Genomic DNA, 56,828 nt, shown 5'->3' with positions numbered 1-56,828 from the left:
CGGCCCCTTTTCCCGAGATCTTGTGCGATACTGTAAACTGGCCTCCCGATGACTGCCCCTGTTTTTGCCCATTCTGCTTTAGTATCTGAGCGCGACGATTGTCGCGCGAGCGGTGGGAGGGGGACAACGCGTTTGCCGGAGGCGTTGGAGGCGGAGATTCGCCAGATCTATGCGCGGAGCCCGCTCTATGAGGAGCGTTTCCCGCTGCATGCCGAGCCGCTGCACTGGGCCTGCTATCGGGAGATCCCGGCCTTGTCGAAGGAGGAGATCGTGACGCGTGGTGCGCCGGCGTTTTTTCAAAACTATGCCGAGGTCGAGCGTGGTTTGAGCGAGAGTCGCTATGAGTATGAGAGCACGGGCGGCACGACGCAGCGGCCGATGACGGTGATCATGGAGCGGGGCTGGTGGGAGGCGCAGACGCGGCGGGCTTATGCGGCGTCGCCGATTTTGCGCGAGTTTGTCGGGAGGCCGTTCCGGAAGTGCGTGTTGGCTCCGGTGGGCTGCTCAAGCAACCTGTGCCCTTACGAGGATCATCCGTTTCCGAACCGCTATGTGGATGGGACGGTTTACCTGAATTTATCGAGCGATCCGTTTTCGTTTCCCGAGAGCGAGTGGGACCGGATCGTGCTGGAGCTGCAGGCGACGAAGCCGGAGGTGCTGGAGGGCGAGCCGGTGTACTTGTCGCTGCTGGCGCGCGCAGTGGCGCGGCGCGGGGTGAGCGTGCCGAGTGTGCGGGTGATCATCCTGACTTACGGCAAGGCGAGTCGGCAGCATGCCGCGCGGTTGGCAGAGGCCTTCCCGGGGGCGCGGCAGGTGGATCTCTACGGCTCGACAGAGGCGGGGTACTTGTTCGTGGGCGAGGCGTTTTGCGACAATGCGCAGCCAGTCGAGGCGAATGCATTTATCGAGCTGGTGCCGCACGATTTTGCGGCGGGCGGCGCGGATGCGCATGCGGGCGCGCAGGGTGGGGCGGCAAACGCGGGAGAGGTCGCCGAAGCCGTGACGGCAAATGAAGGCGAGGCTGCCGGAGCCGTGACGACAGCAGCGCCGGCTTCGCCTGAGTCGCGTGAGTTTTTCGAGATTTGCGTGACGACTCGCGGGCGTGAGGCGATGCCGCTGCTGCGCTACCGCACGGGCGATGTGGTGCGGCGGCTACCGAGTGGCTACCGGCTGCTGGGGCGCGCGCGCGACTTGTATCTGCGCCCCGACGGGGAGGTGGTTTCGGTGTACGAGGTGGATGCCGCGCTGCCGCCCGATTTTGCGTGTTGGCACTACCAATTGGTGCAGCGGAATCCGGCGCGCTGGGATTTTTATTACGTGGCCGAGGCGAGCTATCCGGCGGCCAAGCTGGAGGCGGCGCTTGCGAAGCTGCTCGGCGGCGTGCGGGTGAATGCCTTTCGCCGTCGCACACTTGCGCCGACTGCGAGCGGCAAGTTTACGCTGCTGAAAACGGTCCGCGCTTAGCCTGTGCGTTACCCCGCCCCGCCGCCAGTGGCGGGAAGGGCCGCTGCGCATTAGCCGGCTGTGCAGGCGAGAATGCGCGGAGGCATGCGGGTACGCGCTCGGGCATGTGCCTCACCGCTGTTTATCTTCTCTGGCGGGTAAGGTGAGCTAATACACTGCGAGACCGGTTCGCAACAGAGGTCATGCCGCTTTACAGGTCGGCAAGGTGCGGCTTAGCCCTTGGCTCAGGCTGAATTAACACCCCTGCTTCTTGCCCCCTGGATTTATGAGCCCGCTCGCTACACTCTTTCGTTCTTCTATTGGCCGGAAATTCCTGATGGCCCTCTCCGGAATCGTCCTGGTCGCTTTTGCGATCGGGCACTTGGTGGGCAATCTGCAAATTTTTAGCCATCCGGATAAGCTCAATGGCTACGCGGAGTTCTTGCACCACACGGGGCCGATGCTGTGGGCGGTGCGCGTGGTGATGCTCACGTGCCTGGGCGTGCATGTTTGGGCGGCGACGGTACTGACGCTTGAGAACAAGCGCGCGCGCGGCGGGCAGGCTTACGCGGCGGGGAAGAGCTGGCTGCGGGCGCCGTTTGCCTCGCGCTACATCCGGCTGACGGGCTACGTGGTGCTGGCCTTTGTGCTGTACCACCTCGCGCATTTCACGCTGGGGATCACCGATCCGGCCGATTTCAAAGGTGCCCACGCCTACGTGATGCAGCAGGATTATGCGGTGATGGGCTTGCCGGTCGTGGCGGCGGGGACGCAGGTCGATAACGTCTACCTGATGGTCTACCGCGGTTTCGAGAGCGTGCCGGTTTCGCTCTTCTACATCGTCGCGGTGGGGCTGCTCTCGCTGCACCTGCTGCACGGGATCGACAGCCTTTTCCAAACACTGGGGCTGCGTTCGCAGACTTGGGCGGGCGCGCTGCGCAAGGTCGTGGCGCTGATCTGCCTGTTGTACTTCATCGGCAATCTCGCGATCCCCGGGGCGATTTTGACGGGAGCGCTCGCGCCGCATCCGGCTGCCGATGTGCGCGGCACTGCCGCAACTGCCCAAACGTCACCCGCCTCCGCGCAGGTGGCCCAGCACGACTGAAGGGAGATTTCTACGCGTTCCCACCTGCCAGTTGCGCCCTTCGCCTCACACGCCTGCGACCGCCGATCCTTTTTATCACACTACGCTTTCTCCCCCCTTCCTCGTTCTGACACATGGCTACTCTCAACTCCAACATCCCGCCCGGCCCGCTCGCTGAAAAGTGGAGCCAGCACAAGTTTAACAGCAAGCTGGTCAATCCCGCCAACAAGCGGAAGTACGAGGTCATCGTCGTCGGTGCGGGGCTCGCGGGTGCCTCGGCGGCGGCGACGCTCTCGGAGCTCGGCTACCGGGTGAAGTGCATCGTCTTTCACGACAGCCCGCGCCGCGCGCACTCGATCGCTGCGCAGGGCGGCATCAACGCGGCCAAGAATTACCAAAACGATGGCGACAGCGTGTACCGGCTTTTCTACGACACGATCAAGGGCGGGGACTACCGCGCGCGCGAGGCCAACGTGCACCGGCTGGCGGAGGTGTCGGTCAACATCATTGACCAATGCGTCGCCCAAGGCGTGCCCTTTGCGCGCGAGTACGGCGGGCTGCTCGCCAACCGCTCCTTCGGCGGGGCGCAGGTTTCGCGCACGTTTTACGCGCGCGGGCAGACGGGGCAGCAGCTCTTGCTCGGCGCTTACTCGGCGCTCTCGAAGCAGGTCGGCGCGGGCGCAGTCGAGCTCGTTACGCAGCACGAGATGGTCGATCTGGTGGTGATCGACGGGCACGCCAAGGGCGTCATCACGCGCGACCTCGTCACCGGAAAGTTTCACCGCCACTCGGGAGATGCGGTCGTCCTGGCGACGGGCGGCTACGGAAATGTCTTTAACCTCTCGACCTACGCGCGCGGCTCAAATGCGACCGCGATCTGGCGCGCCTACAAGCGCGGCGCCTGCTTTGCGAATCCATGCTACACGCAGATCCACCCGACCTGCATCCCCGTCTCGGGCGACTACCAGTCGAAGCTCACGCTGATGTCGGAATCGCTGCGCAACGACGGCCGGATCTGGGTTCCGAAAAACGCCGCCGACTGCAAAAAGAACCCCAACGAAATCCCCGAAGAAGACCGCGACTACTATCTGGAGCGCATCTATCCCTCATTCGGCAACCTCGCCCCGCGCGACGTGTCTTCGCGAGCGGCCATGCGTATGTGCGACGAAGGGCGCGGCGTCGGCGAGTCGGGCCTTGGCGTGTACCTCGACTTTGCCGATGCGATCCAGCGTTACGGCCGCCAGGCGGCGGCGCGTGCGAATATCGAGAGTCCCACGGCCGCGCAGGTGCTCCATTTCGGCGAAGCCGCGGTGAAGGAACGCTATGGAAACCTCTTCGACATTTATAAGGAGATCACCGACGAGGATGCCTACAAGCAGCCCATGCGCATCTACCCGGCGGTGCACTACACGATGGGCGGCCTGTGGGTGGACTACAACTTGATGTCCAACCTGCCCGGACTCTTCGTCCTCGGTGAGGCCAACTTTTCCGATCACGGCGCCAACCGGCTCGGCGCCTCGGCGCTCATGCAGGGCCTCTCCGACGGCTACTTCGTCTTGCCCAATACGATCAACGGCTACCTCGCCGGTCAGAAGCCGAACAACAAGCCCTCCACCGATGCGCCCGAGTTTGCCGAGGCGCAGGAGCGCAGCGAGGCGGTCATCCGCCGCCTGATGTCGGTCAAGGGCAAGGAGCCGGTGAACCACTACCACAAGCGGCTGGGCCTGATCATGTGGAAGCGCTGCGGCATGGCCCGCACGCGCGAGGGCCTCCAAAAAGGCATCGAAGAAATCCAGGCCCTGCGCGAAGAGTTCTGGGCGGGCGTAAACGTCCCGGGCTCGGCGGATAACATGAACCAGGCGCTGGAGCGCGCGAACCGCGTGGCCGACTTCATGGAGCTCGGCGAGCTCATGTGCCGCGACGCGCTCAGCCGCGAGGAAAGCTGCGGCGGCCACTTCCGCGAGGAGTACCAGTATCCCGACGGCGAGTGCCTGCGCGACGACGAGAACTTTGCCCATGTCGCGGCCTGGGAGTACCAGGGCGACGGCGTGGAGCCGCTGCGCAATGTCGAGCCGCTCAACTACGAATTCGTCAAGATGAGCGTGCGATCCTACAAGTAGCGCGCGCGCCGCTCACTACGCTGCGCCCCAACTGCTCGCACTCCGTTCTTCCTTCTCTTTGCCAATAACCCACGCTTCCAATGGCCGCGGACACCACTCCCACCTCCAGCAAGAATATCTCCGTCACGCTGCAAATCTGGCGCCAGGCCGCGGCAGACCAGCCGGGCAAATTCGTCGAGTACAAGGCGACGAACTGTAACCCGAACATGTCGTTCCTCGAAATGCTCGACGTGGTAAACGACGACCTGGAGCGCCGTGGCGAAGACCCGATCGCCTTTGCGCACGATTGCCGCGAGGGCATTTGCGGGACCTGCTCGCTGGTCATCGACGGCAAGCCGCACGGCCCGCACGAGGGCATCGCCTCCTGCCAGACCTACATGCGCAGTTTTGAGGATGGCGCGGTCATCACGGTGGAGCCTTATCGCGCAAAGCCCTTTCCCGTCATAAAAGACCTGATCACCGATCGCTCGGCCTTTGACAAAATCCAGCAAGCGGGCGGCTTCATCAGCATCCGCACAGGTGCCGCGCAGGATGCCAACGCGCTTCCGATCCCCAAGCAGGACGCCGACCTCGCGATGGATGCAGCGGCCTGCATCGGCTGCGGCGCCTGTGTGGCGGCCTGCAAAAACGCGTCGGCCATGCTCTTCGTCTCGGCCAAGGTTTCGCAGTTCGCGCTCCTGCCACAGGGGCAGCCCGAGCGCGACACGCGCGTGCTCAACATGGTCGCCAAGATGGACGAGCTCGGCTTTGGCAACTGCACCAACCAATACGAGTGTTCGGCAGCCTGCCCAAAGCTCATCTCGCACGATTTTATTGGCCGGATGAATCGCGATTATATCGCCGCCACCTTCCGCGCCGCTTGCAAAGACAAGGCCGCCGGGGCAGACGGCGGAGCCTGAGCATAATAAACGAGTAGAAGTCTCCACTACGCGTGGGGCGGGGGACGGTGTCCCCTGCCATTTACTGTGCGGCTTGCGTGCCGTGCGTTCCGCACGACAGACAAGCCGCACAGTTGAATGAGCCTGACCTTCGGTCAGGCGGGAGTTTACCCCGTCAACTTTTTCGCGCGCCCAAATGGGTATGCGCCTCATCCGCAATTTTGGCTCCATCTCCTGTCGCAACGCGACAGGGATAGGTTCCTTAAATTTGCGATTTTGTTCGGGCGCACCGCGCACGGGCAAAATCGCAAATTGAATGGAAGTGGCGACCCGCCACCGCTCCACGCGCAGTGGCCTTCCCTGCGAAAAGCGCGAATGCCCTCTTGCCGTGGGCGGCGGTGGAACTTGAGATTTGCGCCATGACTTTACTGCGTCCCCTGCGTTTCCTCTCGATCTTCGCCCTCCTCGGTTGCCTCGTTTTCAGTGGCTGCCAGACGCGCTACAAGATCAGCGGGATCGCGATTGCGCTAAACGATATCCAGCCGACTGCGGCGAGCACGGCGACAGGCAACCACAGGCGCGCGGTGATGACGCTGCGCTTCTTTAACGACAACATCATGCCGGTGGCTTTCGCTGAGACCACGCACAAACTCTACCTCAATGGCAGCCTGATTGGTGCGAGCACCAACACTCAGGCTCTCGGGATCCCGCCGGCCGGGAACACGGATCGGGAAGTGTTTATCGAGATCGATAAACCCCAGGTCTTGCGCCAGCTCGCCGATGCCGGGGAGCGCATAGTCGAGTACCGGCTCGTGAGCACCGTGCGCTACCGCGTGGGAAATGAGTCCGAGCGGATCCCTGTACAATCACGCGGCCAGGTGGATATCAGCGCACTGCTGAGATAGGCAGGGGAGCTGACTAAATTAAAAGAGCCCTTGGCCCTCAGAATACCGAGAGGGCCTTGGCACTCTCGATGGCGATCCAGGCGCAGCCGAGCACGAGGGCCGTTACGGCGAGATTGCGCAGCCAGCGGCGGGTGCGCTCGATTCGCTCGTGGGAGTAGTTGCCCGGGCGCTGCCGGTTGTTTTGCGCCATGAAGCTTACGAAGCCCGGGTTGCGCAACGCGCGCCGCCGATCCTGCGCCAGCCCCATCCGGATGGCCGGTCGTCGCAGGAGGTTTATCAAGACGCGCAACACAGTGTGAGAAGCGCTAGGACGCGCCCGGGGGACGGCAATGTTAAAAGCCCGCCTTTTTATCATTATCCTGAAAAATCGTGCCCCCGCGCCGAAAGCCTGTTTAAGCCCTGCGGTATGAATTTTGCGGTCATCGGTGCAGGAGCTTGGGGTACGGCGTTTGCGATTCACCTGGCGCGAGCGGGGCAGGCTGTGCAGCTCGTGCCGCGTCGCGCCGAGCATGCTGAGCAGCTCCAGCGTTGCCGCGAAAATGCGGACTACCTGCCGGGGATTGCTCTGCCGGAAAACGTGGGCGTCACGGCTGAGCTCGCCCCGGCTGTGGCCGGTGCCGAAGTGCTGCTGCTCGCCTGCCCGTCGCAGGCCTTGCGAGAAACCGCGCAACGAGTGCGGGCCGCGCTGGCAAGGGCTCAATCGGGTGGCGAAGCGGGGCGCAGTGGCGGCGACGCTCCGCTCCAAGCTGCGCCCGGGGTTCCTCCGCCGCGGCTCGTGCTCAGCCTCGCCAAGGGGCTTGAGGTTGGCAGTCACAAGCGCCCTTGCGAAGTGATCGCGGAGTGCTTGCCCGATTGCACGGTGGGCGCATTGACCGGCCCGACCAATGCGGCGGAGGTCGCGCGCGGGCAGCCTGCGGCGATGCTGCTGGCCTGTGCGCCCACGCGTGAGTCGCTCACTCCGGTGCAAGCCGCGTTGAGCAGCGAGCGTCTGCGCGTGTACACGAGTGCCGACCTCGTCGGTGCCGAGCTCGGCGGTTGCCTGAAGAATATCTACGCCATTGCTGCGGGCTGCTGCGATGGGCTGCGCCTCGGCGATAACGCGCGCGCCGCCCTGCTGACCCGTGCGCTGGCAGAGATGCTGCGCGTGGGCGTGGCCCTCGGCGCACAGGCGGAGACTTTTTACGGGCTCAGCGGTTTCGGTGATCTGGTGGCGACCTGCCACGGCGCGTGGAGCCGCAACCGCCAGTTTGGCGAGCAACTGGGCGCAGGCGCGCGCGCCGCCGATCTGCTCGCGGGGCGCCGCAGCGTGGTCGAGGGCTATAAAACCACGCAGTCCTTTGCCGGGCTTTGCGCCGCGCGTGGCATTGATGCGCCGATCTTGCGCGAGATGTACGCGATCCTCTTTGAGGGCAAAGCGCCCGCTGCCGCCCTCTCCGCCCTCATGACCCGCGAGCTCAAACAGGAGGGCGGCGACGCGTAGGTTTTTCTCAAAAAATTCGCGGTCCTGGTGACCAAGGCTTTGTCTCTTTGCTACCTTATCGCCTCACTTCCTCCCCATGAATGCTTTCCCCAAAAAAATCCTCCTCCTCATCGTACTGTTTTTCTGCGCGGCCGAGCTTTGCTTCTTTTTGGTGCTCACCTCAGACAAAAAATCTGACGCCTCAGTTTCGGCACGTGATTTCGCTGCCGAAGAGGTGAACCGCGCGCTCGTGCTCCGGTTTTACGAGCAGTTTTTCAACGAGCACCAGACCGCTGAGGCCGCCCGCTTGCTCGCCGAAGACTACCGGCAGCACAACCCGACGGTGCCCGATGGCCGCGCGCCGGTGGTCGGCTACTTCACGCAGTTTTTTAAGGACAACCCGCAATCGCGCGCACGGATCGTGCGCAGCGCGACGGATGGCGACCTCGTTTACCTGCACATCCACTCGACGAACGGGCCTGCGGATCGCGGCGTCGCCGTGGTCGATATTTTTCGCGTGAAGGACGGGCTCATCGTCGAGCATTGGGATGTGATCCAGCCCGTCCCGGCGGAGTCGGCCAACTCGAACACCATGTTCTGACCTTGGCTCCTGGGAGCGGGAGGGCGGCCCTACGCGTGGGGCGGGAGCCTCGGGCTCTTTTATTTGGCCGCAGCGTCGTTGCCGCTGCGCGCATGCTGCACCCACTTACTGTGCCGCTTGTGTGTCGGGCAGAAGGCCCGACACACAAGCGGCACAGTAGAAGGGGCCCGACCTCCGTTTGGACGGAGAACCGATGGGTAACCCGTTTGGGCAATTTTTGGAGTTAACGAATAAACGCTAGCCGGACGCGGCCCAACAAGGGCGCGCCCATAAAAAGGGTCGAAGACCCTGTCGCGAAGCGACAGGGAGGCTAATTTGGGAATCGTGTTCCGCCGCGTAGCGGCGGGGCCGATTCCCAAATTGAGTGGAAGTGGTCACCGTCCCCCGCCCCACGCGGAGTGGGAGTCTGCCCGTGCCAGAACCTCAGGCGGCCTTTTCCTGCTCGCTGTCGAGGTCGAAACCGTGTGGCAGCGCGGGCTCAAACACGGCCAATGCGCTTTGCTCGCGCAAGGTGAGCTCTCGCGAGAGCTGCGCGAAGAACACGTCGCGCCGTTCGCGCGCGGTTTCGAGGCTTTTGGTGCCCAGTGAGCGCCGGATACGCTCTTTGGTGAAAGGCGTGGGGTGCGTCGTGTAGTGCAGGAACCAGGTCCCGTGGTTGTTCCACAGGTGGTGGTTGGGATTGTCGGTGCTGCGTCGCAGTCCCGGGAGCGCGTCGGGTGTTGTTGGTGTTGTGATCATAATGCGTGATACTTGCGGGTTTGTTCGAGTGGGGGATCACGCATCAGGTTTCAAAAAAAGCCGACCGTATGACAGGGCATCAGGTCGGCTTCTTCAGGAGCGTTCTTGGTTCGCCTTCTCCTTGGGGGGGAGAGGGGGCGCACATCCGGGCTTTCACCCGATCCACCGTGGCCGCTCCCGGCCCGGTTGGCGGAGCTGATCATTTTCCTTTGGGGGGAAAGCGACCAACTCATTCCTGATGCAAGCCGCCGACAGTGTAAGGGCGCTCCGCGCTGTCTAGCGTTTTCCCGATTTATGACGCACAAGCCAAAATGCGGCGCAGCCGACGGGCGTAGTGAAAGGGAAGGGCCGTCCAACGATTTCCACCGCCCTGCCCGCGCCCGCGCGCCCTTCATGGTTGGGCATCTTCCAGGTAGAGTTGGTATTCCATGTAGCGGTGTTGGCTCCCGCTCTGGGCTTCGGCGTGCACGATCCAGTTGGCGTGTGCGGGGTGCTCGTAGGGCAGCAGGTAGTGCAGCGCGAGCAGCGCATCAAGCCGCTGGGTATTCTGGCGGTCGAAGCGTTGGTAGGTTCTGAGGTCTTCGCGGATCTGGCGGGGGAGCTCGGCATCGATTGTTTCGGCAAAGCCGCGCAGGTCGGGCTGCGGCCCGATCACCTTGTGGATGTGCCGCTGGATGAGGTTTACGATGTTGTGACTGCCGAGAAAATTATCGACGCGGAAGCCCGGGATTTCGCCTTCGGTTTGCGCGGCCATGAGCTGGAGCCCTTCGGGCACGGGGACGTCGATAATCGCAGAGAGGCGTTTGCTGATGTTGGCGAACTCGGTGGCGATTGGCTGGCTGGTTAGAAACCTCAGGAAATCGATTGCGACCTCGGGATGCGGGCTTGTGCGAATGACGCCCAGTGCGGCGGTGGTTTTAACCGGCTCAGCAGCCTGCCCGAGTGTGAAGCGTCCGTATCGGGGATCGTTTGTCGAGGGCATCGGCAGAGTGCTGACGACGGTCTCAAAGGGCACCCGGTCGATCAGTACCGCATAATCCCAACTGCCGGCGACGAGCATCACGCTGCGCTGCTGGAGATAGGTGGCGATGGCATCCTCCGGGGCAAACTGTTGAAACCCGGGGCTCAGGAGCTGCGATACTTCGTGCATCAGCTCCAGACTGCTCACGAACTCGGGAGTCTCGCTGTAGGTGAAAACCCCATCGTACATCGGGCGATAGAGCCCCCAAGGCATCATGTGAAAGCTGTACTCGGTGAGGAATTTTTGCGTCTGCGAGGCGACGATGCGGTCGAAGGTGTACTCGGCGTAGGGCTTGCAACTGGCAATCGGGATGAGGCGCTTACCGGTGCGCTGGTTGTAGTTGCGGATCTTTTGGCCAAGCGCGTAGAGATCGGCGTACTCGCGGGGGAGCGCATCGCTGCCGGTGATTTCGCGCAGCATATCGCGGTTGATATAGAGCCGCAGCGAAGTGGTTTGCAGCATGACGCCGAAAACTTCGTCGGGCGCAGTCCAGCGCATGCGGTCGCTGATGCCTGTGAGCCCGTCGAAAAAGGTGTCCCGCCAAGCGACTCCTTCGAGGCTCGTGCCTGCGTTGTAGGGATTGGGCGCGGTGACCAAATCCGTCAGCGGCAGGAAGAACTGGGTGATCTCTATCTCGGTCCCCGCCAGCGGCATGATGTCGGGGGCGGTACCGCCGACGAGCTGTGTGCGCGACCAAGCGGGGTAGATCCGCTGGGGGATCGGCGTCTGCACGATCCGCACTCCGGGGTGGAGTGCTTGGTAGGCTTTGATCGCAGCCTCGAAGGCTTCGCGCATGCCCGTGTGGAGTTCGGAGTGGCCGATGCGGATTTCGATCTGGTCGCTGGCTAGCTCCTGGATGTTGCGCGAGGCGACTGTCCAGAAGGAGGCGAGGAGCGCGAGGGTGAGAATGCCGGTGCCGATCCTGTTGCGCAGTGTTTTGACGTTTCTCATGGGGCGGGGCTGAGTGTTCGCAGAGCTCTGGCTGTGGGGAACGAGGGGTGATGGCGGGCGGGTTACTCGTTTTTACCCGGCTGCGCGGCGCTGGGCTCCTCCTGCTCGAGCTCGCGTGCGATTCGTAGCGACGTGTGCGCGCGTATGTCGCGCGGTGCGGCTTGCGCAAAAGCGCGGTAGTGCTCAGCAGCCAGTTTGGGCAGGCCGATTTTGCGGGCGACCCAACCGATCCTCAGGTGGATACTGTGATCGGTGGATCCTTGTGCGAGCGATGTAGCGAGATGCCGCAGCACTGCGTCCCAGTCGCCCAGCTTGTCCGAGTAGAGCCCTACGGCCAGCGTGTGTAGCATGAGACGGGCATACTGGCTTTTCACCGATGGGAGTATCGCCTCCAGCTCCTCTGCAACCGCCTCGGGCTCGGTGGCGGAGTGTTGCCAATACGCGAGCATCATCAACTGCACCGCGGCTTGATCGGCGAGAGTGTGCTCGGGGTATTCGCTGCGGAGCTGCTCGTAAAACGCGCGTGCGCTCTCGAACTGCACGGGCTCCACATGGTCGTGATCAATGCGCCCGAGTAAGAGCAGCGCCAGGGGGCGATACTCTGCTTCGCTGGCAGGGGTTTCGTTGACCACATTTATGAGCGTGGCTCGGGCCTTGCGGACGTTGCCCCGCGTCATCGGGTCGCGCGTTAGCAGTGCCGCCGCATGGGCCACCGCGATTCGCCTGTCGTCGGGGTTGGCCGCGTGAAGCCGCTCGAACTTCTTCGAGGCTGCCGTATAGCGCGTGCGAAGCACATCCTCCCACGGATCGTCGAGGCTCGGGGCACCCGCAGCGAGTGGAGCCCCGCCCACTTGCAACGCCAAAAGTATAACAACAGGTATTGCTAAAATCAGGCAGAGCCGGCGACACGCACCTCGTGCCGGCACCAACATGGTGCTGAGGAAAAACAGGGACATGGGGCACACAAACAGGGGGGCGAAAAAAGGGGGGGCTCCCTCACCGATAACCAAGGTTGAAGCGACCTCACGATGTCGCCCTGCGCCTGCACATCAAGCTGCCAGCCCAAATCTTCCGAGGGGGCTTATGAGCCGTCGCTTGTGCTGTCGTGCACCTCCCCGGAAAAGGAGCGGGGCTCACTCGTCGTCAAAGCCCAGGAGGGCGATTTTCCAGTCGTGGGCGCGGGTCAGGATGGCGGGCTTATCCAGGAGGATGACGCTGCCTGACTTGAGGGCGGCGGCGTGGATGCCGGCTTCGCGCATGACGTCGAGGGTGTGCAGGCCGAAGCAGGGCACGTCGAAGCGGTAGTCTTGCGCGGGTTTTACGGTTTTCACGAAGAGGGCGTCTTCGGTCTTGAACTGGCCTGCGCGGCGGAGCATTTCGTCGGTCCCTTCAAAGGCTTCGACAGCGAGGACGGTGCCTTTGCGCACGACGCAGCCTTGGCCGATGTCGAGCCGCGCGCATTCGCGAGCGATTGCGATTCCGTGTGCGAGATATTCGTCGGGGATCGGGAATTTGCCGCCCGTCATGTTCCCTGCCGTTGGCAGGTGTGCGTCGAGAAAGCTGCGCGCATCGAGCATGGCGATGCCGAGTTTTTCGATTTCGGCGGCGATTGCGCCAAAGATGGTTTCGGCGTTTCGGCGCTTGAGCGAGAAGAGGAGCTGGGCGGCTTTGAAGTCGGGGTGCAGCCCTTTGAAGAGGCGGCGCGGGGTGATCTGGCCGGCCATGAGTGCCGAGCCGCAGCCGAAGCGCGTGAGGGTTTTAAGGAGTTTGCCGAGCTGGCCGACGAGGATGGTCTCGCGTTCGTTTTCGGGGAAGAGTGCGAGGAGTTCGGCAGAGGTCTCGCCTTCAAAGGCAATGAGCCGGACGGGGACGCCGCTGTCGCGGGCGGCTTGTGCGACGAGGAGGGGGTACTGCCCTTTGCCCGCGATCAGCCCAAGCGGACGGCTCGGATCGAAGTCTCTGGGCAAAAAAGCGGAGGCAGGCATCACGCTCACACGTTTAGCAGGTCTGCGGGCCGGTGAGGCAGCTCTTTTTGAAGCGAAATAGTTTCATACTCCGGAGCGAAAACTGCCACTGCGCGTGGGGCGGTGGCGTGGCGCCACGTGCCATTGAATTTGGGAATCGTGTTCCGCCGCGTAGCGACGGGGCCGATTCCCAAATTGGCCTCCCTGTCGCTTCGCGACAGGCGAGGAGCCCCAAAGCGCGAACGAGGGCGAAATCCCGTTTGGGCGGATTCTTTGGGTAGAGGATTAATCCTTTCGCCCGACTATCTGACAGCTAGGCGGCGACTGCCGGTTCCGCCGCGGGTGCGGCTTCCGGGGCGCGGGCTGGCTCACGGTCGAGCTCACCACGGGCTGGCTCGACGTTGGTGTATTTGCCGTAGCTGCGGTAGTAGCGGTAGTTGGAGTAGTACTCGACGCGGCGCGGCGCGAGGCCGTTGAGGATGACGCCGAGGATCTCCGTCTTCGCGTTGCGCAGGGCGCGCATGTAGAGCTGGATGTGCTTGCGGTGGGCGCGGTTGAAGCGGCAGACGTAGGCGACTTCGTCCACGCGCTCGGCTATGAGGAGCCCGTCGGTTACGGCACCAAGCGGCGGCGAGTCGATGACGATGAGGTCGTAGTATCGGCCGAGTTTTTTAAGCAGGTCGCCAAAGAGATCGGATTCGAGGAGCTCGGTGGGGCGGCGCGAGCGCCCGCCGGAGCGCAGCAGCGAGAGGTTTTCGTTCAGCTTGACGATACCGAGGGTCGGATCGGTGGACAGGTCGGTATCGAGGCTGGCGCCGGATTCGTAGAAGGGGATCAGGCCGCTGGTGTTGGCGAGGTCGAAGCGGCGGTGGAGCATGGGGCGGCGCAAGTCGCAGTCGACGAGCAGCGTGCGCTTGCCGTGGCGGGCGAAGCTGGCGGCGAGGTTGGCGGAGACGAGGGTCTTGCCTTCGCCCGGGATGGTACTGGTGACGAGCATCGCCTTCGGGTAATCAACGAGGCTGTGCGTCTTGGCCGCGCTGTAGATGCCCGTGAATGCTTCGACGGCTGTCGGGTTCGTATCTTTGAGCAGCAGCGTGTATTTATCCTCGTCCTTGACGTTGTTAAGGTCGGGGACGATGCCGAGCAGGCTTGTGTTGAGGAAGTTCTCGATGTCCCAGGCGCTCTTGATCCGGTCGTCGATGAAATCGAGGCCGAAGGCCGTGCCGAAGAAGACGACCAGGAACATCATCACACACACGCGGATGATTTTCGGGAAATTGGGGGTGTAGGGGTGGCTGGCGACTTGCGCGCGGTCGAGGAGCCGGATCGGTACTTTTTCCAGATACTTGGTGGTAGTGGTTTGGTTAAGCCGGTCGAGGATCTGCATGTAGTTTGAGCGGGCGACGAGGGCTTCGTTCTGGAGGCTCTCGAAGTCGACGCGCATGTTGCGCAGGTTGAGCGCTTCCTGCTCGGCGGCGGTGTACTCGGTTTCGAGCTGGGAGATGGTTTTGTTTACCTCGGTCAGGCTCGCGTGGAGATCGGCGATGGCGCCCTGGACGGCGAAGTCGAGGTGCTCCTGGGTCGTGATGATGGCGTTGGTGGTCTCGATCATCCGCGGGTGCCGCTCCAGATAGCGCTCGGCGAGGCGGGCTTGCTCTTGCAGTAGTGTGCTGAGCTGGGTGCGCAGCGGGGCGACGGTGCCGTAGCTTCCGATATAGGTGATTTCGAGGAGGTTGTCCCCGGATTCCTGATAGTCGGCGACTTGCTTGGCGATCGACTCGACCTCGAGGAGTCGCAGGCGCGCTGCGGTGAGGGCTCCGTTGATCGTGAGGAGCCGGTTGTCGACGATGCTGGTACTGCTATCGAGCGAGATCAGGTTATTCTTCTCCATGTACTCCTGCTGCTTCTGGGCCTTGGCTTCGGACTCCAGGCGGAGCTGCTCGGCGCGTTCGTGGAGAAAATCGAGCGCGGTATCGTTTACACCGCTGATGTTATCGAGCAGGTAGCTGAGAAACTGGTCGACGTGCCGCTGCGCGAGGATGGCTGCGGCCTCGGGGTCCTGATGGCCGACGGTGAGCCGCAGGATGAAGCTGTTGCGCACGGGGTCGATGCTCAGGAGCCCAAGCATCGCAGCGAGGGGAGGGAGCGGCTCGCCGGGAGGCTGCGATTTCAGGTAGGGGCGCTGGATGATCGCGATCTCCTCGGGTGTGAGTGACTCAAGGACGCGGGTGCGGACGCGATTACTGGTGAGCTGGTGAATGTAGGTGTTGAGGTCGATCTCGTTGCGGATCGAGGCATCGACGACGCCTTGGGTAGTGACGATGGTCTCGGGCCGCTCGAACTGGATGATCGCCGTGCTGGCGTACATGGGCGTTTGCCGCGCCTGGTAGTAGCCGATGCCCAGCGCGACGAGCAGGGCCAGCGGCAGGGCGATCCAGAAACGCTCGCGCAGGATGACGTAGTAGTCGCGCAGCGAGCGGCTCTGCCCGGCGGGCATATTGGGGTCAGTAGAGGCACCCGCGCCCAAGGGAGTGGATGGGGGCGGCATGCCAGCGGCAGGTTCAGCCATAGGTCAGATAATGCGTTCGGGGACGTAGACGATATCGCCCGGGAGCAGGACGAGGGCGTTATCCTCGGTGCTCGCTCGGGAGCGACCGCGGATCAGGCTGGCTACATCGACAGTGAAAATTTGGCGAGTACCGTCGGAATTAACTCGGGTGACGGTGACTGCGGTGCCGCGTGCGACATCGGTGAAGCCGCCCGCACGGGTGACGAGTTCGACGAGGGTTAGCGGGTGCTCAACCGGGATCGGGTAGCGGCCCGGTGAGCGTACCTGGCCCTGTATGGAGACTTCGCGCGGCGCGTAATCGACGATCGAGATGGTGATCTGCGGGTCGCGCAGGTAGCGCTCGTTTTGGTACGCGGTGGCGATGGCGCGCTCGGCTTCGGGGATGGTGAGGCCACTGATCCGGATCTGCCCGAGGAGGGGCAGGTTTACCATCCCGCTGGCATCGATGCGCGCGGTGATTTCCAGGTCGGGCTCCTGAAAGACGACCACGCGCAAGCTGTCGTTGGTCGCGATCCGGTAGGTTTGAGCGGTGGAGGGCTGGGCGGGACCTCCGTGCTGCCTTTGCCTGGATTGTCCGTGGACGATCAGGCTGCTGGCCAGGAGGGCCAGCAGGCAGCAGAGTGCTTTGATGCAGGGGAGGCGTTTCACCGTTTGTCCTCAGGTTAGGGCGATTAGAAGCGGCTCGATGCGTAGAGGCTGATCGAGTTGCGCTCGTAGTCGGAGATCGAGGTGTTCGACCAGTTACGGAAGTAGGAGTAGTCGAGGTTTACCCTCAGGAGATCGCCATAGACGCTGTAAGAGCCACCGATGCTGGCGCCGAAGAACTCGTCCTTGCGGCCCCCACCTGCAGCACCGAGGAAGCGCGACTCACCACCATTGATGCCGGTGTGGGCGGAGAAGCGGGCCCCAAGCGAGTAGTTGAGCGAGGCACCTGCACTGAGCGTGTCGGTGTGGATGTTGGTCGAGGCGACGCTGAAGTCCTTCGACAGGCTAAAGTTGGCGCCCAGTCGCTGGGAGATTTTCCAATCCGCCGAGCCCGAGACAGTCATGCTGCTGTGCGAGCCCTGGCTAGCCTTGGTGTTGTCGCGGTTTTGATAACCGAGTCTCAGGTTACCCGTGAGCTTGGGGAGGATTTTCCCGTTAATCCCCACGAGGAAGGCGTGGTCGTAGTAGGAGTCGTGCGCGCTGGTCTCACCGTAGCGGCCACGATAACCTGCGGTGAGGTTGGTCTGATCGGTGTAGGCGTAGGAGAGGTCGGCGTTCCAGTTGGTGACGCGGTCGTTGACGATATAGTTAGGCGCGTTTTGGAAGCGGCGCTCGGAGAAGCCAGCCCCGCCAGTGAGCGAGTAGCGCGAGATGATCGGGTAGCGCAGGTTGAGCTGCGCGTCGTAGGCCCAAGACTGGTTCCGAATGTTGGCCGCCGAGTCCGCGCGGTTTTGGCGCTGCGCGCTCAGCGAGAGCGAGCCGGTGGTGCGGCCACCGGTCTTGGTGGCGTTAAACCTGAAGGCCGGATTCTCGAAGTTCTCGCTCGTCTGATCGTTAAACCGGCTGATGTTCACTGTGGCCGAGGCATCCAGGTTGATGAGCCCAGCGCGGCGGGCGAGGTTGAGGCTCGTGTTGGCGAACCAGATGTGGTCGCTCCTTGAGGCCGAGCTTGAGTCAATATTGGAGTCCCAGGTCATGCCTGTGGACAGGTTAACAAAGAGGCTGTTTTGCCCCTCGTTAAAAGTCACGAGGCTGTAGCCCGGATTGGCAAACAGGCCAAGTAGTGCTGCTGGCACCAGGAATTTGGAGGAGGTGATTTTCATCATCTATTTAAGGAGTCAGGTACTAGGTGTTCGGTCTCTTGCTAAAAAGAAGCGGGTGGAAGCAGGGGCGTACTTAAGAGTGGCTTTGTTTAAGAGAGAGTGCGGCTACGCGAGCGGAGATGAGGGGCAGGGAGCGGCCCCATCTCCTGCACGCGTTGCCGAAGAGGCGATTTCAGGGAATCGCTGCCGGGCTGACGGTGCTCGGAGGAGGCTGCACGGTCGTAGGTGGGGTGCCGCCGCCACCGCCACCGGGGCCGCCACCGCCCGTGCCCGGGGTTGTGGGCACACCGATGATTCCATCGCCGGGGCCTTCCGCCTGGTCAGGCGTGGTGATGATGTCGCCGGGGGCATCGAAGTAGACGCTGCGGCGCGCGAGACAGGCGATTGTGACGATGCCTTCCATCTCGCTGAGGTCGCGGCCACTCAGCTTGGTGAGGGTGGGCTCGCCGCCATCGGCGGGAAAAAAGATCTTTTCGTGGATGTTGAGATCACGGCCTTGCCCCGCGTAGTAAACCTTTCCGGCCTGCGCGCTGGCATCGCCGCCGACCAGCGTGACCCAAGTGCCCTCGCGATTACGCTCGAAGACGAGCTTCCCGTCGGGGATGCGGACGACGGCCTCGTCTGTCACGATTTCAAGCAGGGAGTCCGGCAAAAGTCGGCTGGTGCAAACACCGAGCACGCCGCTCTCGTGATAAATCTGGATGTTGGAGACGGAAGGCTCGGCGATCAGGTCGCCGCGCTCGCCGACAAAGGGCTCTTGGGCGGCACGCGTGATACTGAAGCGTCCGTCTTCGTTGAGAAACAGGCCGGTGCCGTTGGAGATTACCAAAGTGGTGGTGGACGCCTCTTCGGTGTAAACGGTCGAGCCTTCGGCGATATGGACTTCACGCGCGCTGAGCGGGGTGATTACACCATGGTTTTCCAAGTAGGCCTCTCCGTCGACCTCGACGGCGTAGAGTTTACTGATGAGATTATCTGCGAGCGATCCAGTCACATCGCCCGAAGGGCCATAAAATACTGGAGTTTGGGCTTGGGCGGTGGCTGTGCCGAGCGCCGCAACGAGGGCCGCGAGTGCGAGACCGAGCCGTGGTTTTAAGTGTGTAGCCATGATGTTTTGTGCGAGTTAGGACTGCGTATGGAGGAGAGTAGTTTTGGTTGGGTATTGCCTCGGCAAAAAATTACGAGTGCGTACCACACGGTATAGCGAGCTTTTTACTAAGTATTTGTACTACTGAGCGACAAGGTTAACGATCTTATTAGGGACGAAGATAACGCGGCGGATGGTTTTCCCCTCCAGTTGGGCGGCGACTTTCGGGTGAGCCCTGGCTTGGGCGAGTGCTTCGTCTTGCGAGCAATTTTTTGGGAGGAGTGCGTCGCCGCGGTGCTTGCCGTTTACCTGAAAAACGAGGCGGCATTCATCGCGCTCCAGCCACTGCGGATCGTAATCGGGCCAGGGCGCAGTGCCGATGGAGCCGCTCTCGCCGAGCCGCGACCACAGTTCTTCGCAAAAATGCGGGGCGAAAGGAGCGAGGATTTGCAGGAAACGTTTGATCGAGTCGCGGCTGATGTGCTCGGCCTTCTGAATGGCGTTGGCGCAGATCATCATTTGCGAAATCGCGGTGTTGTAGCGCAGCGCGGCGATGTCGTCGCCGACTTTGCGAATCGTCTCGTGCAGCGTGCGCAGGAGCGGCTCGGAGTCAGGCTGCGAATCGTCGATCTTCGCGCTGAGCTGCCCTTCTGAGTCGAGGCACTCGCGCCAGATTTTTTGCAGGAAGCGGTATACGCCTTCGATGCCGCGCGGGCTCCAGGGCTTCATGGCTTCGAGCGGCCCGAGGAACATCAGGTACAGCCGCAGTGTATCCGCGCCATAGCGGGCGATAATGTCGTCTGGATTGGCCACGTTGCCGCGGCTCTTGGACATTTTTTCGCCGTCCTCGCCGAGGATCAGCCCTTGGTGAAAGAGGCGCTTGAAAGGCTCGTCGGTCGGGACCACCCCGAGGTCGTAGAGCACCTTGTGCCAGAAGCGCGCGTAGAGCAGGTGCAGGACGGCGTGCTCGGCGCCGCCGACGTAGAGGTCGGGCGTGCCCCAGTAGCGCAGCGCCTCGGGCGAGGCGAGTTCTTGGGCATTTTGCGGGTCGAGGTAGCGCAGGTAGTACCAGCACGAGCCCGCCCACTGCGGCATGGTGTTGGTCTCGCGGCGGGCGCGCACCCAGTGCGGCGCGGGGCGGGGCTGGCTCGCGGGAACGGCGGCCCCGCTGTGCGGCTCGTGCCAGATCTCCAGCCAATCGGTCACGGCGGCCAGCGGGCTTTCGCCTGTGCCGGTGGGCTCGTAGCTCTGCACTTTGGGGAGCTCCAGCGGGAGTGCTGAGGTGGGGATGGGGAGGGCGAAGCGTTCTTCGCCGTCAAAAATCGCGGCTACGGGCGCGGGCGGGGTGGGCAGGGCGACGCCGTTTTCCCGCGCATGCGCCAGTGCGCCGTGATAATCGGCCTCGCTTACCCAAACGATGGGGAAGGGCTCACCCCAGTAGCGCTGGCGCGAGAAGAGCCAGTCGCGCAACTTGTACTGCGCAGTGGCCTTGCCGCGGCCTTCGGCGGCGAAACGCTTCTGGAGCGCGGCGGCGGCCTCGGCGGGCGAGAGCCCGTCGCACTCGCCCGAGTTGATCAAGCGCAGCCCGTCTCCGTTTTCGCAAAACGGGAGCTCGGTCACGGCTTCCGGCGGCTCGCTCGCCGCGCTGCCGTCGCCGCCTGCCTGCGCCGCTGCGTTTTTCGCCCCGGTGGGCGGGAGGGCGGGAGGGCGCGCGATGACCTGGATGACTGGCAGCCCGAATTTTTGCGCAAACGCATAGTCGCGCTCGTCGTGCGCGGGCACGGCCATGATCGCGCCCGTGCCGTAGCTCGCGAGCACGTAGTCGGCGATCCAGATCGGGATGCGTTTTCCGGTGGCGGGATTAATCGCGTAGGAGCCGGTGAAAACGCCGGTCTTTTCCTTGGCGAGCTCGGCGCGTTCGAGGTCGCTCTTCGCGGCGGCGGCGCGCGTGTAGCTGCTGACGGCCTCGCGTTGCCCGGGCGTGGTGAGCTGCGCGGCGAGCGGGTGCTCGGGCGCGATGACCATGTAGGTCGCGCCGTAGAGCGTATCGACCCGCGTGGTGAAGATTCGCAGTCGCTGCCCGTCGAGCCCGTCGATGTCGAACTCGACCTCGGTGCCCTCGCTGCGGCCGATCCACGCGGCCTGCATCCGCTTGGTCGAGTCGGGCCAGTCGAGGTCTTTAAGTCCGGCGAGCAGCCGGTCGGCATAGTCGGTGATGCGCAGTACCCACTGGCGCAGCGGGCGGCGCTCGACCGGGTGCGAGCCGACCTCGGATTTGCCGTCGATCACCTCTTCGTTGGCGAGGACGGTACCGAGCGCCGGGCACCACCACACGGGCTTGTCCTCCACATAGGCCAGCCCGCGCTCAAAGAGTTTTAGCCAGATCCACTGCGTCCACCTGAAGTACTGCGGGTCAGTGGTATTGATCTCGCGCCCGAAGTCATACGACACACCGATCGAGCGGAGCTGGCGCTTGAAGGTCGCCACGTTTTCGCGGGTTACGTCGGCAGGGTGGCGGCCTGTTTTGACCGCGTAGTTTTCCGTGGGCAGCCCAAAGGCATCCCAGCCGATGGGGTAGAGCACGTTAAACCCCTGTGCGCGCTTAAACCGCGCCATGATGTCGGTGATGGCATAGTTTTCGCAGTGCCCGAGGTGCAGCCCGGCCCCCGAGGGGTAGGGGAACATGTCCAAGATATAAAACTTGGGCTTCGCGCGGGCGGCTGGTTCCCTGCCTTGCTGCTCATCTATCGTGCTGGCGCGAAAGCTCTCCTTTTCCCTCCAGAATGATTGCCACTTTGCTTCGATCTGCCGAAAGTCGTATTCTTTGCACTGAGACATAATATGAAACGGTCCACCGTGAATTATCCGCTTTTTGGGTCAATCTCCTTCCCCGCACGGGGGCCGCGCCAGCCTCGGGCAAGCGCTCCGAAGCGGGCTTTCGCTTCGGTGTTGCTGGCCGCATTTTGCACGCTTCTGGCGCTGCTGCCTGCGCGCTCCCCGGCGCAATCGCTCACCGAGCTTTGGCGCGAACGCAGTGCGAGCGTTGTAGCGGTCGAGTTTCGCATAGCGGGCACCGGCGGGGTGGCGTCTTCGGGAGAGGTTCAGGCCTTTGGCACCGTGATCGACGAGAGCGGGACGGTGATTTTCAGTACGGGCGCGATTGATCAACAGATGCCGCTCGATGCGCTCAGAGATTTTCGTATTTACCTGCCGGGCGGAGACACCGATGCGCCGATTCCGGCACGTTATCTCGGCTACGATGCCTTTACGGACTGGCATTTCGTACAGGTGGAGTCGCCGGGTGCGGCGGCCCTGCTCACCCCGATTACGCGTTTTCGTGCGCTGAGTTTTTACGACGGGCAGTCTTCGCGGCCCCAGGTGGCCGAAGAGCTTTGGGGCATCGGATTGCGCAAGAAAGATGAGGGCTTCGCGCCGTATTTTCTGAGTAGCCGTGTGTCTCTCGTCGCAGAAGTGCCCGAGGCCTTCGCCTTTGCCGCGCGTGAGGTAGCGGGCCCTGGCCTACCCGTTTTTAACGGCGCGGGGGATTTCGTGGGGCTGGGGCAGGGCGGTTTTGGCCAGGCTGCGCTCCAGTTCTCCGAGCGCGACCGCGACGGAATCCCCGTCGTGATGATCAATCCCGACGAGACTTCCGCTGTGCTCCTCGCCGAAGAGGTCTTGCCGCACTTGCGCACACGCATCCCCGCCAGTGCTTCGGCGCGCACGGCTGCCTGGGCCGGCTTTGAGCGGCTGCGGCCGGTTGATCGCGAGACTGCCGAGCGGCTCGGCCTCGGTAAACGGCCGGCCCTGACGGTGGGCGATGTCTTGCCCGACAGCCCGGCGCAAAAAGCGGGCATGCAGCCGGGCGATGTGGTCGTATCGATCAACAGCCGCGAGCTGCCCGCGATCCGCCCGCCGAGTCGGCTGGGCCGTTATCTGGAGCGCGAAGTCGCGCGTCGGGCGCCCGGGGATACGCTCTTTATCGAGGTCGTCCGCGAGCGTGCGGACGAGCCACGCATCTTGATCCTCACGCTCGAAAACGCGCCTTATTAACCACACCTCAAAATCGCGCGTGCGCAGCGGCGGCGTGCCTGCAAATCCTGCTCCCATGTTTACCGGTCTTGTAGAAGAAAAAGGACGGCTGCTCGCGTTTTCCCGTGCCGCGAGTGCTGAGGTCGATGCGAGCTCGGGCGCCGTGAGCGAAGGAAGTTGGCACCTGACACTCGCCGCCAGGCGTGTCCTGAGCGACGCGGCCCTGGGCGACAGTATCGCCGTCAACGGCTGCTGCCTGACCGTGGTGGCGATTGATCGCGACGCGGGGACGCTCACCTTCGACGTTTTGGAAGAAACGCGGCGGTTGACGAATTTTGCCGCGTTGAGCGGCGTGCCCGCTAGCGGCGCCAACGCGGGTGCGGGTGGCGAGCGACGGAACGGGCAGGGCGAGCGGGAGGAGCGGCACCTCAATCTTGAGCGCAGCTTGCGGGCCGATGCGCGGCTCGGCGGCCACTTCGTCACCGGCCACATTGACGGTGTGGGCCGGGTCGTGAGCCTGACCCGGCACGGCGCGGACTATCGTCTGGAAGTCAGCTTGCCCGAGGATGAGGCACAGCGCGGGCCCATCGTTCATAAGGGCTCAATCGCGATTGATGGCGTTTCGCTCACCGTGGCCGAAGTCGATGACGGGCGGCTGGCCGTGTGGCTGATCCCCACCACGCTGGCCGAGACCAATCTGGGCGAAAAGCGCCCGGGCGATCCGGTGAACCTCGAATACGATCTTTTGGGCAAATACGCGGCCAAGATCCTTGGCGATTCGCGGCGCGGCGTATCGGGAAGCTCTAGTGGGGCCGATGCGCAGGTGGTTGAGCTCGCTGCGCTCGACGGTGCTGATTTTGCGCAGGGCTAACACGCGCTGCGACGACGACTGCCGATGCGTGCCTCACTGACTGCGTTAACCGAGGAGCTCCGCCGCCTGAAGGCCAGCGGGCTGCGCGAAATCTCGGTCGCTCCCGAGAGTCTGGAGCGGCTGCGCGCCGCCGTGCGGAAGCGGAGGGCGAGTGCGCAGCCTGTCGTCTCCGAAGGCCAATCGGCGGCAAACCGTTCCGTCGGCGAGTTGCGCGGGGTAGCACGCCCCGAGCCGCGTCCAACTCGTGAATCCGCACCACTCGCCCACATGGAAAGCCGCCCTGCTGCCGTCGGCGCCGCTCCTGCCGCTCCCGCCTCGCCGCGCCCGAGCGCAGCGCGGCCTCAACTCGCGGCCGCACTTTCCCCACTCGAACCTGCGCCTGCGTTGAGTTCGCCGCCGGTGAAAGAGCCGCCTCCGCCGCTTCCGACGCCGTCAATAACAAGGTCTGCGACTTTCACGATACCCACAGCGGGCACGAAGGCGGAGCGGCTCGCCGCGCTGCGCGAGATCGTCCTCAGCGACGAGGTTTGCCGCGCGCAGCTCCGGCCCGGCAAGCGGGTCGTCTTTGGCGTGGGGAATCCCGAGGCGAAGATCGTGTTCGTGGGCGAGGCACCGGGCGCGGATGAGGAGGAGCAGGGCGAGCCCTTTGTCGGTCGCGCGGGGCAGCTTCTCACCAAGATGATTCAGGCGATGGGCTTGGCACGCGAAGACGTTTACATCGCCAACATCATGAACTGGCGGCCGCAAATGCCGACTCTGCGCGCGGACGGCGAGCAAGTGGGCAACCGTCCGCCGACGCCGGAGGAGATGGCCTACTGCCTGCCCTACTTGCAGGCGCAGCTCTCGATCCTCACGCCGCAGGTGATCGTCGCGCTGGGAGCGACTGCGGCTCGCGGCCTGCTCGGGCACGATGCGTTTAAAACGCTGGGCGAGCTGCGCGGGAAGTGGCGCGAATTCGCGGGCTGCCCGCTGATGGTCACCTACCACCCGAGCTACATCTTGCGGAACCAGTCGAACCGCTCGAAGCGCACCATCTGGGAGGATTTTCTGAAAGTCATGGAGCGCGCGGCCCTGCCGATTTCGGAAAAGCAACGCGGCTACTTCCTTGGCTGAATGGGGCGGGTGTCTGCTCCCATTGACGCCCGCGCGGATCTTTGTGGCCACGTAGCGACTGCTTCCCTGCTGCGCAGGGGCCGGTTTCAGTGAGTGCTCCTAATGGCTGGAGACCAAGGCACGCGTGGTATGCCGCTTCCGGGCTGCCGCCAGCCAGCCGGTGAGGCCCAACAGCAGCAGCAGTGTGTGCAGTTCATAGCGCCAGCTATAGTCATGCAGGAAATAATGCGTTTGGCCGTATTCGAGGATTTCCCGCCCCGCGATCCCCAGCCACCAGCCCAGCCCCCACAAATAGGCGCCACGTGCGATGTAGCTGCGGGGGGCATGCTGCCGATACAGCCAGGCAATGGCGAGGCCGGCCAAAGCGATCATCCCCCCGCCGATGAAGCCCGCATTGGCGATGACTACAAACGCCTCGGCATTCTCGCGGGCCACAGGTACTGCCGCCTGAATCCAGAACAGCGCGGCGGCGACCTGCAGCATTATGCCGCCGATGCGCGCCGAGCGCCACTGTTGCACCCAGCCGAGCCAAACCAGTCCCGCGCCTTCCAGTGCGAAGACTGCGGCAGTAGCGCTCCCCGACAGTCCCCATGGCACCACGAGTGTGGCAAAACCAACCGCTAGGATGGTGTAGCTCTGTGCCAGCGGGTGCAGGCGTCTGCGCCCCATCAGCGACCTGCCGAGCAGCGTATACAAGCGTCCCCGCCTTTGATGAGGGCTGTCGAGTTTGGCAATCACTTGGAGGGATGGGCCTACGGTTTTGCGGGGCGGCACCGACTGCCTCAGATCTGTGCGAGGAGCGTTTTGGCGAACTCGGGGACGAAGGGCGCAAGCACCTTTAGCTCGTCCCGGACGGTGACTCGGCGCCCGAGTTTTTGTGAGCGCTTGATTGCGACTTTCTCAAGTGCAGCCTGCACCCATCTGTCGTTCTGCCTATGAAGCTCAAGCAGGTAGTCCTGCGGGTGGAGGGCCCGGATGCGCCAAGGGCTCAGATCCTTTGAGGCAAAGTCGCGCAAGTTGTAGGTGAGGAGCGTGCCTGCCTTGGACTCAATCGCACAGGCCAGGACGTGCCGGTCTTTTTCGTGATTCGTACAGCGGGGAATCCACTTTTCGTAGCCGCTGACCAAGCTGGTCGGAAACTGGGCCAGAACCGCCGCCTGAAAACCGCGAGCGATCCGCGGATCCCAATGTAGACTCTCCGTGTGAGTGCGGTAGGTCTCCTCAAGAATCTGCGAAGACCAGCGCGGAGAAAAGGGGGCCGATGAGAGCTTGGCGAACGTGAGCACTACGTTGGCGACCTTCTGATTGGCCAAAACACAGGCATCAACCGCTACGAGTTCCGGCACTACTGCCGTATTGATGGAGGTGCTCATCGGAGTAGGCCGGATTAAAAAAACTGGGGGGCAGGAGCCTGTCCCGTCTGCCCTCTACTGGAGCCCCTGCCTCTCCAGCTCGGCGCTGATTTCAGCCATCTGGTCCATGAAGTCGTCGCTATCCAGCTCATCGAAAATCGCCTGCCGTTCGCGCCGGTAGGCAAAGAAGTCGGGCAGCGGGATGTGGTACTCGCCGTTGATCTCGCGGCTGGGGATGGAACCGCTGCGGCAGAGCATGCGCAGGATCCATTCTTCCTGGTTGAGGAGTCGGGAGCCCTCGGAAGCGGAGAGCGTTTCCTTGGTCAAGTCGATGGGCGGCCTTTTGCTCGCTCGCTGGGGTTTGCGGGACTCGGCCCGCGGCTTGGCGGGGAGCGACTGTGTCGGCGGCTCGGCGAGTTGGGCAATGGGCATGGCAGGTGTTCCTTTCCTTTTTTCAGGGAGAACTAGGCCCGGCCCGCTTTTCCCGCAAGAGCTCTTCGGCTCCTTTTCCTGCGCGAACCTGGAACACGACACGATCTCCGTCATATCCATCAGTAAATTCAAATATGATGTTTTCGCGGCTTGCGTTGAGTGGAGCGGGTGCCTGTGCTCGGCGCTGTTATGGCAAATTCCTTTGTGTTTTCCTCCGAATCGGTCGGTGAGGGCCACCCGGATAAGGTCGCGGACTTTATCTCCGACAGCATCCTTGATGCCTGTTTGGCCTTTGACCGTAACGCGCGGGTGGCCTGCGAGACTTTCGTAAAGTCGAACACGGTCATCGTCGGCGGGGAGATCACCTTGCCCAAGCTTCAGGACAAGACGACTGGCCGCTCGAAGCCGATTGATGCGGCCTTTAACGTGAACCAGGTCATCCGCGAAGCGATCCGCGAGATCGGCTACACGCATGACGATGACATTTTTCACGCCGACACGGCGTTCATCACCAACACCCTGACCGCGCAATCTGCGGACATCGCCCAAGGCGTCGATGCGCGCTCCGTCGAGGGCAAGAAAACCGCCGAGCAAGGCGCGGGCGATCAAGGGCTGATCTTTGGTTTCGCGTCCGATGAGACCGAGGAGTTCATGCCCGCGCCAGTGATTTTCGCGCACCGGCTCGGCCGCGAGCTTACGCGCCTGCGCAAGAGCGGCAAAGTTGCCTGGCTGCGCCCCGATGCGAAGTCGCAAGTCTCCGTCCGCTACGTCGATGGCCGCGTCGCCGAGATTGTAAACGTCGTCGTTTCCACGCAGCACAGCGCGGACGTGAAGCATGCCGAGATCGAGCGTTTCATCATCGATAACGTGATCAAAAAAGTCCTCCCCGCCGAGCTGCTTACCGGGAACACGGAGTTCCTCGTCAACCCGACCGGCAAGTTCGTCGTGGGCGGGCCGCAAGGCGACTCCGGCCTCACGGGCCGCAAGATCATTGTCGACAGCTACGGCGGTTGGGGCCGCCACGGCGGCGGCGCCTTTTCCGGCAAGGACCCGTCGAAGGTCGATCGCTCGGCGGCCTACATGTGCCGCTGGGTCGCCAAAAACATCGTCGCCGCGGGTCTCGCCAAACAATGCGAGCTGCAAGTCGCCTACGCGATTGGCCACCCGAAGCCGGTCAGCGTTTACGTAAACACCTTTGGCACGGGCACGGTCTCCGATGAGCAGATCGTGAAGGCGATTGATAAGGTATTCAGCTTCAAGCCGGCCGACATCATTGAGCAGCTCGACCTCCTGCACCCCTTCTACCGGCAGACCACGCAGTACGGCCATTTCGGCAAAGCGGGCCTGCCTTGGGAGAAGACCGACAAGGTCAGCGAGTTGAAGGCCGCCATAGAAACGGGGGCGGAAAAGTAAACGCCCACGCATGCGCGGGACGAACCCTCCGACCCGAGGGCCGGAAACCCGCGCGGGCGGCCCGCTTTGGTTTACCGGTTAAACTGTAAACCGGCGAAGGCCGCCTCCCGCCCTCTCCCGCCCAGCCCATTTTCACTAAATAAACCACATCCACACATCTTACCCGATGGCCTCTCTTCTGAAAACCGCTCCCAAAGACCAAGACTACATCGTCCGTGACCTCTCGCTCGCCGACTGGGGCCGCAAGGAGCTCGACATCGCCGAGCACGAAATGCCCGGGCTGATCGCGCTGCGCAAAAAGTTCGGCAAGAAAAAGCCGCTCAAAGGCGTGCGCATCACTGGCTCGCTCCACATGACGATCCAGACCGCGGTTTTGATCGAAACGCTTGTCGCGCTCGGCGCCGATGTTCGCTGGGCATCCTGCAACATTTTTTCGACCCAAGACCATGCCGCCGCCGCAATCGCCAAGGCCGGCATTCCCGTCTTTGCGTGGAAGGGCGAGACGCTCGACGAGTACTGGGAGCTCACCTGGCGCGCGCTCAACTTTCCCGGCGGCAAAGGCCCGCAACTCATCGTCGATGATGGTGGCGACGCGACGCTGCTGCTCCACAAGGGCTACGAAATGGAGCAGGGCAGCGATTGGGTAAACAACGCTTCCGAGTCCGAGGAAGAGGAGGTCGTTAAAAAACTCCTCAAGAAAATCGGCCGCACGCAGAAGGGCATTTTCAAGCAAATCGTCGCCGACTGGCGCGGCGTCTCCGAGGAGACCACCACGGGCGTGCACCGGCTCTACCAGCTCCACGAAAAAGGCCAGCTCCTCGTCCCCGCAATCAACGTCAACGACTCGGTCACCAAGTCGAAGTTCGACAACCTGTACGGCTGCCGCGAGTCGCTGGCCGATGGGCTGAAGCGGGCGACCGATGTGATGATCGCGGGCAAGGTCGCCTGCGTGTGCGGCTACGGCGACGTCGGCAAAGGCTCGGCGCACTCGCTGCGCGGCTTCGGCGCGCGCGTCATCGTCACCGAGGTTGACCCCATCAACGCGCTGCAAGCCGCGATGGAAGGCTTCGAGGTCAACACCGTCGAGTCCACGCTCGGCCAGGCCGACATCTATGTGACCACCACCGGCAACCGCGACGTGATCACCCTCGAACACATGCGCCGGATGAAAGACCAGGCCATCGTCTGCAACATCGGCCACTTCGACAACGAGATCCAGGGCGCACGCCTCTACGCCGCCAAAGATGTCACCCGCACCACCATCAAGCCGCAGTACGACAAATTCACCTTCGGGAAAAACGGCCCCACGATCTACCTCCTCGCCGAAGGCCGCCTCGTAAACCTCGGCTGCGCGACCGGTCATCCGTCCTTTGTGATGTCCAACAGCTTCACCAATCAGACGCTCGCGCAGATCGACCTTTGGGAAAACAAAGACCGCTACCAACCCGGCGTCTACCGGCTGCCCAAGCACCTCGACGAAGAAGTCGCCCGCCTGCACCTGGAGAAAATCGGCGCCAAACTCACGCGCCTGACAAAGGAGCAAGCCGACTACCTCGGCGTCCCGGTCGACGGCCCCTACAAGCCCGAGCACTACCGCTACTAACGTAGCGGGGCGAGCGAGGGGCGGGCAGGGCGGCCCAAATCGCTGGTCGGCGTAGCCTTCCAATTCGTCGGAGAGGCGGGGGCTTTTCCATCGGGGCGAATTTTTGGGTTAACGAGTTTGGCGCGCGGTAACTGCGTTGATCGCGTTCTCAACGCTGTTTTCCGCGCGTCCTCCTTCAGCAGCCCACTCCAGATGCAAACCTGTCTTTTCAAGGGCAGGAGCCGGGCAGTCGGCCTGCATTTTTTCTGCGCTCCGCAATTCATTACGACGCTCCACTTTTAAAGAAAGGGGCGCTTCACTTAAAAAGGGCCGAGGGGAATTTAAGCGGACTTAAATTTCCCGCAGAGCTTTTAAAGAAAATCGCCAATTGCTTTAAAAGCTCAGCGAATGATGGAGCCCAGTTGCCAGTGTGGGGTGTTTTGTTGGGCGGCCCACAGGCGCGAGTACAGGCCGCCCTGCTCCAGCAGTTCGGCGTGTGTGCCGTGCTCGACGAGGCGACCTTTTTCGAGGACGAGGATTTGATCGGCATGGCGCACGTTTTTGAGCCGGTGGGCAATGACGATGACGGTGCGTCCGCGCGCGAGCTCGGCGATGGCGCGCTGGATTTGCGCTTCGGCCGAGGGATCGACGCTGGCCGTGGCTTCGTCCAGGAGGAGTACGGGCGCGTCCTTGAGCAGGGCGCGGGCGATTGAGAGGCGCTGCCGCTCGCCACCCGAAAGGCTGGCGCCGCCTTCATCAACCCTCGTGTCGTAGCCCTGCGGGAGTGCCTCGATAAACTCATGTGCCTGCGCGCGCCGCGCGGCCTCAATGACTTCGTCGCGCGTGGCGTCGGGCTTGCCGATGCGGATGTTGTCGAGCACGGAGCCGGAGAACAGCAGCACGTCTTGAAAGACCATTGCCACATGCCGGTGCAGCGCGTCGGTGCCGATCTCGCGCAAGTCCAAGCCGCCCAGCCGAATCGCCCCGCTGCTCACATCCCACAGCCGCGCGATCAGGTGCACAAAAGTGCTTTTCCCCGCGCCGCTGGGGCCGACTACTGCGGTGAGCGTCTGCGGCGAAATCCGGCACGATACGTCAATGAGTGCCTGTGGCGGCAGTGCGGCTTCCGCCTCCGCTTCGCTTGGGCTCAGGACCTCTGCCACGGCCCGTTCGCCCTGCGCTTCGTAGGCGAAGCTCACCCGCTCAAACACGATGTCATGCCCCTGCGGTGCCTTGGTCAAGGCGGGCTCGGGCAGCGCGGTTTCCCCCAGGATGGCCTCGATCCGCGCCAGCGCGCGCCGCGCGAAGCGCAGCATCATTGTGGACAGGCCGACCTCGAAGAGTTGCCGGTAGACGGGGAGCGCCAGCACCAAAAACAGCAGCAGTGTGGCGGGGCCGAGCGTGCCCTCGGCCAGCCACCACGCCCCCGTGAGCACGAGCGTCAGGTAGCCTGTTTCGAGGAAAAATCCGTACGCAGCCAGCCACGGGGCGGGCTTTATCTCGACCGCGAGCAGCGCCCTGTGGTGTTCGCTCAAGGTGGCTTCGAGCCGCTGCCACACGTCACCGAAACGCCCAAAACCGCGGATCACGGCGATGCCCTGCACGTACTCCAGCAGGGCAGATTGAGCGGCTGCGTTGGCCGTCATCAGCCGCGTGCTGGGCCGCGCGGCGACACGCTGGCTCCACACGAGCGACAGCAGCGCGAGCGGCAGGCCCATCAGGAGCAGCAAGGCCAGCCGCCAATCGACCCAGAGCAGGAAAACCACGAGGAACAGCGGCATGGCCAGGCCCGCCACGAAGACTCCGAGGAAGTGCGACCACAGGTGCTCGACGAGCTCCAGATCGGAGGTCAGCCGTGCGCCGAGATCGCCGCCGCGCTGCTTGCCGAACCAGCCGAGCGGCAGCTTGCGCAAGTGGTCGGCGATCCGCAGCCGTGCCTCGCCCATCATCGCGTAGGCGCCGCTAAAAACCTGTGGCATGCCGAGTCGCCCCGCGACGATGCGCAGCACGGCACAAAGCACCATCAGAAGCCCGTAGCACAGGATCTGTGCGGGCCTGAGGTTTTGCGCAAACACGCCGTTCAGGAGCAGGTAGAGCAGCCCGCTCGGCGCAGCGATAAACAGCCCTTCGGCGGCGGCCCAGATCAGGCCGCGCACCAGCTTCGGGTCGCGCGTTCCCGCGAGCCGGAAGCCCGATTGCACCAGTTCGCGGATCATGGCTGCACCTCCTTCCCCTGCGCGGCGGCGGTTGTGGCCGGGCCTGGAGGCTTCGGCGGTGGTCTGGAGCTGGCAGTGCTCACCGAGAGCGACCAATCGCGTGCCTCTTCGTGGTCGCGCCACAAGCGCTGGTAGCTCGCGCAGTTTTTGAGCAGCTCGTCGTGCCTCCCCTGACCGGCGACGCGGCCCGCCTCCATCACCACGATCCGGTCGGCGTGCATCACGCTGTGCAGCCTGTGCGCGATCATGAGCACCGTGCGGCCCTGGCACAGCTTATCCAGCGCCTGCTGGATCTGGGCTTCGCTCTCGGCATCCACGCTGGCGGTGGCTTCGTCCAGAAGCAGGATCGGCGCGTCCTTGAGCAGGGCGCGCGCGATCGAGATGCGCTGCCGCTCGCCGCCCGAAAGCCGTGCGCCGCGCTCGCCCAGCGGCGTGTCGTAGCCCTGCGGCAGCGCCGTGATAAAGTCGTGCGCGCAGGCGGCGCGGGCGGCGGCCTCTATCTGCGTGTCGGAGGCATCGGGTCGCGCGAGTGCGAGGTTTTCGCGCACCGTGCCGTCGAACAAAAAGACCTCCTGAAACACGATGCCGAGCCGCGCGAGCAGTTCATCCAACGGCCACTGGCGCACGTCGCGCCCGCCAACTCTCAGGCTGCCCGACTCAAACTCGTAAAGCCGCGCGACGAGCTTCACGAGCGTGCTCTTGCCCGAGCCGCTTGCGCCGACGAGTGCGGTTAACTGGCCCGCCTCGGCGCGAAAGCTCACTCCGTCGAGTGCGAGCGTTTCGCCGTAGCGGTGTCGGATTTCGCCAAACTCAATCGCCGGAGAGGAGTCTCCCGCCGGCCTCTTTTCCGCGGCGGGTGTGAGCAGGGCGGACAGGGTGGGAGGGGCACTCGCGGTTTCGGTCGCGGGCGTCGCATCCGCCGCATTCATTGGCGCGGCAGCCAGCACTGCATTGATGCGGCCCAGTGCCTGTACGCGCTGGGCCTGCTCGGAGAGCGCAAACATCAGCCGCAGCAGCGGCGCCAGCACGGACGGCGCTACGAGCAAGAACAGCACATAGGTGGGCAAATCCAGACTGCCGCGCAGATGCAGCCACGCGCCGAGCGGGGCGACCACTGCCAGATTTGAAGTCAGCAACGCGCTAAACAGCACCCAGCCGCCGGACGTGCTCTTGGCGTAGCCCACGACCCAGGCGACCGCGCCGTGCACGGCCCTGGCGAGCTCGCCAAAAGAGCGCGCGTCCAGCCCGAAGCTTTTAACCACATGGACGCCGCGCACGTATTCGCCGACCTGATTGGCGATCCGCTTTTGCAGCTCGCCCCACTCGCGCATGCGCTCGCCCATCCCGTGCATCCACCACCATTGCGCGACCAAGGCCAGTGGCAGCGGCACCATCGCGGCGCAGGCCAGGCGCCAGTCTGCCGCGAATAGCACCGCGGCGGCGATCAGCGGCACAGTCGCCGCTGCCACCATGTCGGGCAGCATGTGCGCGAAAAATCCCTCCAGCCCGCTGACATCGTCGGTGAGTGTGCGGCGCAGGCTGCCCGAGCCGCGTCCCGAAAAAAACGACAGCGGCACCTCACCCAGCCGCCGGGCCATCGCGAGTCGCAACCGATGCTGGATGCCAAACGCGCCGATGTGCGCCAGCACATGGCTGCCTACCATTAGCGCCCAGCGCAGGAACAGCAGGCCGAGTGCTCCCAACGCGAGCTGCCACACGGCGGCCATGTCGGGCTGCGGAGCGAACAGCTCGACCGCGATCCGGTAGATGAACCACAGCGGCGCGATACTCAGCGCGGCCGAGCCAATCGCGGTGATGATCGCCCCGCCTAGAGGCCAGGCGGCGAGCCGCAGCAAGCTGCCAAAACTGAGCGGAGTCTTTATCGGGTGAGAAGCCATGAGGGGATAAGAAGGGAGGAGGGGGAGCTTCACTCACTGGTTTGCAGGGCACCCGCCCCAGGCAAGGTAGCCGGAACGTTAGGCATTTCGCTTAAGTCGCCCGCTGCCGATGTAAGCGGAGTTATAGCCCGGTGGGTGAGAATCGGTGATGTTGAGGGCGCGAGCAGCGCGGTGGATGTGAGAGGGAAGCATGGCGTGCGCGTATGCACGTAGCGCGGGGCAAAAGGGGCGAGCAGCACTCAGTCCCGATACGCTTTGAGTACGTCATCGATGATGAGGTGCAGGGAGCTGGGGCTGGCGGCGGTGATGTACCACGCCTCCGGATCGGCGAAGATCACGCGGTCGTTTTTCCAGGCGTGGGTCTGACGCAACAAAGGGTTGTCCAGCGTCTGCGCGCTCAGTGCGGGGCGGCTTTCCATGACGGCGCTGCGGTCGATCACGTAAATGATGTCCGGGTTGGCCTGCTGGATAAACTCACTGGATACGGGATGGCCGTGCAGCCCGGTCTCGGCCGTCGGGCCAGCGTGCTTTACGCCCAGTCCGCTGAAGACAAAGCCGTAGCGGGATCTCGGGCCAAAGGCACTGTAGGCGCCGTTGTTGTGCAGGACGATCAGGGCTTTTTCCGGACGGTCTTGGATGATGCGCCGAGCCTCGGCGACCTTGGCATTGAGCTCGGCGGCCCTGCGCTGTGCGAGGGCTTCTTTCCCGAAAATCCGGCCCAGCGTGATGAGGTGATTCTTGATGACCTCGATGTGCGCGGCTTGGCTGTCCCGATAGTTCACGTCGAAGTGGATCGTCGGGGCGATTTGGGAGAGCTCCCGGTAGTGGCCCGCTTGCAGCGAGGTGATCAGGATGAGGTCGGGCTTGGCCGCGTGCACGCGCTCCAGATTGGGCGCGACGATGGCGCCCGTATCCAGAATCTCCGGAGCGCGTTTATAGCGGTCGAGAAAGTGCGGCACAAAGTCCTGCGGCATGCCGGCGACGGGGACGCCGAGTTGGTCGAGGAAATCGACTTCGTTCATGTCCAGCGCCACCACGCGTTGAGGGCGCTTTTCGAGTACGGTCGTCCCCAGTTCGTGGCGGACGCTGATCGGTGCGGCGTAGGCTGGGGAGGCCGCCAGTGCGGCGCTGCTCGTGGGACTCTGTTTCCCCTCACAACCCAGCGCGGCAAGCGTTGTGATGACGAGCAAGGATAGAGCGGTATTCCGGTGTCGGATCTTGAGGTACATGGCGGATTTTTTCGTTGGATTGGTCGGATGAAGGTGGGGGCGGGGAGGTCAGTTTGGCGTGTGCTCACGCGGCCTCGCGCGTGCGCCGCAGCATCAGTGCGAGGAACCACGCCCCGCACAGGAGGTTTACCAAAATGGTGACGGTGGTCCGGTAGTTGAAGAGGTGCTCGACGGCGAGTTGCGCTAGGAGGAACAGGCCGATGCTGATCGCACAGCCAGTGGGGAGCGTGGAGCGGTGCCGGAAGCTGCACGTCAGCGCGTAGCTGGTGTTGGCAACGAAGATGCCCATGAAGGCCGTCGGCCCGAGCAAGCTGGTTGAGACAGCGACGAGGACGGCGACCAGTGCGAGGTGCAACCTCACCGCGCGCGTGTAGTGTACGCCCAGCGAGATGGCCTTGTCGCGCCCGAGCAGGAGCACATCCAGCGTCGGCAGCATCTTGAGCGCCGCGAGGCATACGGCCGCGACGACGAGCGCTGCCGTGAGTAGCTGCGCGGGCGTTACTCTGGCGAAGGACGCCTGGCTGAAGCCGAGCATGATGGAGAACTCGCCCGGGCTGATGCTGAGCTGGATGAACTGGGTAAAGGTGCTGAGCACGATTGTGAGCACCAGCCCCAGCAGCAGCAGTGTGTGCACGCCCGGGCCGCTGGCTTCGCGCAGCAGCCAGCGATGGAGGGCCCACGAATAGCCGAGCATCAGCAGGGCGGACGCGAAGACGTTTCCGTTGGCCCCGAGTACGGCGAGGCTGCGCGTGCCCATGAGCAGCAGCAGCATGGCCTGAAACAGCAGGTAGACGGCTTCGTAGCCCATGATCGCGGGCGTGAGTATCCGGTTCCCCGTGATCGTCTGAAACGTGATGGACGACCAGGCGACGCACACGCCGCCGATCAGCATCGCTGCCAGCCGCGTGGCCCGCTTGGGGATGATGTAGCCGAAATCGAGCCCCGAGCGAAAAAACAGGAAACCCAGCGCCAGGCCGATGACCGTCGGCCAGAGGAGTTTGTGTGGAGAACCCCGGTGCATCATCGGCTCCTCCAAAGTACGAGTGCGAAAAACAGGATGCCGCCTATGCCGCCCGCAGTCAGCCCGATGGGAACTTCAAACGGGTAGATCAGCACTCGCCCGAGAATATCGCAGGCCAGCAGCAGCGAGGCTCCGCCCAGCGCGACCATCGGCAAGCTGCGGCGCAGGTTGTCGCCGTAGCGCAGCGTAACCAGATTTGGGATGACCAGCCCGACAAAGGGAATCGCTCCCACGGTGAGGGTTGTGACGGCCACTGTGGTGGCGACCAGCAGCAGGCCGAGTGTGGCGGTGAGCGTGTAGTTTAGCCCCAGGCTTCTGGCGGTGGCCTCGCCCATCCCGAGCAGGGTAAAGCGATGCGCGTACAAGTAGCTCAGCCCGACTGTCGGGAGGATCAGGTAGAGGATCTCGTAGTGGCCTCGGACGATCTTGGAAAAGTCGCCCATCAGCCAGCCCTGCATGCTTTGCAAGATGTTGTTTTGATACGCGTAAAACTCGGCGGCGGCGCTGAACACGCTGCCATACATCAGCCCGATCACGGGGATAAGTACCGTGTTCTCGAACTTGATCCGGCGCACGATCCCCACGAACAGCAGGTTGCTCGCGAAGCAGAAGAGCAGCGCGACCAGCATCCGGTCCGCCACCCCCGCAGTCGGCGTTGCCGTCATCGCGATCAGCAGGCCGAGCTTGGCGGCGTCGAGCCCTCCGGAGGTCGCGGGCTCGACGAACTTGTTGCGCACGATGTGCTGGAGGATCACCCCGCAGATCGACAGTCCGGCACCCGTCAACACCAGTGCCGCCAGCCGCGGCAGCCGGCTCGCCGAAAGCACAAGCCACGCTTCGCTGGAGGGCGACAGCAGGCCCGCCCACGAAACCTGCTTGGCGCCGACGAGCACCGAGCCCACGCAGAGCAGCCCGAAAAGAGCCAGACACTGTGGAAAACGCAGCGACATCGCGCCCGGCTCCTTTCGCGCTCCGCTACAAATCCACTGAGGCGGAGACCATGACGGTGCGCGGCGCGCCGAGCCCGAGGCTGCCCCATTGCGAGACTGCCCAGTACGCCTTGTTGCTCAGGTTGGCCACGCTGGCGCGCACGGTGAGGGGCGTGCCGCCGAGCGTGGTCGCGTAGCGCGCGCCCAGCTCGTAGACGCTGCGGCCCGATGCGTGCAGCGTATTGTCCTGGTTAAAATACTGCCTGGAGGCCGCACTCGCTCCGGTACTCAAGGTCAGTCCGGCTACAAACGGAGTGTCCCATTCTACGCCCAGCTTGGCCTGCTTCTTGGGGACGCCAGTTGCCTGGCGCCCTTGGTTAATCCCGCCTGCGGTCTTGGTGAGCTTGGGCTCGATGTAGGCCGCGCCGCCCATCAAGCGCAGCCCGGGCAACGGCGTTTCGCCAAAAAATCCCCACTCCGCGCCGCGATTGCGCTGCTCGCCGCCAAACGAAAACACCGCGCTCACCGGATCGGTGTAGCTGTTGGGGCGCTTGATCTCAAACAGGCTCAGGCTGTGCAGCCAGCGGCCCCAATGGTGCTTGATGCCGATTTCCTTTTGGCGGGATCTGGCCGGTGAAAAAACTTCGCCCGCGTTGGCCGCCGTCGACGGAGCCACGCTGCCCTGGCTGAGGCCCTCGGTGTAGTTGGCGTATGCCGAAGTCCGCTCGCTCCATTTGTACAAGAGCGCGGCGGAGGGCGTGGTCGCGCTGGAGTCGTAATGCGCGGGCACCCCGAAGCTCACACTGTCGCTCTGCACTTCCTGCCGCCGCACGCCGAGGGTGAGCTGCAAGCGGCCCTGCGCGAGTCCCACTGTGTCGGCAATGCCGAAGCTGCGGTGGCGGGTCTTGCGGTCAAGCAGCGGGATGTTTGCCAAAAAATCGGTCGGCGCGACTCCGGCCCAGGAGGGCGCGTAGATATTGCTCACCCAATTCGTGGGCAGGATGTTCTGCCGCACGGCTTCGTCATCATCGTCGGAGTAGTACGTCGCATTGAGCGCCCAGTCGTGGGTGGCCGGGCCCGTGGCGAAGCGGCCGTTGAGCCCCACTTGCGCGGATTTCTTTTCCATATCAAGCCCCAGGTCGACGAGGTTGGCCGTGTAGTCGCCCGCCGGGTTGATGAGGGTCGCGCGCGCGGTGGTCGTCGTTTCAAACGTGGTCTTGCTGTGCCCCGCCGCCGCGTAGGCCATGACGTGTTCTCCGATGTCCCATTCGCCGCGCAGCATCACCCCGCGATCATCGGTATCGAAAAACGACCAGGGCGCATTAAACAGGCGCTGCGGTTTGGGCGGCCTCGGCAGCGCGAGCCCCGGTGCCAGATAAATGCCGCGCACCATGCCGCGCGTGTAGTCATTGCTGGCGTACGCATCGGCGAAAAGGCGCGTCCGCTCGCCCCGCCAATCCAGCGCAATCGAGCCCAGCCTGCTGCGCCTTTTTTGGTGATCCATCGCGGTGTCGCCCTCGCGGTGCATCGCATTCACGCGTGCGCCAAATTGCCGGGTGCTCCCGAAACGCCGCCCCAAATCCACGTGCCCGCCCCATTGGCTGTCCGACAGGTAAGTGGCAGAAACACGGTTGAGCGGCTGCTCGCCCGCCCGCTTCGGGATCAGGTTCACCGCGCCGCCGACCGAGCCGTTTGGCGGCATTCCGTTGAGCAGTGCAGACGGGCCCTTGAGGACTTCGATGCTCCCGTACATTTCGGGCGAGCTCCGGTAAAACGGCGCCATCCCAAACAAGCCGCCCCACATCGCATCCACGGGCGCCGAGGCAAAACCGCGCAGAAAATACGCCTCATTGCTCAGCGCACTGATCCCGCTGTTGAACACCGTGGGATCGGCCTTCGCGATGACGTCCGTGATTTCCCGCGCCTGAATATCCGCGATGAATTGCTCGGTGTAGCCGACGGTGGAAAACGGCGTTTCCATCGCATCCTTGCTGCCCAGCATCCCGACGCGGCTGCCCGCTGCGATCTGCCTGCCCGAGTGGCTTCCCGAGAGCGCCTCGGCCTCGACCAGAACATCCGGCAAGGTGGTGAGGTCTGCGGTGCTCGGCGCGTACTGCGCGTGGACAGTGCTGGGGCCTGCGGTGGCGGCGATTGCAGCCAGCAATCCCAGTGCAAGGCACTTGTAGCGAATGGCTTGGCATTTCTTTTTCGGACGGGGGAGGGCGGTTTTCTTACACATGATCGGCTCTCCTTTTAGCAAGTGGGATAAAGTCTCAACTAAATTAGTTGCATATTATTAAACTAATTGGCGCACCGGCAGGATCGCACTTTCTCCGCGAGTGTGATGCGTCAGGGGCGTACCATGCCTGTTCCCTCTCATTCTCCCGCGCCGCGCGGTCGTCCGCGCAGCATCACCCGCGAACGCATCGCCGATGCCGGCATCGCTCTCGGGCTGCCGCACATCACCTTCACCGGCCTGGCCGCCGAGCTGGGAGTCAGCCACATGGCGCTCTACAAACACGTGCCCAACCTGGAAGCGCTCAAGTGCCTGGTGGCCGAGGAAATCTTTGGCCGCTGGGAAATCCCTCAGGTAGACGGCTCCGGACAAACCACGCTGGCCGACTATCTGGAGCACTTCGTCACCTCGCTAAGAGCGCTTGTCAGGGCGAATCCGGGCCTGGCCCCCTGGCTGCTGCGCCGCTCGGCGACCACGCAGCCGATGCTGGCGAAAATCGACCACCACCACCGCGCAGTCGCGCAGGCCTGGGGCCTCTCCCAAACGCAAGCCCGCTGGATGCTGACCACGGTGGCATTTCACTGCATCGCCGTGGCCGATACCGTGTACTCAGTGCAAGCCTGCGGCTGCGCGGCAGAAGAAAACGAAATCGAACAAGAATGCACCAAAGGCCTGCACGCCCTCATCACCGGCACCCTCGCCTTGGTGAAAACGATGTGAGTGGCAGCTGTCGGTGAATCGCGAGTGTGGGAGGTGGGGGCAAGTGCGTGGGTGATGCAGGCACAGAAGGGCAGGCACGAAAAAGGGCCACTCGGTGTGACGAGTGGCCCTTTTGGCGCGTGGCGGAGAGAGAGGGATTCGAACCCTCGGTAGGGGGAAACCCCTACAACGCTTTAGCAAAGCGTCGCTTTCGACCACTCAGCCATCTCTCCGGAAAACGCGGAGCCCCGAGGCAAAGCCCCCGCCACCAAAGCGCAAGGCTTTTGGCACCGCACCGCTCTTTTTTGTGCAGCCCGAAAGTCTCGAGCCAAGCAGGGCGAACACTTGACAATGCGGGGTTTCAGGTCAGCTTCCCCGTCGACCCGCCTGGGGGAGCATTCCGGTTTTGTCCGGGTGCTCACGCGAAAGCACCGAGGGCGGGTTTTCTGGTTTCTACGCTGTAAATCGGATTCGGAACTTTGGAGGAAGCTGTCTCCTTGACTGTCATTTTAACGGTTAGCAGCTGCCCCTGTGAGTTTCGCATCGGTGCGATATAGCGATGGATAGCGATGATCGTAGGCTCTCCTCGCTTATCGGGGTGGGTTTGGTCCAGCGCGGCGCAGGCGAACAGTTGATCTAAATTGGCGATAGCCAAGCTGTGGTCAGTGAGACTGTTGGACTTTTGAGAAGCGCTCTGGCTACTCATTTTGGACAGGTTGGTGTTGGATACTGTGGCGACAAGGCCAGTACTCTTGTTCTCGATTGGGAGACCGACGAACCCCTTGGCCGCTTGCAGGGCTTCACTGAGCGTTTTAGCCGTGCGCTGCATCGGTCAAATTTACCCCAGGGTGGCCAGGATCGCTTCGGTCATTTCTTCGGTGCTGACTGCGGGGCCGCCGAAGGCGATGTCACCGGTGCGGGTGCCGCAGGTCACGACGTGGCGCACGGCGCGTTCGATGCGGGCGGCGCTGGCTTCGAGGCCGAAGCTGTAGCGCAGCATCAGCGCGGCGGAGAGGATTTGCGCGCAGGGGTTGGCGAGGCCTTGACCGGCGAGGTCGGGCGCGCTGCCACCAGCGGGCTCGTAGAGGCCGAAGGGGTTTCCAAGGGAGTTTTGGCGCGCGCCGAGCGAGGCACTGGAGAGCATGCCGAGCGAGCCGCAGATGACGGCCATCTCGTCGGAGAGGATGTCGCCAAACATGTTTTCGGTGACGAAGACGTCGAACTGGTTGGGCTCGCGCGCGAGCTGCATGGCGGCGTTGTCCACGTACATGTGCGAGAGCGTGATGTCAGGCGCGTGCGCGGCCACGTAGTCGCTCACGGTCTTGCGCCACAGAACGGAGGTTTCGAGGACGTTGGCTTTGTCGACCGAGCAGAGCCGTTTCTTGCGGCTGCGTGCGGCGGTGATGGCGACGGCGGCGATGCGCTCGATCTCGCTTTTGCGGTAAACCATCGTGTCGATTGCCTCGACGTCTGCGCCTCCCTCAAGCGCGGTCGTGCGCTTGGGCGAGCCGAAGTAAATGCCGCCGGTGAGCTCGCGAATGCACACGATGTCGATGCCGTCGGGGATGCGCTCGTTTTTGAGCGGCGAGGCTTCGCGCAGCTCGGGGTAGAGGAGGCCCGGGCGGATGTTGGCGAAGAGCGTGAAGTGCTTTCGCAGCGGCAGTAGTGCGGCGCGCTCGGGCTGCTCCTTGGGTGGCAGCGTCTCCCACTTGGGCCCGCCGACGGAGCCAAAGAGAATCGCATCGGCGGCCTCGCAGGCGGCGAGCGTGGAGGCGGGCAGGGCGCTGCCGTGCGCATCAATCGCGCTGCCGCCGACGGCATGCTCGGCGTAGTCGAGCGTCAGGCCGTCCTGGGCGGCGACTTTTTCCAGTACGCGCAGGGCGCTGCGCATGACTTCGGGCCCGATGTAATCTCCGGCCAATACAGCAAACTTTAACGTCTTCGACATGGGCTAGGGAGATTGCGAGCGCATGCGAAAAAGGGAATAGCGATTTGCGTGCGCGCTCCTGTTTGCGGGACGGGAGGGCGGGAGGGCGTGTGCGTCCTTTAGCGGTTGCCCCAGTGCGGTGGCTCGCACAGGAATCGCGGCCCGATGAAGTTGCATGTGTGCCCCTGTGGCCCCATCCAGACCAATGCGTATTTGCTGACGGCCCCCGAGCGCGCCGAGGCCGTCTTGGTCGATGCGCCGCAGGGAGTGTGGGCGGAGATCGCGCCGCTGCTGGCGCGCGAGCGTTGCCAGCTGACGAACATCTGGCTGACGCACGCGCACTGGGATCACATCCAGGGCGTGGAGGAGGTGGTGCAGCAAACCTCCGCGCGCCTCCGGGCACACGAGGCCGACAGGCCGCTCCACGAAAACCCCGAGGTGATGAGCGCCTATGCGCTGGGGCCGCTGGGGCTCGCCCCGCTGCGGATCGATTCTTACGCGGAGCACGGCGCGCGCGAAAAACTCCTCGGCCTCGACTGCGAGGTGAGGCACGTGCCGGGGCACTGCCCGGGGAGCATCCTGCTGCACTTGCCCGCCGCGAATGTGGCTTTCGTCGGCGACGCGATTTTTCGCGGCTCGGTCGGGCGAACGGATTTGCCCGGCGGCGATTTCGGCGAGCTGGCCCGCTCGATCCGCGAGCAGGTTTATACGCTGCCGACCACTACCCAACTTTACCCGGGCCACGGCCCCGAAACCGACGTCGCCTCCGAGCGTGCGCACAACGCCTATGTCCACGACTGATCTACTGTCGTTTGAGCCGCCCGATATGCCCGAGCCGGAGGCAGAGGTTGCCGCGCCCGTCGTCGCCAACGTTGCTGCCGCGCCCGAGGCACCCACTGCGGGAGCGACTGCTGCGGAAAACGCCGCCGTCCCTGCCGCCACCGCCGCGACTCCTGCTCCTGCCGCCGTCGCTTCGGACACCGAGCCTCACGCGCACTTCATGCGCCGTGCGCTCGCGCTGGCGCGCAGTGTTTGGGGGCGCACGCACCCAAACCCGATGGTCGGCGCCGTCATTGTTGAGGAGGGCGAGGTCGTCGCCGAGGGTGCGACCGCAGCCGATGGCGGGCCGCACGCGGAGCGCGTCGCGCTCAATGCCTTTGCGGCGAGTGGCCGCCGCGCGACTCCGCAGACGACGCTTTATGTGACGATGGAGCCGTGCTCGACCGAAGGGCGCACGGGCGCTTGTACGGAGGCGATTCTTGCGGCGGGGCTTCGGCGCGTAGTCATCGGCACGCTTGACCCAAATCCGGTGCACGCGGGCCGCGGGCTCGACGTGTTGCGCGCGGGCGGCGTGGAGGTGGTGGAGGGCGTCCGCGAAGCGGAGTGCCGCGACTTGAACCTTATTTTTAACCACTGGATCACCCAAAAAACGCCGCTGCTGGCGGCGAAGACGGCGACGACGATCGATGGGCGGATCGCCTGCCGCACGGGCGATTCGCGCTGGATCACGGGCGAGGCGGCGCGCGCCGATGTGATGCGCTGGCGCCGGCTCTTTCCGGCGATTGCGGTGGGGGCGGGCACGGTCGTGCAGGACAACCCGCGGCTCACCGCGCGGATTGAAGGCGAGGAGGAGTGGTGCCCCCTGCGTTTTGTTTTCGACGGGCTGCTCTCGACTGCGCACGCGCGCAGCTTGCCTGCGCTGTACACCGACGAATTCAAGCACCGCACGATCGTGGTCACCACGCCGCACGGCGGCCTCGGCTACGTGCGCCAGCTACGCGAGCGCGGCGTCCAGGTCTGGGTGCTGCCCTCGCCGACGCAGCGGGTGGGCTGGCGCGAGTTTCGCGAAAAGTGCGCCGAAGAGCGCGTCTGCGGCGTGTACGTCGAGGGCGGCTCGCAAGTCCTCAGCCAGCTTCTGCGCGAGGCGCAGATCGACTACCTGTTCTCCTACCAGGCACCGCTCTTGCTCGGCGATGATCGCGCCAAGCCGATGATGCGCGGGCTGCGCACCGAGCGGCTGCCTCAGGCCGTACGCCTGGCTGAGCCGCAGCACGCGATTTTGGGTCACGATGTGCTTACGCGCGGCCGCGTGGTTTACCCCTCCGAGCTTTCTGTCGATGAAACTGTTTTTAGCCTCGGGTAACGCCCACAAGGTGCGCGAGCTGCGCGAAATCGCCGCTGCCGAAAACGCCGCGCTTGCGGCGCAGTCGCAGCTAGGCGGCCAACCGGCGTGCCCGCTGGCGTTTACAATCGAGTCGGCCGCGGTGCTTGGCGGGATGCCGCCAGTGGTGGAGGACACCGGCTCGTTTCTCGGCAACGCGCGCAAAAAAGCGCGCGCGCTCGTGCCACTTCTGCCGCCCGACGGCTGGGCGCTGGCCGACGATAGCGGACTCTGCGTTGATGCGCTGGAGGGCGGCCCGGGCGTCGAGTCGGCCTACTTTGCCGGACCGCAAGCCGACTCGGCTGCCAATCTCCAAAAGCTCGTCGAAGTAATGCGCGGCATCCCCGCCGAGCGGCGCGGCGCGCACTACGTGTGCGTGCTCGTGCTCCTCGGGGCCGGTGGCCGCGAATACAGCGTGCGCGGCGAGTGCCACGGACGGCTCGCGCTGGAGCCGGTCGGGCAGGGCGGCTTCGGCTACGATCCGCTCTTTGTGCCGCGCGGGTTTGAGCACACTTTCGGCGAACTGCCGGAGGCGGTGAAGCGCGCCCGCAGCCACCGCAGTGCGGCCTGGCGCGCCCTGATCGAGCAGCTCGCGCAGTAAGGATTGTGTTTCGGAGGCCGTGCCCTTGTCTGTGCGGCTTCCTAAACCATGCCTGACTTCTACATCACGACTGCGATTGATTACGTGAACGGTTCGCCGCACTTGGGCCACGCCTACGAAAAGGTGCTGACGGACGTCATTGCGCGGATCCGCCGGATGATGGGCGACCGCGTGTACTTCCTGACCGGCGTCGATGAGCACGGGCAAAAAGTCCAGCAAAGCGCCCGCGCGCGCGGCGTGGAGCCGCAGCAGTTTTGCGACGAGATCGCGCAGGAATTTCGCGCGCTGCTGCCGCGCCTGAACGTCAGCAACGATGACTTCATCCGCACCACCGAGGAGCGGCACAAAAAGATTGTGCGCGAGCTGCTCCAGCGGCTCTACGACAAGGGAGAGATCTACAAGGCCGAATACCGCGGCTACTACTCGACGCGCCAGGAGCAGTTCCTCCAGGAGAAGGATCGCAACCCGGACGGCACCTGGCCCGCGATTTTCGGCGAAGTCACCGAGATCACCGAGTCGAACTACTTTTTTAAACTCAGCGCGTATCAAGACTGGCTCGTCCAGTTCCTTCAGGAAAACGAGCGCTTCGTCTTCCCGAAGTTTCGCCAGAAGCAGGTGCTCGAATTCCTCAAAGAGCCGCTCAACGACCTGTGCATTTCGCGCCCGAAAGAGCGGCTGGAGTGGGGCATCCCGCTGCCTTTTGACGAAGACTTCGTGACCTACGTGTGGTTCGACGCGCTGACGAACTACTACTCGGCGGTCGCCGACCGCGATGGCGTCTGGCCTGCGACCTGGCACGTCATCGGCAAGGACATCCTCGTGCCGCCGCACGCGGTCTATTGGCCGATCATGCTGCGGGCCGCAGGCATCCCGCTGCCCAAGGGCATCATCGCGCACGGCTGGTGGTCGATCAACAGCGACAAGATGTCGAAGAGCACGGGCAACTTCATCGAGCCAAACGCGTTTGTGGAAAAGTACGGCGTCGATGCGCTGCGCTACTTCCTGCTGCGCGAGATGGTGGTCGGCCAAGACAGCGATTTTTCCGAGGCGCAGTTTCTGGCCCGCTACAATGCCGACCTCGCCAATAATCTGGGCAACCTCCTCAACCGCACGCTCAACATGCTGAACCGCTTCGCCGAAGCCCGCGTGCCCGCCGTTGCTGTTGTGGCGGGGGCGGAGTCGGCAGCGGGGGCGCAAGGCAAAGCCGGCTCAAGTGATCCGGCGAGCACCGCGAGTGATGCCGCAGCCAGCCCCGAGGCCGAGCTGCGCACGCAGTGGGAGCAGACGCGCGAGGCGATTCCCGCGCTGTGGGAGGGCTTCCAGTTTCACATCGGTCTGGAGCGCACGATCCACTTTGTGAGCGCGACCAATGCCTACATCGAAAAGCGCGCGCCGTGGAAGCTCGGCAAGTCGGGCGAGCCCGCCGACCGCGTCTTGCTCGACACGACGTTGGCTACGATGGCCGAGGCGCTGCGGCTGGCCTCCGTGTTGTTGCGCCCGTTCATTCCGGAGTCGGTCGCGCGGATCGAGGCGGCGCTCGGCTACGCGCCGAGTGGCGACTTCGCCCAGCAATGCGAGTGGGGCAGCCGCCTCACCGGCGCACAAGTGGCCGAGGCACTCGTCCTTTTCCCGCGTGTCCAAGCCGCGGCTCCGGCTGCCGCGAACGCGGCAAACGCAGGTGTGCGCCCGCCCAAGTCTGCATAGTGAGCGCCCCGGTGTTTCGCTCTGCGTATCGCTCGCTGCCGCCGCCAATCCCAAGTCGCCTTTCGCCGATCACTCAAAACTTCTTCCCGCGCCGTGAGCTCCTCTCTCTCTGTCGATCCTGCGAGTAACCAGTCGCCCGCTGCGCTCCTCGGCTTCCTCAAGCAGTGCCAGACCTCGGCGGCCCGATTGAAGCGGCCGCTACTGGTCAGCATCTCGCTGGAGGTTCCTGCGCTCGATCCGCTGGCCGTGCTCGCTACGATTTACGAGCCGGGCGAGCGGCATTTCTACGTGGAGCGCCCGACTGAAAACCTCGCTATCGCGGGGGCTGAGGCCGTCCTCGAGTTTAGCGCGAGTGGCCCCGAGCGCTTCGAGCGTGTGCAGGACTTCATCGACCAGACGCTCGCCAGTGCGATCATCGTCGGCGACCAGGGGCTGCCGCTCTCGGGGCCGCATTTTTTTACGGCGTTCTCGTTTTTTAACGACGTGGGCGCCAGCGAGCCCTTCGCCTCGGCGAGCGTCTTTGTGCCGCGCTGGCAGGTCGCCACACGCGGTACGGGCGAGTCGCGCCGCACACTCGCGGTGGCCAATCTCCAGCTCGGCGAAGACAGCGATGTGGAGGCCGCCTGCGAAAAAATCTGGCGCGCGCATCAACGCTTCAGCGGCTTCGCCCTCGGTGCCGAGGCCCTCAAGCTCGATGATGCGCAGCCGCCGCGCGTGACGCTCTCCGAGCTCGGCGGTGAGGCCCACTATGTGGCGGCAGTACGCCGCGCAGTGGAGCAAATCGAGGCGGGCGAATTTGAAAAAATCGTCCTCGCGCGCGCCAAGGACCTGGTCTCCGAAGTGCCACTGCACCCGATGCAGGCGCTGCACGGCCTGCGCCAGCGCTTCCGCGAGTGTTACGCCTTTTCCCTGGCCAACGGGCAGGGCCAAAGCTTCATCGGTGCGAGCCCCGAGCGGCTCGTGCGCGTGCATGGCGGGATGCTGCAAACCGAGGCGCTCGCCGGCTCGTCTCCGCGCGGCACCACCGAAGAAGAAGACGCCGTCTTCGCTGCCGCGCTGCTGCGCAGCGATAAAGATCGGCACGAGCAGCGGCTGGTGCTCGATGCGATTGTGCGGCACCTCGCTCCGCTGGGTTTGCAGCTCGAGTTCGACGCGGTGCCCGGGCTGCGCCGTCTCGACAACGTGCAGCATCTGCACACGCCCGTGCGTGCGGCGCTGCCAGTCGGCGTGCGTGCGCTCGACGTGATCTCGCGCCTGCACCCCACACCGGCAGTCGGCGGCGTGCCGCGCGTGGCGGCCTGTGCGGGGATTCGCGCCATCGAGAACTTCCCGCGCGGGCTCTATGCGGGTGCGCTGGGCTGGATCGATAGCCGCGGAAATGCGGAGTTTTTTGTCGGGCTGCGCTCGGCCCTGATCGACGGCGCCAAGGCGCGGCTCTACGCGGGCGCGGGCATCGTCGCGGGCTCGCAGCCCGAGCAGGAGCTGGCCGAGACTGCGCTGAAATTTGAGGCGATGGAGCGCGCGCTCTTTGCCACCAAGGCCTGAGCATTCTTGAGCGCGCCCTGCCACCTTCCCATGTCACCCGCCGTGCCCGATCTCGATTTCAGCAACGCAAATACGCTCTGGGCGGGAGTGCTGGTCGAGAGCCTGTGGCGCTGCGGCGCGCGGCACGCGGTGGTCTCGCCCGGCTCGCGCTCAAGCCCGCTCACAATCGCGCTGGCGCGGCATGCGGGCTTCGAGGCGATTCCGGTTTTGGACGAACGCTCGGCGGCGTTTTTCGCGCTCGGCCTAGCGCGGCGCAGTGGCCGCCCCGTCGTGCTGCTGTGCACTTCGGGCACGGCGGGTGCGCACTACTTTCCGGCGATTATCGAGGCCCAGGAAAGCGGTGTACCGCTGATCGTGCTCACGGGGGATCGCCCGCCGGAGCTGCGCGACTGCACCTCGGGGCAAACAATCGATCAGCAAAAACTGTTCGGCGGCTTCGTGGCGTTTTACCACGAGCTGGCCGTGCCCGAGCCCCGCCTGGAGCTGCTGCGCTACCTGCGGCAGACCGTGGCACATGCGTACCGCGTGGCGGCGGAAGAGTGCGCGCCGGTGCACCTGAATCTGCCCTTTCGCGACCCGCTCGTGCCGCTGCCTGATGGGGGGCGCAGCGCCGCCTTGGCTCCCGAGCTCGGCGAGTCGTTTTTTGCGCACTTGGAGCCGAGGTGCTCGGCAGCGCAAGAGCGGGGCGAAGAGGCGACTCATGGTGCGCCAGCCGCTGGCGCGGTACACGCGGCACAGGCGCCACCCTTTGCGTCTGTCGCAGAACGCGGCCTGATCGTTGCGGGACCGCAGGCGGTGGAGGATCCGCTGCATTATGCGGCTGCGGTGGCGCGGCTCGCGCGTGGACTTGGCTGGCCCGTACTCGCGGACGGTGTATCGCCGCTGCGGCATCAACCGCTCGGCGAGGGGGCGTCGGACATCGTGGTGGTGACGGCCTACGATGCGATCTTGCGCAGCGAAGCAGCGGCGCAGGCGCTGCGCCCACAGCAAGTGCTCTGCCTCGGCTCCTGGCCGACGAGTAAACCGCTGCGCGAGTGGGTCGCTGCGAGCGGAGCCGAGCTGCTGCTCGTTTCTCCGCGCCGGAAAAATCGCGATGCCTTGCACGGGTGCACGCGGCAGCTCTGCGCGTCTGTCGAGTCGCTGCTCGCGCCTCGCGCGGCTATGCAGCGCGCGGGCCTCAGTGCTTACGCGAGTGATTGGCAGCGCGCCGAGCAAGCCGCCACACGGGTGCTCCGCGCCGCGTCAGACTCCGCCGGAGATGCCGCTGCCGAAGCGATTTTTGAAGGCGCGATTGCTCCCACTTTGGCACGGGCACTGCCCGAGGGGACGGCGGTTTTCGTGGCGAGCAGTATGCCGATTCGCGATGTGGAGTACTTTTGGCCGAAGACTGAGCGCGGCTACGCGTTTTATTTCAACCGCGGTGCAAACGGAATAGACGGCACGCTCTCGACCGCAATCGGCGTCGCCCATGCATCGGCGCAGGCGGCTGGCAATGGTGGAGAGGGTGGCCGCGACAACGCACACCGCCCCAGCCCGACGGTGCTGCTCTGCGGCGATCTCTCGTTTTTGCACGATAGCGGCGGGCTGGCCCTCGCGTCGAAGTTGCGCGGCTCGCTCACCGTGATCGTGGTCAACAATCGCGGCGGCGGGATTTTTGAGCACCTGCCGGTGGCAAATTACGAGCCGCCCTTTGAGGCGTTTTTTGCGACACCGCAGTCGGTCGATTTTGCGCGGCTCTGCGCGGCCTACGGCGTCGCGCATCGTTTGATAGAAACGCTGGACGAGCTCGAAGCGGCAGTCTCGCAACTACCGCCCAAGGGGCTGCGCGTGCTGGAGCTGCGCACCGACCGCAAGCACGACGCGGCACGGCGAAAGGCGATTTTCGCCGCAGCCGCCCTAGCGACCAACGGCGCCCCAACGAGCGGCTCGCAAAATGAGCGAGTCGAAGACTTCCCTGCGCGTGGGGCGGTGGTGGGTCGCCACCTCCATTGAATTTGCGATTTTGCCCGTGCGCTTTGCGCCCGCCCTCCCGCCCAAAATCGCAAATTTAAAGGGACATCCCCCAGTCGCGTTGCGACTGGGACAGGAGCTTCAAATGCGAATGGAGCGCGTGCCCATTTGGGCGAGAGAAAACGATTTGCCGGTGAATCACCGATTAATGGTCGGGGCCTTTCTACTGTGGCACTTGCTTGTCGGGCAGAAGGCCCGACAAGCAAGTGCCACAGTAAATGGGTGCAGGCACCGCCTGCCGCCGCCCGCGCAGGGCCACCGCTGCACGCGCAGTGGAAGCTATGGCTCGTCGTCGTGGAGCCAGTAGTTGAATTCCTCGCGGGAGTCTTGGCTGACGCGCAGCCAGATCTCGCGCAGGTCAAAGAGGCTGATGCGCATCGACTCGGCGTAATTTTTGGCGGCCTCGGTGTCGGCCTTGGCGAGCAGGCCGAGACTCTGATTAAGCGCGGCCAGCGCGCGTTTAAACAGGCACACGCTCATCGCGTAGTCGCCGAACTCTACGGCCTGAATCGCCTGTAGCGCGTGGGTCTCGCCCGCGTGGAGCGACGAGAGGTAGGGTAGGGCGATTTTTAGGGGAATGCTTTCGGGACTCGCGGCGAGGAGCTCCCAGTTGCGGCGCAGCCGCAGGTAGAGTGCGCGGGTGGCGACGTAGACCGGGTTTTTGTGCAGCGTGTAGACCTCGAAGTCGCTGCCGAATTGGTGGCTCGGCTCGCCAGTACTCCTGAGGGGCGCCGGCTGGGGAACTGTGACGCTGAGCACGGCTGAGGGCAGCGAAGCTGCGACGGAGGGAGCCGCCTTGGCGGCCTCGGCGGGAGTGGTCTTGGCGAGTACGACAGGCGGCAGAGTGACGGTGGGAGCGGCCGTCGCGTCGTCGCCCTGCTTCGCTTCGGTGTCAGCTGCCTCATCCTGCAAGTCGATCTCGTGGCCCTCCCACTCGCCCCAGCCGAGCTGGCGCGCGACTTCGTCAATGCGCCTCGGGTGCGTGAGCACGCTTTCGTAAATGGCCAAGTAGCGGTGCAGGCCCTCGTCTTGCACGCGCAGGTAGCGCTCCCAGTCGAATTCGTTCCAGGACAACTCGCCGCACTCGCTCCAATCGTCGTCGTAAAAACCGTCGGCCTCGAAGTCGCTCATCATGTTGCCCGTGACAGTGACGCGACTCGCCCACGGCGCAACCCACAAGTGGGGATAGTGGCAGTCCCCCACTGCGCGTGGGGCGGGGGACCGTGTCCCCTGCCATTTACTGTGCGGCTTGCTGTCGGGCGTTCCTCCCGACGAACAAGCCGCACAGTTGAATGAAATCCCTGAATGGAGCTCAGGTGGGAGTTTAACCCGTAAACTTTTTCGCCGTGCCCAAATGGGTTTCCACTTCATTCGCATTTGATGCTTCCAGCCCTGTCGCAACGCGGCAGCGTACGAAATTTGGGAGGGGATACCGGACGAGCCGCCAACGGGCGGCTCGCAAAATAAAACGGTCGAAGACCGCGCCCGCGCGCAGTGGTGTTTTTAGTAGTCGCCGTAAGAGGCGGACGTTTTAATCCGCTGCGATATGGCCGAAGTGCAACACGAGCGGGTTTACTTTTCTGGGCGGGTGCAAGGCGTGGGCTTTCGCTACGCGGTGCTCCAGGTCGCCAAGGAGTTTGAAGTCGCGGGCTACGTTCAAAACCTGGCTGACGGGCGCGTCCTACTCGATGTCGAAGGCGCGGAAATCGCCGCGCTGGTCGAGGCGGTTGGGGAGCGGATGCATGGTTTTGTCCAAAAAACCGAGCGCGTGGCGGACTCGCGCCCGCCTCAATTTCAAGGCTTCGAGATTCGCCCCGAAATTTTGGCGGAAGAGGCTCCGCTTTCCCGATGAGTGGGCAAACTGCGAATCGAGCGGGGGCTCCTCCTTCTGCGCCGCGCGGCGCGGGCTGGGCGCCGTGGATCGAGGCGGCGCGGCCCAAGACGCTTCCTGCGGCGATTGCTCCTGTTTTGGTCGGCTCGGCGCTCGCTTGGCACGACGGCGGCTTTGACTGGCGGGCGGCGGCGCTCTGCGCGGCCTTTTCGCTCCTGATGCAGATCGGCGCGAACTTCGCCAACGATTACTACGACTTTATCAAAGGCGGCGACACTGCCGCCCGCGTGGGCCCGCGCCGCGCTGTGGTTGCGGGCCTTGTCGCGCCAGCGACGATGCGGCGCGCCATGTGGCTGGTCTTCGCCGTGGCAACTGCGCTCGGGCTGCTCCTCGTCGCGTGGGGCGGCTGGGGGCTCGCGGCGATTGGCGCAGTGAGCGTGCTCTGCGCGATTGCCTACACCGGTGGCCCGTATCCGCTGGCCTATCACGGGCTGGGCGACGTGTTTGTGCTGATCTTTTTTGGCCCCGTGGCCGTGGGGGGGACGTACTATGTGCAGGCGGGCGCGCTGGACGCGCGGGCACTCATTTTCTCGCTGCCGGTCGGTCTGCTGGCGGCGAATATTCTGGTGCTAAACAACTACCGCGACGAAGCGGAAGACCGACAGGTCGGTAAACGCACCACGGTAGTGCGCTTCGGGAAAAAGTTCGCGTGCGCCCAGTTTGGCGCGGCCTTTATTCTCAGCTTTGCGTTGCCAGTCGTTGCGGTAGCGCTCGCCGGAGCGAGCGTCTGGCTCCTGCTGCCGCTAGTGCTGATTCCCGAAGCGTGGCGCCAACAGCGCACCCTGCGCACCAGCCGCGATCCCAGTGAGTTGATCTCCCTGCTCGGCGCCAGCGGCCGCTTCCTCGGCCTCTACGCCCTCCTCCTCGCAATCGGGCTGCTGCTCGCCTGAGCCTAAAAGATTCCCGCCCGGCTCTGTCTGAAACTACTCATGTTTAACCGGGGGGACTTACTTGCTTGGTATGAAGACTTCTGAACAGGAAACCGTGTAGTGCTTACCAATAAATAGTCGATTGATTGCTGTTTATAGAAGCAATCGCGCGGCAGATAGGTATATATCACTATGCTGATCTATAAGAAACTGATTCCCTGTATTAGCTCTCTCTGCTTCTTGCCACTCGCGCATGCGTATATCCCCCCCCCCCTGTCGGAGAATGCGCAGTGCAAGGGGGGACGGTGATTCGAGAAGTTACTCGTGACCGTAATTATATAGTTGAGTTTGATTCTTCAGATAATTATTACCTTGTCCCCCCCTATCGCGGGGATAGGCATCATTTTGATCGCATTACTGTTGGGGATGATACTATGGGAATTTTGGATTTTTCCAATACTAATACGTATGGGGGACGTATCTACCTTGAGAAATTTTCTATAAGTTCGAGTAGCTTTTTGGTATTAGAAAATTTTAGTGAGTTAGCTCTTCTGGGAGTGAAGGAGATAGGGGCTGGGGCGGATCGTATTATTTTACGAAATCCCTTGGATGGGCTTCTATATAAAGCGAGGATAGTCGACGGAAAAGTTGGCCCTTACTATACAGTTTACTTTGGGGAGAGATTTACGCCGCCCGTCCCCGAGCCTGCGACTTATGGGGCGGCGTTTGGGGTGGTCGGGCTTGGGTTCGGGTTTTTTCGCCGTCGCCGCCGGAGGGTGGCCTCCGCGTTAGGCGAACTCACGACAGGCGGTGAGCAAAACTGACGTAAGGTCTTGTTTTTGACTGAAAGGTCGGGAGAGGCTGTGGGGCCATGTTGCTTCGCCTCACTTTGATCTTTTTCGCGGTTGCCCTGGGTGCCCATGCACAGGGCAACTCGCTCCAATACGAACTGGCCAACCTGCGCGAGGACATGCGCGGGCTCGTGCAGCGGGTGGGGGAGCTCACGCTGCGCGTGGAGCAACTGGAGCGCGAGAATGCGTCGCTGCGCCGCAGCAGCGACTCCGCTGCGCAGAGCTACGCGACGGTCTCGCAGCTCAACGATGCGGTGGCCGATCTGAACCGGATCGTAAAAGCGGCGGCGGCGAGCTCGAAGGGCGAGGTGCTCAAGGAGGTGGACCGCAAGATCTCGGCCCTCGCCAAGCAGACGAATGCCGCGCTGGACTCGCTCGCCAAGGGCCAGGCGCAGCGGCCCGCCGTGCAGACGACTTTCAGCGAGGACTACTCGCAGCAGGGCACGAGCTACACGGTGCAGCGCGGTGACACGATTTCCTCAATCGCGCAAAAGACGGGGGCGCGGGCACGCGACATCATCAACGCCAATAAAATCGGCGACCCCACGCGGCTTCAGGTGGGGCAAACGCTCTTCATCCCGCAGCCGAAGTAAGCGTGCGTAAGCCGTCTCCTCCCATTTTTTTGCACATACCCGCCAATGTCTGCTGCTCCTGCCAAATCTCGCCTGGGTCGTGGCCTCGGTGGCCTCATCGCCAAAGCCGCCCTCCCGCCCCCTCCCGCTTCTCCCACCCAATCGCCCGCGCCTGCGGCAGCACCGTCGTCGGCCAAAGCCCGCCCCGCGGCGGCTGCGCCCACTGCTGTGGCCAATGCGGGAAAAAATTCTGCCAAAGCCGCGCCCAAAAAATCACCTTCGCGGGCAGCGGGAAAGGGGGGGGCCGTGAAGCGCGCCGCGGCTGGAGACGCAGCAAAAGAGGGAGCTGCGCCTGCTGCGAAATCCCCGCCGGCCAAAGCCGCTGCGGCTCGCTCACCGGCGGCGCCAGTCCCCGAGAGCGTTTCGCCCGCTGTGGAAAAAACGCTGGATCGTGGGCTGACCGAGTATCTGGAAATCCCGGTTGGGCAGATCGAGCCCAGCCCTTATCAGGCGCGCCGCGTGTTTACGCCGGAGTCATTGAGCGAGCTGGCGGAGAGCATCCGCTCGGAGGGGCTCCTGCAACCGATTGTCGTTCGCGAGGTGGCAGGGCGCTACCAGCTCGTGGCAGGCGAGCGGCGCTGGCGCGCCTTTCAGGCACTCAGACTCAAGACGATCCCCGCGCGGGTGGTCGAGGCGGGCGACGCGTCTTCGGCCGCACTGGGGTTGATCGAAAACCTCCAGCGCGACGGATTAAACCCGATTGAAGAGGCGCACGGATTTGCGAGCTTGATCCGCGATTTTGATCTCACGCAGGAAGCCGCCGCCGCCCGTGTCGGCCGCAGCCGCGCGAGCATCGCCAACACGCTGCGGCTACTCTCGCTCGACGAAGAGCTGCAAGGCTACGTGGCGCGAAACCTGTTTTCCACGGGCCATGCCAAGGTGCTTCTGGGCGTGGAAGATGCTGCGCAGCGCGCACTGCTGGCGCGCCGCGTGATTGAGGAGGGGCTGAGCGTGCGGGCGACCGAACGGCTCGTGCAGGAAGCGGGAAAGCCGAGCCGCGCGGCGCCGGGCAGTCGCAAAAGCGGTGGCTCGGCGCACAGCGACCGCGATGCCGAAGCGGTGGCCGCGATTGAGCAGCGCCTGACCTCGAGGCTTGGGGCACGAGTTGCCGTCCTGCACACGCCGAAGAAGGGGCGGATCGTGATCGAGTACCGCGGCAACGAGGACCTCCAGCGCGTGCTGGAGAAACTCGGCGTCGAGCTCTGAACTCCCGGCCACTGCGCGCGGGGGGCCCTACGCGGGCGGCGGGGGACGGTGTCCCCTGCCATTCAATTTGGGAATCGGCCTCGACGCTGTGCGTCGAAGCACGATTCCCAAATTTGCCCCCCTGTCGCGTTGCGACAGGAAATGCGGCATCAAATGCGAATGAAGCGGAAACCCATTGGGGCGAAGTTTTTGGTTAATGGGTGAACTTCCTGTCCGACCGAAGGTCGGGAGAGGTTCATGTAAATTTGCGATTTTGGGCGGGAGGGCGGGCGCGAAACGCGCACGGGCAAAATCGCAAATTCAATGGGAGTGGCGACCCGCCACCGCCCCGCGCGTAGCGGGAGTCTTCCGGCTCTTTTCGTTGGCGTGCGCTGCGGGTATACGCTCGTGAAGCTGCGGATTGACAAAGCGGGGGGCGAACCGATGCTCGGCCCTCCTTTTTCCCCATGAGCATCCTACTCGGTATTCTTACTTTCGTACTCATCTTGGTCTCTGTCGCGCTAGTCCTGCTGGTGCTGATGCAGAAGGCCAAGAACGATGGCGGCGCGGGGGCGGTGCTCGGCGGCGGGATGACGGAGTCTACCTTCGGCGCGGACACGGGCAACGTGCTCAGCAAGACGACGATCAATGCGACGATTGCCTTCTTCGTCTTGAGCTTCGCGCTCTACCTCGGGCACCTGTATCAAAACCGGCACGGCGGTGCGGGTGGGAGCGCGGCCCTCCCAACGATTGAGGCCGAGGTGGGCGAGGCAGGAGCGGCTCCCAACGTCGGGCTGCCGGGCTTCCAGATCCCGCTCAACGGCGAGTCGCCCGAAGCGACCAATGCGACGAGCGCGGCGCCCGCTGCCTCTGATAACGCGGAGGCCGCCACCAGGAGTGAGTGACCCGGCGCGAGCTGCCCGCTTTTGCCTTTTCGCTTTCCGAAAGAAAACTGTTCGTGCCCAAGCTCACTCGTAGTTTCCAGGAAACTTTGCCCGCCGGATTTTGGCGGGCTTTTTTGTGCGCCGTGGGGCTGTGGCTGGCGGCGGGGCACGCCACCGCCCAACCTCAGCCCGATGGAGATGAGGCACGGCAATCGCGTGGCGGCGAGATTTTGAGCGAACTGCGCGAGGTCGGGCTGGAGGGCGATTATTTCCTCTCGTTTGACCTGCGCATCCTGCCGCGGCGCGGGCGCGCGCGCGTCTATCATGGGCAGCTTTGGGGGAGCCGAAATGCGGAAGGCCCTGTCTCTCGCGTCGTCCTCTACGGCAGCGAGGGCGGCGAGCCCCTGCGCACGCTACTTGTCCAAAACGGGCCGCGCCCGCGCGCCTGGGTTTGGGAGCCAAGCATGGCGACTGCGCAGCTTTTGCCCGAGAGCGATTGGCAGGCACCGCTGTTGGCCGGGGCGGAGATCAGCGCCTTCGATCTTTTGATGCCCTACCTTTATTGGGAGGACTTCGATTTTGAAGGCGCGGATAAAGTGCTGGGGCGTGCGGCGGATCGGTTTTTGCTGCGCACGCCAAAAGGGGAGGGCGCGGCTAGCGAGCCACTCGCGGTGCGCGCGTATTTCGACGAGCAATTTCACGCGCTGCTTCAGTCGAAGCTTCTAGATGCTGCGGGCGCTCCGCTGAAGACGATGACTGTGCGCGATCTGAAAAAAATCTCGGGCCAGTGGATGCTGAAGTCGATCGAGCTGCGCAATGAGCGCACGCGCGACAAAACTCGTTTTGAAGTGCGAGAGGCTGCGCTGGGCCTCGACCTCTCTCCGCAGGTTTTTGAGCCGGCTTCGCTCCGCGAAGTGATC

Annotated in this window: 48 protein-coding genes and 1 tRNA gene; 26 read left to right on the top strand and 23 right to left on the bottom strand. The window is 63.8% G+C overall.

Annotated elements, in window-relative coordinates; genetic code table 11:
* Positions 1–48 precede the first annotated feature (48 nt).
* From AXK11_RS10175 to AXK11_RS03895, 5 genes are all read left to right on the top strand, one after another.
* Entirely contained in the window at positions 49–1,464 is a 1,416-nt protein-coding gene (locus AXK11_RS10175; protein ID WP_231865747.1) for an acyl-CoA synthetase family protein, read from the top strand.
* A 265-nt stretch (positions 1,465–1,729) separates the two neighbouring features.
* The gene (locus AXK11_RS03910) at positions 1,730–2,548 is read left to right on the top strand and encodes a succinate dehydrogenase cytochrome b subunit (RefSeq protein WP_068629524.1); all 819 of its coding nucleotides are present in this window, start codon (positions 1,730–1,732) and stop codon (positions 2,546–2,548) included.
* A gap of 113 nt (positions 2,549–2,661) precedes the next feature.
* The gene (locus AXK11_RS03905) at positions 2,662–4,647 is read left to right on the top strand and encodes a fumarate reductase/succinate dehydrogenase flavoprotein subunit (protein ID WP_068629522.1); all 1,986 of its coding nucleotides are present in this window, start codon (positions 2,662–2,664) and stop codon (positions 4,645–4,647) included.
* Positions 4,648–4,763: 116 nt separating this feature from the next.
* The gene (locus AXK11_RS03900; RefSeq protein WP_068629612.1) at positions 4,764–5,546 is read left to right on the top strand and encodes a succinate dehydrogenase/fumarate reductase iron-sulfur subunit; all 783 of its coding nucleotides are present in this window, start codon (positions 4,764–4,766) and stop codon (positions 5,544–5,546) included.
* A gap of 398 nt (positions 5,547–5,944) precedes the next feature.
* Positions 5,945–6,430: an LEA/WHy family protein gene (locus AXK11_RS03895; protein ID WP_156469187.1), complete on the top strand. Its 486-nt coding sequence runs from the start codon at positions 5,945–5,947 to the stop codon at positions 6,428–6,430.
* A 37-nt stretch (positions 6,431–6,467) separates the two neighbouring features.
* On the opposite strand, the gene AXK11_RS03890 is transcribed toward AXK11_RS03895, so the two are convergent.
* Positions 6,468–6,722 carry a hypothetical protein gene (locus AXK11_RS03890; RefSeq protein WP_156469186.1) on the bottom strand — a complete coding sequence of 85 codons (255 nt, stop codon included), beginning with the start codon at positions 6,720–6,722 and terminating at the stop codon, positions 6,468–6,470.
* Between the two features lie 114 nt (positions 6,723–6,836).
* On the opposite strand from AXK11_RS03890, the gene AXK11_RS03885 reads away from it, so the two are divergent.
* Complete coding sequence (locus tag AXK11_RS03885) at positions 6,837–7,910, top strand: NAD(P)H-dependent glycerol-3-phosphate dehydrogenase (protein WP_068629517.1); 1,074 nt, start codon at positions 6,837–6,839, stop codon at positions 7,908–7,910.
* A 76-nt stretch (positions 7,911–7,986) separates the two neighbouring features.
* Positions 7,987–8,490 carry a nuclear transport factor 2 family protein gene (locus AXK11_RS03880; protein ID WP_082780856.1) on the top strand — a complete coding sequence of 168 codons (504 nt, stop codon included), beginning with the start codon at positions 7,987–7,989 and terminating at the stop codon, positions 8,488–8,490.
* A 423-nt stretch (positions 8,491–8,913) separates the two neighbouring features.
* Here AXK11_RS03880 and AXK11_RS10000 read toward each other — a convergent pair whose 3' ends face one another.
* The 9 genes from AXK11_RS10000 to leuS form a co-directional block, all read right to left on the bottom strand.
* Positions 8,914–9,228 carry a hypothetical protein gene (locus AXK11_RS10000; protein WP_068629514.1) on the bottom strand — a complete coding sequence of 105 codons (315 nt, stop codon included), beginning with the start codon at positions 9,226–9,228 and terminating at the stop codon, positions 8,914–8,916.
* A gap of 391 nt (positions 9,229–9,619) precedes the next feature.
* Positions 9,620–11,200 carry an ABC transporter substrate-binding protein gene (locus AXK11_RS03870; RefSeq protein ID WP_068629512.1) on the bottom strand — a complete coding sequence of 527 codons (1,581 nt, stop codon included), beginning with the start codon at positions 11,198–11,200 and terminating at the stop codon, positions 9,620–9,622.
* Between the two features lie 62 nt (positions 11,201–11,262).
* Entirely contained in the window at positions 11,263–12,063 is an 801-nt protein-coding gene (locus tag AXK11_RS03865) for a tetratricopeptide repeat protein (protein WP_156469185.1), read from the bottom strand.
* Between the two features lie 270 nt (positions 12,064–12,333).
* Positions 12,334–13,185, bottom strand: a complete 852-nt coding sequence (locus AXK11_RS03860) for an LpxI family protein (RefSeq protein WP_068629608.1) — start codon at positions 13,183–13,185, stop codon at positions 12,334–12,336.
* 292 nt (positions 13,186–13,477) lie between these two features.
* Positions 13,478–15,733, bottom strand: coding sequence for a GumC family protein (locus tag AXK11_RS03855; protein ID WP_082780855.1), 2,256 nt, complete (start codon positions 15,731–15,733; stop codon positions 13,478–13,480).
* Between the two features lie 3 nt (positions 15,734–15,736).
* Positions 15,737–16,381 (bottom strand): polysaccharide biosynthesis/export family protein, encoded by a 645-nt coding sequence (locus tag AXK11_RS03850; protein ID WP_068629507.1) that lies wholly within the window; start codon positions 16,379–16,381, stop codon positions 15,737–15,739.
* A gap of 23 nt (positions 16,382–16,404) precedes the next feature.
* Positions 16,405–17,541 carry an outer membrane beta-barrel protein gene (locus tag AXK11_RS03845; RefSeq protein WP_197456790.1) on the bottom strand — a complete coding sequence of 379 codons (1,137 nt, stop codon included), beginning with the start codon at positions 17,539–17,541 and terminating at the stop codon, positions 16,405–16,407.
* Between the two features lie 172 nt (positions 17,542–17,713).
* The gene (locus AXK11_RS03840; RefSeq protein ID WP_068629503.1) at positions 17,714–18,649 is read right to left on the bottom strand and encodes a hypothetical protein; all 936 of its coding nucleotides are present in this window, start codon (positions 18,647–18,649) and stop codon (positions 17,714–17,716) included.
* Positions 18,650–18,769: 120 nt separating this feature from the next.
* Complete coding sequence (gene leuS / locus AXK11_RS03835; protein WP_068629501.1) at positions 18,770–21,466, bottom strand: leucine--tRNA ligase; 2,697 nt, start codon at positions 21,464–21,466, stop codon at positions 18,770–18,772.
* Positions 21,467–21,574: 108 nt separating this feature from the next.
* Between leuS and AXK11_RS03830 the strand changes: the two genes are divergently transcribed.
* Genes AXK11_RS03830 through AXK11_RS03820 form a run of 3 tightly spaced genes read left to right on the top strand, consistent with a single transcriptional unit; the run spans position 21,575 to position 24,641 of the window.
* Positions 21,575–22,678 (top strand): S1C family serine protease, encoded by a 1,104-nt coding sequence (locus AXK11_RS03830; RefSeq protein ID WP_068629499.1) that lies wholly within the window; start codon positions 21,575–21,577, stop codon positions 22,676–22,678.
* Between the two features lie 55 nt (positions 22,679–22,733).
* The gene (locus tag AXK11_RS03825) at positions 22,734–23,528 is read left to right on the top strand and encodes a riboflavin synthase (RefSeq protein WP_068629497.1); all 795 of its coding nucleotides are present in this window, start codon (positions 22,734–22,736) and stop codon (positions 23,526–23,528) included.
* Between the two features lie 24 nt (positions 23,529–23,552).
* Positions 23,553–24,641 (top strand): uracil-DNA glycosylase, encoded by a 1,089-nt coding sequence (locus AXK11_RS03820; protein ID WP_068629495.1) that lies wholly within the window; start codon positions 23,553–23,555, stop codon positions 24,639–24,641.
* A 99-nt stretch (positions 24,642–24,740) separates the two neighbouring features.
* On the opposite strand, the gene AXK11_RS03815 is transcribed toward AXK11_RS03820, so the two are convergent.
* The 3 genes from AXK11_RS03815 to AXK11_RS03805 are packed head-to-tail and all read right to left on the bottom strand — an operon-like array spanning position 24,741 to position 26,425.
* Positions 24,741–25,379 carry a DUF2339 domain-containing protein gene (locus AXK11_RS03815; protein WP_156469184.1) on the bottom strand — a complete coding sequence of 213 codons (639 nt, stop codon included), beginning with the start codon at positions 25,377–25,379 and terminating at the stop codon, positions 24,741–24,743.
* 44 nt (positions 25,380–25,423) lie between these two features.
* Complete coding sequence (locus AXK11_RS03810) at positions 25,424–26,014, bottom strand: PIN domain-containing protein (protein ID WP_156469183.1); 591 nt, start codon at positions 26,012–26,014, stop codon at positions 25,424–25,426.
* Positions 26,015–26,068: 54 nt separating this feature from the next.
* Positions 26,069–26,425, bottom strand: coding sequence for a hypothetical protein (locus tag AXK11_RS03805; protein WP_068629488.1), 357 nt, complete (start codon positions 26,423–26,425; stop codon positions 26,069–26,071).
* Between the two features lie 189 nt (positions 26,426–26,614).
* On the opposite strand from AXK11_RS03805, the gene metK reads away from it, so the two are divergent.
* Both metK and ahcY read left to right on the top strand, forming a co-directional pair.
* On the top strand, positions 26,615–27,838 hold the full coding sequence (gene metK, locus AXK11_RS03800) for a methionine adenosyltransferase (protein ID WP_068629606.1): 1,224 nt from the start codon (positions 26,615–26,617) through the stop codon (positions 27,836–27,838).
* A gap of 166 nt (positions 27,839–28,004) precedes the next feature.
* Positions 28,005–29,441, top strand: a complete 1,437-nt coding sequence (ahcY, locus tag AXK11_RS03795; RefSeq protein ID WP_068629486.1) for an adenosylhomocysteinase — start codon at positions 28,005–28,007, stop codon at positions 29,439–29,441.
* 380 nt (positions 29,442–29,821) lie between these two features.
* Here the strand turns inward: ahcY and AXK11_RS03790 are convergent, their stop codons facing one another.
* The 6 genes from AXK11_RS03790 to AXK11_RS03765 form a co-directional block, all read right to left on the bottom strand.
* On the bottom strand, positions 29,822–31,636 hold the full coding sequence (locus tag AXK11_RS03790; RefSeq protein WP_068629484.1) for an ABC transporter ATP-binding protein: 1,815 nt from the start codon (positions 31,634–31,636) through the stop codon (positions 29,822–29,824).
* Positions 31,633–33,534 carry an ABC transporter ATP-binding protein gene (locus tag AXK11_RS03785; protein ID WP_082780875.1) on the bottom strand — a complete coding sequence of 634 codons (1,902 nt, stop codon included), beginning with the start codon at positions 33,532–33,534 and terminating at the stop codon, positions 31,633–31,635. Before AXK11_RS03785 ends, AXK11_RS03790 begins: the two co-directional genes overlap by 4 nt.
* Before the next feature lie 239 nt (positions 33,535–33,773).
* Positions 33,774–34,763 (bottom strand): siderophore ABC transporter substrate-binding protein, encoded by a 990-nt coding sequence (locus tag AXK11_RS03780; protein ID WP_068629480.1) that lies wholly within the window; start codon positions 34,761–34,763, stop codon positions 33,774–33,776.
* 64 nt (positions 34,764–34,827) lie between these two features.
* Positions 34,828–35,784 (bottom strand): iron chelate uptake ABC transporter family permease subunit, encoded by a 957-nt coding sequence (locus tag AXK11_RS03775; protein WP_068629604.1) that lies wholly within the window; start codon positions 35,782–35,784, stop codon positions 34,828–34,830.
* A complete protein-coding gene (locus AXK11_RS03770) occupies positions 35,784–36,734 on the bottom strand; it encodes an ABC transporter permease (RefSeq protein WP_068629478.1) in 951 nt (316 codons plus the stop codon). The genes AXK11_RS03775 and AXK11_RS03770 overlap by 1 nt, the downstream gene beginning before the upstream one ends.
* 25 nt (positions 36,735–36,759) lie before the next feature.
* The gene (locus AXK11_RS03765; RefSeq protein ID WP_082780853.1) at positions 36,760–38,952 is read right to left on the bottom strand and encodes a TonB-dependent receptor; all 2,193 of its coding nucleotides are present in this window, start codon (positions 38,950–38,952) and stop codon (positions 36,760–36,762) included.
* 123 nt (positions 38,953–39,075) lie between these two features.
* On the opposite strand from AXK11_RS03765, the gene AXK11_RS03760 reads away from it, so the two are divergent.
* Positions 39,076–39,669: a TetR/AcrR family transcriptional regulator gene (locus AXK11_RS03760; protein WP_068629476.1), complete on the top strand. Its 594-nt coding sequence runs from the start codon at positions 39,076–39,078 to the stop codon at positions 39,667–39,669.
* Positions 39,670–39,789: 120 nt separating this feature from the next.
* On the opposite strand, the gene AXK11_RS03755 is transcribed toward AXK11_RS03760, so the two are convergent.
* The 3 genes from AXK11_RS03755 to leuB all read right to left on the bottom strand — a co-directional run bounded on the left by AXK11_RS03755 (position 39,790) and on the right by leuB (position 41,596).
* Positions 39,790–39,881, bottom strand: a tRNA-Ser gene (locus tag AXK11_RS03755).
* Between the two features lie 185 nt (positions 39,882–40,066).
* A complete protein-coding gene (locus AXK11_RS03750) occupies positions 40,067–40,477 on the bottom strand; it encodes an LPD3 domain-containing protein (protein WP_068629474.1) in 411 nt (136 codons plus the stop codon).
* Positions 40,478–40,486: 9 nt separating this feature from the next.
* On the bottom strand, positions 40,487–41,596 hold the full coding sequence (leuB, locus tag AXK11_RS03745) for a 3-isopropylmalate dehydrogenase (RefSeq protein ID WP_068629472.1): 1,110 nt from the start codon (positions 41,594–41,596) through the stop codon (positions 40,487–40,489).
* A gap of 144 nt (positions 41,597–41,740) precedes the next feature.
* Here leuB and AXK11_RS03740 point away from each other — a divergent pair, with 144 nt between their 5' ends.
* The 6 genes from AXK11_RS03740 (at position 41,741) to menD (ending at position 49,578) form a co-directional block, all read left to right on the top strand.
* Positions 41,741–42,376 carry an MBL fold metallo-hydrolase gene (locus AXK11_RS03740; RefSeq protein WP_068629470.1) on the top strand — a complete coding sequence of 212 codons (636 nt, stop codon included), beginning with the start codon at positions 41,741–41,743 and terminating at the stop codon, positions 42,374–42,376.
* Positions 42,363–43,718 carry a bifunctional diaminohydroxyphosphoribosylaminopyrimidine deaminase/5-amino-6-(5-phosphoribosylamino)uracil reductase RibD gene (gene ribD / locus AXK11_RS03735; RefSeq protein WP_231865746.1) on the top strand — a complete coding sequence of 452 codons (1,356 nt, stop codon included), beginning with the start codon at positions 42,363–42,365 and terminating at the stop codon, positions 43,716–43,718. The genes AXK11_RS03740 and ribD overlap by 14 nt, the downstream gene beginning before the upstream one ends.
* Positions 43,693–44,337 (top strand): non-canonical purine NTP pyrophosphatase, encoded by a 645-nt coding sequence (locus AXK11_RS03730; protein ID WP_068629468.1) that lies wholly within the window; start codon positions 43,693–43,695, stop codon positions 44,335–44,337. Before ribD ends, AXK11_RS03730 begins: the two co-directional genes overlap by 26 nt.
* Before the next feature lie 48 nt (positions 44,338–44,385).
* The gene (locus AXK11_RS03725; RefSeq protein WP_068629466.1) at positions 44,386–46,041 is read left to right on the top strand and encodes a class I tRNA ligase family protein; all 1,656 of its coding nucleotides are present in this window, start codon (positions 44,386–44,388) and stop codon (positions 46,039–46,041) included.
* A 93-nt stretch (positions 46,042–46,134) separates the two neighbouring features.
* On the top strand, positions 46,135–47,586 hold the full coding sequence (locus AXK11_RS03720) for an isochorismate synthase (RefSeq protein WP_068629464.1): 1,452 nt from the start codon (positions 46,135–46,137) through the stop codon (positions 47,584–47,586).
* 30 nt (positions 47,587–47,616) lie between these two features.
* Positions 47,617–49,578 (top strand): 2-succinyl-5-enolpyruvyl-6-hydroxy-3-cyclohexene-1-carboxylic-acid synthase, encoded by a 1,962-nt coding sequence (gene menD, locus AXK11_RS03715; protein WP_068629462.1) that lies wholly within the window; start codon positions 47,617–47,619, stop codon positions 49,576–49,578.
* Positions 49,579–49,875: 297 nt separating this feature from the next.
* Here menD and AXK11_RS03710 read toward each other — a convergent pair whose 3' ends face one another.
* A complete protein-coding gene (locus AXK11_RS03710) occupies positions 49,876–50,730 on the bottom strand; it encodes a hypothetical protein (RefSeq protein ID WP_156469182.1) in 855 nt (284 codons plus the stop codon).
* A gap of 412 nt (positions 50,731–51,142) precedes the next feature.
* On the opposite strand from AXK11_RS03710, the gene AXK11_RS03705 reads away from it, so the two are divergent.
* The 7 genes from AXK11_RS03705 to AXK11_RS03680 form a co-directional block, all read left to right on the top strand.
* Entirely contained in the window at positions 51,143–51,448 is a 306-nt protein-coding gene (locus AXK11_RS03705; RefSeq protein WP_068629458.1) for an acylphosphatase, read from the top strand.
* A complete protein-coding gene (locus tag AXK11_RS03700; RefSeq protein WP_082780852.1) occupies positions 51,445–52,377 on the top strand; it encodes a 1,4-dihydroxy-2-naphthoate polyprenyltransferase in 933 nt (310 codons plus the stop codon). Before AXK11_RS03705 ends, AXK11_RS03700 begins: the two co-directional genes overlap by 4 nt.
* A 284-nt stretch (positions 52,378–52,661) precedes the next feature.
* Entirely contained in the window at positions 52,662–53,180 is a 519-nt protein-coding gene (locus AXK11_RS09330) for a PEP-CTERM sorting domain-containing protein (protein WP_156469181.1), read from the top strand.
* A gap of 47 nt (positions 53,181–53,227) precedes the next feature.
* Positions 53,228–53,800, top strand: coding sequence for a LysM peptidoglycan-binding domain-containing protein (locus AXK11_RS03695; protein WP_068629456.1), 573 nt, complete (start codon positions 53,228–53,230; stop codon positions 53,798–53,800).
* A 45-nt stretch (positions 53,801–53,845) separates the two neighbouring features.
* Positions 53,846–55,045 (top strand): ParB/RepB/Spo0J family partition protein, encoded by a 1,200-nt coding sequence (locus AXK11_RS03690; RefSeq protein ID WP_231865745.1) that lies wholly within the window; start codon positions 53,846–53,848, stop codon positions 55,043–55,045.
* Between the two features lie 446 nt (positions 55,046–55,491).
* The gene (gene secG, locus AXK11_RS03685) at positions 55,492–55,929 is read left to right on the top strand and encodes a preprotein translocase subunit SecG (protein WP_068629452.1); all 438 of its coding nucleotides are present in this window, start codon (positions 55,492–55,494) and stop codon (positions 55,927–55,929) included.
* A 53-nt stretch (positions 55,930–55,982) separates the two neighbouring features.
* Positions 55,983–56,828 (top strand): outer membrane lipoprotein-sorting protein (locus AXK11_RS03680; RefSeq protein ID WP_156469180.1); only part of this gene is annotated, 846 nt, incomplete at its 3' end.

Origin of the sequence: Cephaloticoccus primus, from assembly GCF_001580015.1 — a bacterium.
Taxonomy (GTDB): domain Bacteria; phylum Verrucomicrobiota; class Verrucomicrobiia; order Opitutales; family Opitutaceae; genus Cephaloticoccus; species Cephaloticoccus primus.
This window is presented reverse-complemented; position numbering and strand designations above follow the sequence as displayed.

What these genes read in the sequence shown, in the direction of transcription:
- AXK11_RS03845 (WP_197456790.1), bottom strand. Translation starts at nt 17,541, where the DNA reads ATGAAAATCACCTCCTCCAAATTCCTGGTGCCAGCAGCACTACTTGGC.
- AXK11_RS03860 (WP_068629608.1), bottom strand. Translation starts at nt 13,185, where the DNA reads ATGCCTGCCTCCGCTTTTTTGCCCAGAGACTTCGATCCGAGCCGTCCG.
- AXK11_RS03705 (WP_068629458.1), top strand. Translation starts at nt 51,143, where the DNA reads ATGGCCGAAGTGCAACACGAGCGGGTTTACTTTTCTGGGCGGGTGCAA.
- AXK11_RS03765 (WP_082780853.1), bottom strand. Translation starts at nt 38,952, where the DNA reads ATGTGTAAGAAAACCGCCCTCCCCCGTCCGAAAAAGAAATGCCAAGCC.
- AXK11_RS03695 (WP_068629456.1), top strand. Translation starts at nt 53,228, where the DNA reads ATGTTGCTTCGCCTCACTTTGATCTTTTTCGCGGTTGCCCTGGGTGCC.
- metK (WP_068629606.1), top strand. Translation starts at nt 26,615, where the DNA reads ATGGCAAATTCCTTTGTGTTTTCCTCCGAATCGGTCGGTGAGGGCCAC.
- menD (WP_068629462.1), top strand. Translation starts at nt 47,617, where the DNA reads ATGTCACCCGCCGTGCCCGATCTCGATTTCAGCAACGCAAATACGCTC.
- ahcY (WP_068629486.1), top strand. Translation starts at nt 28,005, where the DNA reads ATGGCCTCTCTTCTGAAAACCGCTCCCAAAGACCAAGACTACATCGTC.
- AXK11_RS03880 (WP_082780856.1), top strand. Translation starts at nt 7,987, where the DNA reads ATGAATGCTTTCCCCAAAAAAATCCTCCTCCTCATCGTACTGTTTTTC.
- AXK11_RS03740 (WP_068629470.1), top strand. Translation starts at nt 41,741, where the DNA reads ATGAAGTTGCATGTGTGCCCCTGTGGCCCCATCCAGACCAATGCGTAT.
- AXK11_RS03905 (WP_068629522.1), top strand. Translation starts at nt 2,662, where the DNA reads ATGGCTACTCTCAACTCCAACATCCCGCCCGGCCCGCTCGCTGAAAAG.
- AXK11_RS03780 (WP_068629480.1), bottom strand. Translation starts at nt 34,763, where the DNA reads ATGTACCTCAAGATCCGACACCGGAATACCGCTCTATCCTTGCTCGTC.
- AXK11_RS10000 (WP_068629514.1), bottom strand. Translation starts at nt 9,228, where the DNA reads ATGATCACAACACCAACAACACCCGACGCGCTCCCGGGACTGCGACGC.
- AXK11_RS03885 (WP_068629517.1), top strand. Translation starts at nt 6,837, where the DNA reads ATGAATTTTGCGGTCATCGGTGCAGGAGCTTGGGGTACGGCGTTTGCG.
- AXK11_RS03760 (WP_068629476.1), top strand. Translation starts at nt 39,076, where the DNA reads ATGCCTGTTCCCTCTCATTCTCCCGCGCCGCGCGGTCGTCCGCGCAGC.
- AXK11_RS03730 (WP_068629468.1), top strand. Translation starts at nt 43,693, where the DNA reads ATGAAACTGTTTTTAGCCTCGGGTAACGCCCACAAGGTGCGCGAGCTG.
- AXK11_RS03690 (WP_231865745.1), top strand. Translation starts at nt 53,846, where the DNA reads ATGTCTGCTGCTCCTGCCAAATCTCGCCTGGGTCGTGGCCTCGGTGGC.
- AXK11_RS03710 (WP_156469182.1), bottom strand. Translation starts at nt 50,730, where the DNA reads ATGATGAGCGACTTCGAGGCCGACGGTTTTTACGACGACGATTGGAGC.
- leuS (WP_068629501.1), bottom strand. Translation starts at nt 21,466, where the DNA reads ATGTCTCAGTGCAAAGAATACGACTTTCGGCAGATCGAAGCAAAGTGG.
- ribD (WP_231865746.1), top strand. Translation starts at nt 42,363, where the DNA reads ATGTCCACGACTGATCTACTGTCGTTTGAGCCGCCCGATATGCCCGAG.
- AXK11_RS03725 (WP_068629466.1), top strand. Translation starts at nt 44,386, where the DNA reads ATGCCTGACTTCTACATCACGACTGCGATTGATTACGTGAACGGTTCG.
- AXK11_RS03820 (WP_068629495.1), top strand. Translation starts at nt 23,553, where the DNA reads ATGCGTGCCTCACTGACTGCGTTAACCGAGGAGCTCCGCCGCCTGAAG.
- AXK11_RS03750 (WP_068629474.1), bottom strand. Translation starts at nt 40,477, where the DNA reads ATGCAGCGCACGGCTAAAACGCTCAGTGAAGCCCTGCAAGCGGCCAAG.
- secG (WP_068629452.1), top strand. Translation starts at nt 55,492, where the DNA reads ATGAGCATCCTACTCGGTATTCTTACTTTCGTACTCATCTTGGTCTCT.
- AXK11_RS03910 (WP_068629524.1), top strand. Translation starts at nt 1,730, where the DNA reads ATGAGCCCGCTCGCTACACTCTTTCGTTCTTCTATTGGCCGGAAATTC.
- AXK11_RS03790 (WP_068629484.1), bottom strand. Translation starts at nt 31,636, where the DNA reads ATGATCCGCGAACTGGTGCAATCGGGCTTCCGGCTCGCGGGAACGCGC.
- AXK11_RS03870 (WP_068629512.1), bottom strand. Translation starts at nt 11,200, where the DNA reads ATGAGAAACGTCAAAACACTGCGCAACAGGATCGGCACCGGCATTCTC.
- AXK11_RS03855 (WP_082780855.1), bottom strand. Translation starts at nt 15,733, where the DNA reads ATGGCTGAACCTGCCGCTGGCATGCCGCCCCCATCCACTCCCTTGGGC.
- AXK11_RS03805 (WP_068629488.1), bottom strand. Translation starts at nt 26,425, where the DNA reads ATGCCCATTGCCCAACTCGCCGAGCCGCCGACACAGTCGCTCCCCGCC.
- AXK11_RS03770 (WP_068629478.1), bottom strand. Translation starts at nt 36,734, where the DNA reads ATGTCGCTGCGTTTTCCACAGTGTCTGGCTCTTTTCGGGCTGCTCTGC.
- AXK11_RS03810 (WP_156469183.1), bottom strand. Translation starts at nt 26,014, where the DNA reads ATGAGCACCTCCATCAATACGGCAGTAGTGCCGGAACTCGTAGCGGTT.
- AXK11_RS03775 (WP_068629604.1), bottom strand. Translation starts at nt 35,784, where the DNA reads ATGCACCGGGGTTCTCCACACAAACTCCTCTGGCCGACGGTCATCGGC.
- AXK11_RS03785 (WP_082780875.1), bottom strand. Translation starts at nt 33,534, where the DNA reads ATGGCTTCTCACCCGATAAAGACTCCGCTCAGTTTTGGCAGCTTGCTG.
- AXK11_RS03895 (WP_156469187.1), top strand. Translation starts at nt 5,945, where the DNA reads ATGACTTTACTGCGTCCCCTGCGTTTCCTCTCGATCTTCGCCCTCCTC.
- AXK11_RS10175 (WP_231865747.1), top strand. Translation starts at nt 49, where the DNA reads ATGACTGCCCCTGTTTTTGCCCATTCTGCTTTAGTATCTGAGCGCGAC.
- AXK11_RS03700 (WP_082780852.1), top strand. Translation starts at nt 51,445, where the DNA reads ATGAGTGGGCAAACTGCGAATCGAGCGGGGGCTCCTCCTTCTGCGCCG.
- leuB (WP_068629472.1), bottom strand. Translation starts at nt 41,596, where the DNA reads ATGTCGAAGACGTTAAAGTTTGCTGTATTGGCCGGAGATTACATCGGG.
- AXK11_RS03840 (WP_068629503.1), bottom strand. Translation starts at nt 18,649, where the DNA reads ATGGCTACACACTTAAAACCACGGCTCGGTCTCGCACTCGCGGCCCTC.
- AXK11_RS03825 (WP_068629497.1), top strand. Translation starts at nt 22,734, where the DNA reads ATGTTTACCGGTCTTGTAGAAGAAAAAGGACGGCTGCTCGCGTTTTCC.